Below are 56,210 nucleotides of genomic sequence, written 5' to 3' on the forward strand. Positions count from 1 at the left end.
GATGCCCCTGCAAATGGTTGTCCATGCGCTTGTGCGCACGGTCGATGCTGGCCCGCATGGTGCGCAGATCGGCACGGATGCCGCCGTACGCCGCGCCGGCGCCCAGCAGCACCGATACCAAGTACTTCAGCGCGTCCAGCGTCAGCGCGTCCATCATTCGCCCTTCGACTGTTCCGGCAGGAACACGGCGAGCGCCGACAGCACGGCGGCGATGGCGGCGGACACCGCATTGACCTTCGAAGGGTTGGCGCCGACGATCACCGCCAGCCCCGACAGGCCGGCCATCGTGGACGGCTCGCGCAGACGTTGCAGAAATTTCAAGATGCACTCCTGATTCGCGGATAGATAAAGGCCGCGCCGCCCGCGTTCTCGGACGTGACCCAAGGTGTAATGGGCCGGCTCGCAATGGTGCCGAGCCAGTCGCCAAACGAATAATCGGGCTGGCGGTCGTTGCCCACCAGCGAACCCACGAACGTGCCGGCGGGACAGGCAAAGGAAGCGTCCAGCGTGCGCCCTTCCGCAATCGCCCGCTCGCATTCCGTCATGTCGGTGCGCGGCACGCCCAGGGCGTCACCGATCCCCAGCACCACGCCGCTGGCCGCATCCCCCACCGCCCCCACCAGCGCGCTGGCTGCACCCGCAGCCACACCCCCCACCCCGCCGTTTTTTTTTACGATGTAGGCCAGCGCCGCGACGGCGCCGGCGGCGATCAGCAGCTTGGCGGTGCTGTCTTTCATGTCACCAGCTCATCCACTGGCCCAGGCTGGGCGACTCGACCTGCGAGCCATACGTGTAGGCACCATTGAGGTTGCCGAACTCCGCCGGCGTGAATCCGTTCGTGGCGTCGATGCCCAACTGCCCGAGATAGCCGTTCAGGTTGTTGTATTCGAGCGCCGCCGAGTTGCCGCCGCCGAAGATGCCTGACACCTGCCCGCCGTTGAGCACGGTATCCGGCGAGCCGGCACCGAACAGGCCCGAAATCGTGCCCAGCAGGCCAAGGCCGGCTTGCGTGTACGCGATGTTCCGCTGCGCGGTGTAGTCCGGGCGCAGTCCGGCGGCGGTCGTCATCGGCACGCCGGTCGCGCCTGCCGTGCGCGAGCGCAGCGCGAGGAACGCCATCGCGCCCACCGCTGCGATCAGCAGAATATCGGGGCCGCCGCCGCCCCCACGTTGCGATGCCTTAGCCATTCACCACACCTCCTGCCGCCTGATAGGCGGCCTGCAACTGGTTCAGCGCCACTTCGGGCTGTCCGTAGCCGGCGCCGGGCATGCTCGCCCAAATCTTGCGCACCTTGCGCACTGCCAGCGCGAAGCGGCCCGCGTCCACGTCGCCCAGGGCGCCCGCCTCGCTGATGAGTTCGAGCGCGGCCGCGTCCTGGCTGGCCGGCGAGAAGTCCGTTAGGCCCAAGCGAGCCGCGAGCGTTTCCCACGTGCGGCGCAGGAACTGGTAGGCGCCTGCCGCGCTGCTGCTGATGGGCTTGCCGTTGGACATGGCCGTCACGACCTGGCGCGGGTGGTCCGCGAACGAGTCGAACAGCCCGCCGCCGAACAGCGTGCGATAGCCATCGCGCCCGGCGGTGCCCTCGGCGGTGCGGATCATCAGCAGGAAGGCGGCGCGGTTGTTCGCAGCTTGGCCCATATCGGTTTCCTCTGTTCCGCCGAAGACATTGCCCTCGGTGGCGTCGTAAAAGTAGTTCTCAGCTTGGTCGATCAGGTCGGGCATCTGCGCGCCGATTTCCTCGCTGCGCTGCATGTCGCGCCACACCACGTAGCCCACGGTTGCCAGCATCAGCAGCGCGAAGGTGTTGCGGTCCATCAGGCCGCTTCCTCGAAAAATTCGAACGCCGCGCCCAGGTCTTCATTTGGCACGCTGCCGATTACCATCAAGCCGGCCCCTGGGCTGACCATGATCGGCTCTGCTGGCCGCATCAGTCGGTTGACCTTATCGAGCACGCCCATGAAGATTCCGCCCAGGAATGCTGCATTTGCTTGGTTGCGGATTTCTGCCGTTGATGCTTGTGCGTTGAGCCGCTTGCTTTGCGGGTTGCTGTAGAAATTCACCAGCGGCGTGCTACTCGGCTTCACACCGACACCGTTCGCGACGGTGCCGGTTGAGAAAAACGATAACTGCTCGACAAAGAGATTTTTTCCGCTGCCGGCAGGGTTCCACAACTGGATATGCGAGAACTGTCCCACCGTCGCCACGCCGTATCCGTACCCCATCATCGCAACTCCGCCCATCGTGCGAGCCTTGCCGCCGTCGATCACATCCACGGTTCCGGCAATGCGTTGGTCGAAGAAGTCTCCCGATCCGATCAGGAGATAGCCGGACAGCGGCAGGTTGCTGCGGTTGAACACTACCCAGCGTGTCACTTGCTCACTGAACTTGAAGCCCTGCCCCGGCTTGAGGCTGATGTTGCCCTGCGCGTAGTTCGGTCGAATCTCGATCTGCGCAAAGGGATCGGTCGCCGACAGGAACTGCACGCGGTCGCCGGCCACGTCGATGTTTTGCGCGCCGCCCGCCGGAATGTTCAGGTCGTACTGCTGTACGGATTCGATGATGCCCACGATCAGCCCTTCCCCATGCTCTTGACGGCGACGATGCCGGCGATGCACAGCGCGCCGGCCACCATGAATTTCTGCCCCGTGCTGATTTCCTGCACGTTGCTGTATGCCTGGGCCACGTTGGACGTGGCCGTCTCGTTCACCGACTTGGCCGTGTCCAGCAGCTTGCCCATGCTGTCCAAGAAGCCCTTCGCGTTGATGGCCGACTGGTCAAGGTTCATCTTCAAGCCGTCGCGCGCGAGGCCGATTGCATCCGCAGTGGACTTGTAGCTGGTTTCGGTGCTGGTCTTGGCGAAGTCGAAGGCGGCATTGACCGCGCCGTTGTCCGTGACCACGTTGCCGGTGCCGTTGATGCCGACGCTGCCGCCGTCATTGACCATCCGGTTGTCGGTGTTGCTTGTGGTCGTCGTGGTCGTGCTGACGTTGGACGAAGTGTCCTCACGCTTCACGCCGTCGCCGAAAAAGCTACCCATGCTGTTTCTCCATGCGCTTGCGCATTAGTACCGCGTCGCTTCGGTAGCCCAGGCGTTGCAGCTTGCGCACCATGCCGCGCCGGCGCGTCGTGACGCGGATGGAATCCGCCTCGCGGCACTGCCATTCAATCAGCGGCATCACCTCCGCCACCAAGTCGCAATCGGCGTGACCATAGGCAAGCGCCACCTCGATTTCTGTCGCGTCAAGGTAGGTGTGGGCGATTGCCACGTACCACATCACTGGCGCGCCGTCCCGATAGACCCGGCAGAACGCCCCGTTTCGCAGGTACTCGGTGGACGGCTGCATGCCGCCGCTGGTGTCGGTCTTGCGCAGCGTGCGGCCCGAGAACGCCGCGAGAATCTCCGCGTCATGGGCATCCGTCCACGGCTCCGGGATGATCTCGATCTTCATCCCCGGCTCCGAAAATAGGCGAGCGCGATCACAGCGCCTGCAATCAGCACCATCGGGTTTTGGAGCAGGCCCAGCGCCTGTCCGGCAGTCGCCTGCACAGCGCTGGTTACGGTCGGCAGCGCCCTGGCGTCGCTTCCGCCTGTCGCCACCACCCAGCCCGATCCGTCGAAGTGCTGGTCAAACATGCCCGAGCCGGACAGCGCGGTATTGCTCGGGGCCGGGCCGCCCAGCATCTGGCCGGCCACCGAGCTTGCCGCCATGATGCCGGCCGCATACGGATTTGACGACATCAGGCCCATGCCCGCGCTGATGCCAGCCTGCCCGTACGGATCCATCAGCCCTTCTCCGCGATCAGCCAGATCAGCGCGCCGGCCACCAGCAGCGGCATCATGCCGCCGCCGAACAGGGCGCGGCCCTGCACGTAGTAGGCCGGGGCCGTGCTGATGGTGGCGCCCGCCGATTGCAGCACGGCAGACGTGTTCGTTCCTTGCAGCGCGCGCACGGTCTGCACGTCGATCAGCCGCGACAGACCCATGCGCAGCAGGTCGGCGCCGGTCTGCGCCAGCGGGTTCAGGTCGCTGGCATCCGCCGCCGTGCTCACCATCGGGTCGGAGTAATACGACTGCGGCTGCACAGTGTCCCATTCGCCCATGACTGGCTCCCGGTCAGAGGTTGAACGGCAGGTCGATCACCTCGACATACACGTCGATGCCATCGGCAGCAGTCAAGAAGGCGTTGAACTCGAGCGCTGCAGCGTCGGCGGTCTTGAGCGCGCCCGATTGGTTGTTGTCGTAGATGAAGTCCACGCAGTAGTGCTTCGCCTGGGGCACCTTGCGCTGCTCTTGCTCGATGAAGCGCTGCACGCGGCTGGTGGCGTCCCACACGATCAGGCCGTTTTTCTTGACCTCGACGCGGTTGACGTTGCCGTCCGTGGTGGCGGTCCAGTCGGTGCCGCTGTAGAACATGTGCACGCGCTTGATGAGCGCGCCCCTCGCGGCGAAGTTGATGGGGAACTTGCCGGCCACGCTGGTGGAAGCCGGGAAGTACAGCAGCTTGTGGATCAGTTCGCCCGCGCCCTGGCCTTGCGGCGGCGTCAGGATCATGTAGCCGGCCAACTGCGGCGCGGTGGCGCCCGCCAGGGTGATTTCCAGATTGAGGTTGTCCGACCACGCCGTCATGTCGTAGCCGCCGACTTCCTTGCCGTCGATGCTCGGCGCGTCGCGTTCGTTGAAATCGATGGTCAGGAAGTTCGCATCGTCGTAGATGCCCTTGTACTTGTTGATGGCGTCCAGGCGCGTGCCGTTGGTGTTGAACACCGTGCGCGCGCCGATCTTCACCTTGATGTCCGTGATCATGGCCTTGGTGAAGGCCGTGCCGGCCAGCGCCAGCACCACGCGGTTGAGCGTGTTGGCGTAGCGCGGGATTTGCAGCGTGGCGACACCGGAGTTGACCACGTTCAGGAACGGCGGCAGTTGTTGGATGATGGACATGCGTTTTCCTTAGCCAGCCAGTGCGGTGGCGACGAGTTGGTCAGTCACCGGCAGCCGGCGAAGCACGTAGATGGTCAGGAGCACCAGCGCGGTGGTCTTGACAGCGGATTTGACTTCGCTCATGGCGTCAGCCCAACAGCTTCTTGATGGAGTCCGGCAGGTACTGCTTGCCGAAGTTGATGATGACCAGCGAGATAGCCGTCATGGCTACCGCCTTGCCGATTTCCTTCACGCCCATGATGGTTTCTCCCGAAAGGATGCGTGGTGCAAAAATTCGGGGATCGCCCCCGCTCAGTTCCCACTATGGGCAAGGCTGGCGGGGGCCGGCAAGCGGCGGCCGTTACGTTACGTGGTGGCCTCCGGCTCGGGCAACGTACGTACGTTACGTTCGGGCACCGGCCTGTGGCTTCCGCGCGAATCGAGCGCGCCGCAGCCGGTCTGCCCGGTCTGCATGTTGCGCTCGATGAACTGGAAAACGCCGGTGTCCGGGTCCGCCTTGAGGTTGCGCACGTCATCGACCGGCACGCCCAGCGTGGCCGCCATGACGGCGATGTCGTTCTTGTCATTCAGCCGGCAGCAGTGAATCAGCGTGCAGTTGCCGAGGAAGGTCTTGTCGATCACGGCGGGCCGCTGCGTGACGGCGAACATGGTCATCGCACGGTGCCGGCCCTTGCGCGACAGGCGCGACCAGTAGGGAGGTGCCCATCCCGCTGTGGTCACGTCCGCCACTTCTTCCACCACCACGCACAGCCGCTCGATCTGGTAGGCGATTTCGCAGAACAGGTCGAATTTCCATTTGTAGGTGCTCATGTCGTCGCCGGGCTGGTAGACGATGCGGAAGCCGTCCGCCGGTGTCAGGCCGGCCAGCGTCTCGACCAGTTCGCGCATGTCCGTCACGACCTGGCCGAACTCGCCGTATTCGTCCTGCGGGTCCCACACCAGCAGCCGGGCCGGCTTCATGCGGCGAAGACCATCCTTCAGCCATCGCGACTTGCCGCTGCCCGATGCCCCGATCACGCCCACGATGCGGGCCACGTTCTGACTTCCTTGCATCACTCCCCCACTGCGCGCAACCGCCCGCCGTTGTCCTGCATGTTCTCGCCCAGGTGCGACCGCGCCTGCGGCGGCACCACCACCGCCGGCGGCGCGTCATCCACCGTACGTTCGGCCTCCTGCTGCGCGCGCCATTGCTTGTGTGCCACGTAGGTGGACAGGCCCAGCGGCGCCGCGATCATCAGCAGGCCGATTTCCGGGCCGCCCATGATCCCGCCCACGTTCAAGCCGTACTTGTCGGCCACCGGCACGATGGCGCCCGACAGCGCCTTGATGGTGTCCGGCGTGTAGACGGTCGGCAGGTACGGCAGCGCGGGCGACAGCACCGCCACCACGAGAGAGATGGTCATCTCCCATTCGGCGGCCGGGTCTACCGGCGCCGGCTCGCCGGGCAGCGGCGGCAGGTCCTGTCCGGCCTGTGATTCATAGGCATGCGCCTTGCGCTTGAGCGTGTCCAGCGCGTCAAGCTCGATCAGACCTCCCATTGCATCAGCCCTCCCCCGCTCAGTGCCGTACGTTCGGGCGCGGGGTCCGTTACGTTACGTTCGGTACGTTCGGGCGCGCCGTCGCCCAGGATGAAGCGTTCGCGGATTCTCTCGTCGGCGTCGTCGGAGCGAGCGAATAGCTGGATGCCGCAGGCCGGGGCGGTGCACGTCACGCACACCCGCCCGTTGCGCATCAGCGACCAGCGCGCGCCCTGCTGGCAAACCGGGCAGGTGCACTTGCTCATGGCGTCAGGCTCCCCGCGCGGCCAGCAGGCCGGCGCGCAGCACGCCGGCCACGACCTCGGCGGCGGCGGTGTTGGCGGGCATGTTCGCCATCGCCGTGATGCCGGCGGCAACCATCGCTTCCGTTGCCTCGGTCGGCGGCGCCAGTTCGGCGGCTGCGGTGTCGGCCAGCATGTCCGCCTGATGCAGGATGGCGGCGTACTTCGTCTCGCCGGTGTCGCGCACGTGGATGCGCAGGCTGGTCAGGTCGTCCACCAGCGTGTGCAGATCGGTCTTGATGGTCATTGCTGGCCTTCCCGCAGCTTGTCGATGGCGCCGGCCATGTCGCGCAGCAGTTGGCGAATGTCTGCGGGCAGCATCAGCCCGTAGAGCTTCAGCGCCTTGTCGGCGCGGTCGTAGAAAGTCTGGTCGTGCACGTGGTTCCCCTCTAGGTTGGCGCCCGGTCGGGCGCGGTTGGGGCCATTTCTGGCCCATCCATCCAGGCGGGCCGGCGCTCGCCGGTGTCCGCCGCGCTGCGCGCGCCGCTGGGGCGCGTACAGTTATTGACACGAGTCCGAGTGCTCGCGGCTGCGCCGCTGCGCTCGACCTTCGTCCATTGGTAGCGCGTCGCCGGCGCGAACACCGGCAGCGTGCGCCAGTAGGCCGCAATGCCGTCCACGACATAGACCCGCCCCACCGCCCGCACGCCCATCGGCACGCGGCGCAGCGTGAGGCCGTAACGGCCCGGCTCCATACGTTCGGCATGCGTGACCTCGATGCGCTTTCCCTCGCCGGCCACGCCGCCCATTTCGCGCGCGTACGCGGCCCAGCTTGCCGGCTTGCCCTCGGTGCGCTGCGCTGCCGCCCAGGCACGGCGAATCTCCGGGCACTCGGCCTCCGCCGGCAGGTCCGCTTCCTTCACGCGGCGCAGCTCTCGCCAGACGCCCACCGGCGCGCCGCCGAACGCCTGGAACTGACGAATGCCCCACAGCGCCGCCCACGTTTCAACGCGCTGGCTCGGCGTGATCACGTCATCGCCCAGCATGTCGGCCTGCACCACGTAGCCCTCGCCGGTCTTGTGGTCGCCCACTGCGTGGCCGTCGATGTTCTTGGCGATGTACTTGGCGATGTAGCCCACGGCGGACCCGCGCGCGCGATCGATGCGCTCGAAGCGGCAGCGGCGCCGCTGCGCGCCGGCTTCGTCGCCGCTGTCGCGCAGCGCGTGCGCGCGGATGACGCGGCACACATCGTTCACGCGGTCGGAGAACAGCAGGCCATGCCAGTGCGGGCACGCATCGTGATGCGGCTCGGCCACGCGCATGCCGAAGTAGGCAATGCCCAGGCGCGCTAGCTCGGCGCGGACCCGCGCCCACACCTTGCGCAGGTAGGCTTGCGCGGCGCGCGGGTCGGCGCTCTCGTCGTACTTCGGGTTCGGCTGGAACTTGTTGCCGATCTGGCGCACGGCATGGAACCGGCTCGGGCACGTAATGGTGAACATGACGCCCGCGAAGCCGGCGGCGTCCGCCAGTTCCTCGGCGCCCTTGAGGCGCGTCATCAGTTCGCCTCGACGCAGCGCCTTGTTGCTGACCGACTTCGCCGCCAGTTCCTCCAACGTGAAGCGGTGGCCGTGCTCGTTTTCGAGCGTGATGGCGGCCAGCGTCGCGGCGTTGCGGCGGTTCTGCGCGACGCGGCGGCGCACGGCGTCGTTGCTGGCGTACGGGTCCGACCGATAGTGCACGTAGTGCAGCCGGATGTTCGAGTGCTCGAGCGCGCGGATATGCGCGGCGCGCAGCCGGCGGCGCCACCACAGTTCGCAGCGCACGCGCGCCACGCGGTCGGCGGCGCCGGCAAAATCAGGCTGCTCGACGCCCTGGCGCTCGCACTCGGCCGCGCAGACTATCAGCGCGTCATCGGGGTCCAGGCCTGTCGTGCGCAGCAGCACATCGGCGGCGATCTTGCGCGCCTGCATGCAGATTTCGTAGTCGGTGGCGTCCGGGCGCACCGGCAGGCTGGCCGGCGCGTGCTCCGCGAGGAAGGCGGCGACGGCGCCGGCGGCGGCGCCCAGATCGAACATGTGCGGCGCACCGCCCCGGATTGCGCTGTCCCGGCCTGCCTTGTCTGCGGCCTTCAACGCGCGGTTGTACCAGCGCATCGGCACCCGCGCGCGCGCCTCCGCAAGCTCGGGGAGGCCCGGCAAGGCGGTGGCGGCGTCGCGCAGGTATCCCCACATGGATCAGTACCAGCGCGGGGTCTTGATCGCGCTGCGGTGCGTCGCCAGCACGGCGCGCGCCTGTTCCAGCGCCTCGACGGCGCGCGCGTCGCCCTCCGCGCTGCGCTTGCCGATCGGCCCCACGCTGGCCGGGCGGTGCGAGGCATGCGCGCCCTCGCGCGTGCTGCCCGGCAGGTAGGCCACATCCTCCGTGTAGCCGGCCATGCTCAAGCCCCCAGCCAATGAAAAAAGCGCGCGGCCAGCACGGCGGCGCGCGAGGGTCGGCGGAAGTATGGGCCGTCGATGGTGAAGCCGCCCAGGGCGGTGCGGTGGACGCGGGCGGGCTTCATGCGCATCCCTTCATGAAGTCAGCTTCGACGGCGGCGCCCTTATGCTGCAGCATCGCTTCCATTGCCTTTTCCATTGCGGCGGCGAACATGCGCGCCTGGCGCATCGCATCTTCGCGCGTGATGCCCCGATAGCCCATATATCTGAACTGCGCTTCTACCCCTGCGCCTTCGACCACCACATGCCCGGTGTTCCCGATCAGTTCATGGTCCTTGCCGCTATAGACCCACTCGGAAATTTGTAACGACATGTCACACCCCTTTGCCCCCTACCCTGTTGCGGAATACCCCGTTGGGGAGGCGCGCCGCCTGCCGGCGGATCAGGCACGGCCCTGGCGGGTAGGGTTTCCAGGCGGCGGCGCGTCTGGAACGGAATATAGTCACGTGCTTTGGACTAGTCAAGCAATTGTGACTGTCCAAGTCATATGACCTTGACAGTCAGCCGCAACTGACTATGCTGCGAAGCGGGTAGAACTTATGGGGTAGTGATGAAAACGACTCTTGATTACGTGGACGCCGTGAAGATCAAACACGATCTGCCGTCCGACTACGCGCTTGCCAAGCTGCTGGGTGTCTCGAAACAGGCCGTGAGCAATTACCGCTTGGGCAAGGGCGGCTTTGACGATTTGACCGCTGTACGTGTCGCTGAACTGCTCGACCTGAATCCGATGGAAGTGATTGCCGTCGCGAACCGCGAGCGTGCCAAGAGCGAGGACGCCCGCCGCGTATGGACCGGCCTGTTCGACCGCTTCGCCGCAAATTTTGAAGGCCTGCTAGGCATGATGGGACAGCGCCCCGCCTTGCGCGCGGCGTAGCCTAGCAGGTAGTCCCACTGGTCGGGTGATGATTATGTTAAATATGCAATCTGGGACTGAAACCCAACCCCGGCGCGGCTCGACAGAAGTGCTCGGACGTAAAGTTCGGCACTCGCAGCGCTTATACAGGCCAATAAGTAATCTAGGCAACACACTGTCCATTTGTGCAGTTCATTCTGTGCTGAGCCACTGACCTGCCTTCTTGTGCATGCCTTTTGGTCACTCGTCTGGTGTGCCACGCTGGCAAAGAAGATGAACATGTGTGTTGTGCCAATGCGTGAGCGCACCCAGGTCCTTACGTTGTGTTTTTGCTGATACGACTCGCGCACTGACATCGCTTAGGACTGAACACCACAACCTGGGCAAGTGCGAATCGATGGCGCTGGTGTATTCATGTTGCGCCCAAGCTCGATAGTTCGACAAAAGCCTTGGGGCAGCAAAACGAGACATCGGGCGAGCCTGAGCGAAACCCGTGCCGCCGCGGGGCGGAAATTACCTAGCGGCCAGATATGCGGCACGTGTATTCCACATTCCTTGCGCCTTCGCCGTCGCAAAGAAATCGGTACCATCTACGCCGATCGAACCATCGTGAAAGATTCCGTCATCTTTTGCGTGCGAGTGCTGCACCCGGGCCCTGGCCGACCGAAGCCAGCAATAGGCGGACATCGCGCCAAAAACGACCACCGCGATTGACAGCTTGGCTGTCATAGTCTTTACGTTCATTCTTCTCGTCCTTGCCCATGGCTGCGCAAGCAGACTTCAGCGTAACGCGGCCCCAGTTTCTTCGGCAACGCTGCATTGTGCCGTAACCTCGCCGACCGAAGTCGTTAGGGAGCAAGCTTCCGCGTGTGCGCCCAAACGCCAGCGCTACTTGTTCTCAAGAACTTGAAGCATGCGGACTAGCAGGCAGAGACGCTGGCATGCTCGCGATCCGGTGTCGACAGCTACGGCAGCCTTACCGAAGACGGTGATCATTCGGGTGCCTGCTGGACCACCCCGGCTAGTCGCTTCAACTCCCGCGCCCCTTTGAATCGAGCTTCGAGGATCGCGTATTGCGAGGCGGAGAGTTCCTTCGGATCGAAGTGCTGCAAGGCGCCGCGTCCTGCGAGCTCATGCGCATAGTCCGCGATGCGACCCGTCGTGGTCACTGTCTTCGCTTCGGTAAACATCTCCATCAAGCGCCGAGCCAGATCAGCACGATCTTGCTCGGATGCCACAACCACTGATATCGCTTCACGCTCGTCAAATATTGCGGCAACAGTTCCGTCAACGTTTGGCAGCGCGACTACACGCGGCACCGTCGTCAAGAAGAACTCAACTCCTAGTCCCGATGCCTTCTCAATGATCTGACGCCACAAACGCAAGCGATACGCCTCATTGAGGCCGTCTTCAGGGAAAAGCTGAGACAGGATTTCCGTACCATGATCCGGCTGAGCGTCGAGCCACTTTTCCAGGCCGCTATCCGGCGCCTCCGCGGGACCAAATGTACCGAGGGCGAGAAGGCGTCGGCACGTTTCCGTTCTGTTGGCGATAGGCATGATGCGAGCAATCGCCTGCCAGGCTTTCGTCAGGGCCGCGATCTGTTCGTCATTGCTCCAATCGATCGGCCTGATCAGCTCGGCGGCCTGATCGGCAGACACTCCGGAAGCGTTCAAGACGAGGCTATCGACGGCCTTCGGCGGCTTGGCACTCCAGGTCGAACAGGCGGCAGCAAGGATTTTCGGTTGCTGATCGGCAGGAACAATGCCGCGCTTTAGCATGTCGGCCATTGAACCCAGCATCTCCCTCCACACATCGCCAGGATAGGACATGGCAAAACTGTGCGCGTCATCGAAGATCAACTGAGGCGAATAGCTAGGGTACTGTTCGCCCGGCATTGGCCAGTTGCCAACCATGTGCGCGTGCAGGAAGGGGTAATGCCCAGGAATCGCTTTCGCTTGGCCGAACAACGTCTGTAGAGCGGGCCCGAGTACCTGAGGCGTAGCGTATTTTAGAATGGGTGCGGTACCTTCAAATACCCGATACAAATAGCCGTTCGGGTTCGCATACCGGGCTGCGATATTCGGAAGCAGTCTGTCAAGGAAAGCCTTGAGGGGCGGTTGGCCCCATGCGTCAGGGTTCCTAAAGCCATGCACGAAACGTTCGTACCGCTCCCCCACTTCCTTGCTCAAGCTCTCATTGTCCGCAATGGGTGCAAGGGCCGTGACGATGGTTGCCTGGGACGAGCTGTCTTTACCGCGAGATACGTGATACACGCGTCCGGCAAATCGCCGAGCAACCTCTTGCTCCAGGCGGTTAAGGTATCGGTTGCGCTCGCAGCATCCGACTGCCGAACGAGGTCGACCAGGCGACAGGCCGCGTCGACGGTGTCGACGTCGTCGATCCAGTAGCTGGCCAAGCCTGATATCTTCTGCAGTGTGTCGAGTTCGAGATCCTCGGCGCGCGTCTCGACGATCGCGGTGACAGTCTGCAATACCTCACTGTCATCAACCGTGTCATACGAATCGTCGTCCTGCTTGAGCCGTTGCTCGAGCGCGAGAACAAACTGTGCAATGCCATGGGCATTGGCAGTGGCGACGTGCGAGCGCGCAAGCTGCAGCGCGAGATCAGCAAATTCGCCGGAGCGCAATGCGAGAAAGCGAGACAGAAGTGACCAGGCCTCCGTTCGAGACTCGACCCCATTCGGCATGACCGCGTTCACGATGCGCACGGCACGAGATGCGGCGACGGTCACATCGAAGTTCGTCGGCCTGTCGGATCCGAGTTCGTCCGCCAAGGCTTCCAGATATCTAGCCCCCAGATCTTCGGCCAGAGTGTGGTCCGTCGAGTCCAACCATGCCTCAAGCTCGCCGAACGACAGTTGTATGGACTTGCCTACAACGGAGAGGGTGCGGTCGAGCAACCACTCGCGCAGTGACACTTCCGCCGCGGGGTCGAGCCCCCACGCCCTCCGCACCTGAAGGATAGCTGGAACCAGCTCTCGAACCGTCGCCATGGCGTCGTCTAGACTAGGCGTCTCCAAGGTCTCGAGCCGGAGTGCGAAGTTCGTGCCGACACGCAGGCAATCTCTAACCAATTGGGAGGCCACGACTGTTTGCTCGCGACCACTTGCAGCATTCATCAGCAGGATCATCTTCTTCGGCCCAAGTTGGGACCGCAGATCCAGAGAATCCACAAGTTGCCGGCAGAGCGCGCTGAGCAACTGTTGCGCCGGGGGATTGGGAATTCGCTCAACAAGCTGCGCCACCGCCCTCGCGGCATTGATTTGGCGACTACCAGACTCCTGGTCCACCCGCTCATACATGTTCAACAACATACGGGCATCGTCGGCATGCAGGGGCGCCGCATCGTTATGCCGCCCCATGCCCTCCAACACGCCGCGCGCATCGCCGGATACAAATGCGTCGTAGACTGCCGCCCCCCGCGCTCCCAGCCGTCTGGAAATGGGGTCCTCTGACAGCAGGAGCAGGCTCTGCAGCGACTCGGGCCAACGCAAGCCATAAAGACTTGCGATGTACTGCCGCAGCGGCCGATGTGCAGGCCTTACGTCGTTCGGGCTCCCGCCTTCCTCATTGGCGAGGTACTGCTCGTCTAAGAGTTGCCTCGCACTTAAAGGTTGCCCCTCTAACGTCTGACCTCTCACCACGACATCCGTGAACGACTGCAGAAAGCCGGGATCAAGTTGCAGATCGTGATAGAAGTCCGGAAAGCTTACCTTGAGCGCGCAAAGCGCCCCAAGCGAAACCGGGTGTTCCGTCACGGCGCCTTCGTACAACCCACCGCTCCGGCCGACCGGCTCACGCTCGCGTTTCGTGGCCAGCCACCATGCCTGCCCGAACGCGTTGACGATCTGCAGCGCATTGCGCGGATCCTTAACGCCAACATGGATCATCCGATCGACTATCGGTTCCAACGCAATGCCGCGCCGGGACAGATCCTCGGCAATCCCAGGAAGCTGCTGCAAATGGCGCATCGCGAACGCCCGCATGTCCTGACGTGGCGGGGGCGGAATCTCGATGCGAAACTGAAAGATGCGGTCCAGATAGCGGCGCGCATCGCTATGGTTGAACACTGTCGCGGGCAGGTCGGCGTTACGGCGCCCTTTCGCCAGCGCGTCGGCAACCTTGGCCTCGTCGCACGAGATCACGAACACCAGCCCCAAGCCCGCGGGAAGTCTCGATTTCGGGATCTCCATGAATGTGCGGACCGCGTCAAGGCCCGCGACCATCTCCTCGGCAGAAAGGCGGTCCAGGTCATCGACGAACACCACGAGGCGTTCGCACGCTGAACCGCGGCGACCATCCGGTGTGACTGCACGGCCCGACTTATAGAGCTTCAATTGCTCTAACAGCATGTCCTCGAATTGCTCGGAACTCGTATTGGGCAAGCTGACCTTCGTCACTGGACGGGTATGTGTCACAGGAAAAGGCTTCAGGTTCTTCAGCGTATAGGTCCACAGAAAGGTCAGACATGCCAGAACGACCGACCCCAGAAACGGTTCCTTGACGTCCAGCAGCTTGAATGTCAGGTATGCGAGCCCGATGAGGCCCGTTAGGGTGATACCCAATGCCGGCAGAGGGAGCAGCGATGCCTTGATCAGCTCCCACGTTACCGCCCGCCAGGGCTTGGCGATGGAAAGCGTGGTACTGACCTGACGAAACAGTTTGTCCCGAAGGTTCTCCTCCTCCCCACCTAGTTCGAGAAAAACGTGTCGTAACAGCGCCCGCTTGATATCCTGATCTTTCCCACCGAATCGCCAGGCATTAAACGTGATGCAGTGGAAGCGCTCATGGCGCGTAAGCCCGCCATCCTTCGATAGATCGTCGGCAAGCGCGGTCGTGTAAAGCTGTTTGACGCTGCTCTTGCCGGTCCCCCACCCGCCAAGCAAGCCAATGCTGAAAGGCGTTTCGTGAGCTCGCGATTCGATCAGGCTCTTCAGGGCATGGGCATAGTGCCGGTGCCCAAACGCATCTTGCTGATCCGTTGAGATTTCGCGATCCAAAGAGGACGGCATCTGGTCGTCGTAGGCCATGGCTTTTGGAGTTCGTTGTTGTGGCGCGGCATGCGAATGGAGGGACCGGAGACGCGCTGGAGTGTTCCGGCAGCTCCACGCTTCGAATGTAGCAGGCGGATGTCGTCTGCATAACCCGTCCTAGGACGGGCCGGCATAGAGAATATCGTCTAGTACCCCACGGACCCAAGGTTGCGCTTACCCATTCCCATTGATCTTCATTTTCCCGCACCGGCGATTCCGCGTGATCAGGAAGGACCCATCGGCATGCGCGCGGACGGACAGCAGCTTGCACCCGCAGGCTGGTGGCCTCGCCCAACCTGCGTCGAGAGCTATGAGGCGCTTCGCGGCCGGCCGCGCGGAACGATAGCCGAACCCGGCGCTGCCGGGGCGCCGCATTCACAGCGGCTTGTTCCAGCCGCGCCAAGCTACCCGCCATAGTCCAATGCACCGCTCGCGCAAGGACGACCCCGTGCATAGGCGCACACCATCTGCCTCAAACGGAACGAGGCCGGGTCGTACAGAGAGAGTGTCGGCGCCGGTGTGATCGTTGTTGGCAACCGGCCACTGCGGCCGCGGACCGAAGAGCGCTAGCGAGCCGTTGGCGACATTGATGAACCGCGGCAACATATGAAGCTCGGTTCTATACAAGAACCTGCCCAAAGGGGTGAGGCGCCCGGTCGTATCCACGGGAAGCGCAAAGGCATACAGCCGAACCGCCTTGCCGCCCTGACCATATGCCGACCGTCCGACCAGCACCCTTCCATCCGACTGTCGCCGGACCAACAGCCACAGGATAAGGAGCAGTGGGGAGAGGCTGGTCAGCACGGCGATGGCGAAGGTCGCGTCAAACGTCCGCGTGAGCCGCTCCTCTGAGGATATTGGGGTGGCATCCTGGCGCATTTTTTCTGCCGCGCGGCAAAGCATCAGCGCAAAAAACAACGGGGATAGCTTGCCTGGGATCTGTTCCAGTTCGGCCAGCCATTCCTCCTCCATGCGTTCATGCATTTCCGGGGACAACCGCCGCGCTGCGTGTAACACCACCTTCCGGGCCAGCCAGGGCAGCCAATCCTTCAGTTCGGCAAAAGCGAGCCCAACAAGAAACACCAGGATGCTGGTCAGGGTCAGGGCATCGCTCATACCAGCACACCTCCTCGAAGTTGGCTCAAGGCTTCTGTGGCAACGCGCGTACCGTGCGCGGTTATCCGATAGAGGCGCCGCCGGGGACGGCCCGCTTCAGTGGGGTCGGACGCCTCCCAATTGCTCGTGAGAAGTCCTGCGGCTTCAAATCGCGCCAGCAACGGATAGAGCGTGCCAGAGGATATGCCGGCTGCCTGCATCAAGGTGTAGCCATAGATCGGTGCACTGGCATGCTCCAAAAAGGCCTTCAGCACTAACAACCCGGACTGAGACATCTTCATACGCTTACCTCCTATGTTGTAAGTCTACATAGGGTCAGGGGAAAGTCAACGGGCAATTCATGGGCTCACAACCCGGCGCGAAACCCCCTAGGGGGGCATCCGTCCCGCCGAAGCATCTGCCCCCCTTTCGGCGTCGTCCAGCATTAGCTGTTTTCCCTGCACTGCTCTCTGACCGGATGACAGGTCGAAGTCCACCGTAGCGGCCCCAGGGCTCGCCCGCATGACTTCCGCACAGCGGCGGATCGGGCCGCGCACGGGTTCGCGCGGGCCGCCCGCCGGATGCGAAACAGGATGCGTAGTCCGGCCGCGCTGGTCAATACATGCCGGCCTGATCCGGTTCCCGCGCCCGCCGTGCGTCTTCCGCATGGACATAGACCGAAGTGGTGGCCAGCGGCGCGTGGCCGAGCTGGTGCTGGACCACGTCGAGCGCCACGCCGCGCGCAATCGCATGCGAGCCGAAGGTATGCCGCAGCCAGTGGGCGCTGGCCTGCGCGAGGCGGGCCGCGCCGGCAGGATCTTCGGCGGCCAGTACGTCGGCCGCCTGGGCAAAGAACCCCTTCCAGATCGCATCGAGCTGCGCCACTGACAGCTTGCCCACCCGGCCATCGGTCTTAACCCGGCCGATCAGCGGCGTCTCCGGATGCAGGCGCTCGAACGCGCGGCCCAGGCCGCGCTCAGCCAGATAGTCTCGCAGCGCCTCGATAATTGGCGCAGGCACGTGCACCTCGCGGGCCCGGGTGCCCTTCCCCACGAACGACAACGTCCACATGCCGCGCTGGTCGGCCGCCAGATCCTGCTGCCGCAGATCGCCGACGGTGACCTGGGCCTGCTCCGAGATCCGCAAGCCGGTGGCATAGGCAAAGCGCAACAGAAACTGCATCCTGGCCGTGCGGGCATCGCCGGGTGGCAGGCCCGCGACGAAGCTGCGCAGGAATTGCCATTGCGCCTCGGTAAAACTGCGCGCCACCCTGATGCGGCCCTGCCCGGCCGCCTTCGGCTTAGGCAGCAGTGCGAATGGGTTGTAGCGCAGGTATTGGGCGCTGACCAGCCAGGCGCATAGACTCTTCACGATGGTGAAGGCTTGGCGGACGCTCCCCGGTGACAGCGGCCCCTCGAACGGCCGCCAGTCGAAGCGATAGCGCGGGGTGCCGCGCGGCCCCACCCACTGCGCGGCGGGCTGCGGATCGGCCAGGAAGGCTAGGTATGCACTGCAGTCCTCGACCGTCAGATCGGACAGGGCCTTGCCGCGGGCGAAGACTGCCCACAGCAGGAAGCGTTCGGCCTGGGTGCGGTACGCGCGCCAGGTGTGGCCGCCGCTGGGCAGATGCACGCCGAGCCAGGCGTGGATGGCCATCGGGTCGGTCTGGGCGGCAATGCGCTGCTCGCTGCCGGCGGCCGCGCGGTTGTGGCCCTGCCGGCCGTCGAGCGCCGGGGGCAACAGCAACGCCTCCAGCGGCGCCACCATCGCGGCGGGCGGTTGCAGGCTCGCCAGCTCCGCCGCAGTGGCGCTGCGCCGCGGCACCAGCGCCGCCGGCGGGATGGACCCAGTTCGGTCGCGAACTCGGCGAGCCACGCTTCGATGCGTCGGACCGTGTGGGCGCCGATGCGCGCGACCTGCCGGTACCAGTGCGCCCCGCCCTGCGCGATACCGGCTTGCAGCGCGCCGAGCGTGGTCCAGCGGCGCTGGGCGATCGCGGGCGTGAACCAGCCACCGATGGCATCATCGGCCGCGGGTCGCGCGGCGAGCAGCGGCTGGAGTTGATCGAGCGCGCGCTGCTGGCGCTGGCGCCGGGCCTGGCGGGCGGTCGAGTTTTCGCCGGCCGGTGGGTGAAACAGCGCGTGCCAGACGGCCTCGCTCCAGCGGCGCGGCGGCGGGGTTGTCGCACGCTCCACGCTCCCAACACGGCTCGCGATGTCGACCGCACCGCCTTGCCCTGGCTCTCGAGTGTGTGCGGTGGCGCGGGCCGGCCGGGTTGCGGACCGGGTCGCCAGGCGGCGCACGCCGCGGGCGAGCTCCTCGGTAATCCAGTCCACGGTCGCGCGCGCCACGCGCAGGTCTTTCCCTGTATCAAGATAGCCGTCGGCCAGGCGAGCGAGATCGACGCCCTCGAGCACGCCGCGGCAAAACGCGAAGTGGTGCGGGCCCAGCAGGCGGGTCGGCGCGACCGCAGCGCGCTGGCGTCGGCGCACCGGTGCGGGACGGTCTGTGCTGCCGCCAGGAGTAGTCGTTGGCGCGTGGGAATCGGGTCGGCGGACGGCGGTGTTGGGCACGGCAAATTCAGCAATTCGGAAGGCTTCGATGGTACCCCAGTGGCGCAGTTTCCGAGCTTAAAGTTATTATCGAGATAATCATAGTTATCAAGATATAAGGATTTCTATGGCACATCAAAAAGTGCCTCGTAAGTGATGTCAAACGTCGATGCTGCGGGGCTTCTCGCGCGGCTCAAAGTCCAGCACGTATGCCGCTAACGACCCATAGGAGCCCCTCGACCGTCCGAAAAGCGGCCATTTGAAATGCAACCATTGCACGTCGCTACACTAGATTTCGGAGTTGCGCCTCGCAGGCAAGTGCAACACCAACCGATCTTGCGTCCTGCAGTCACCAAGCTGCAGGTGCTTCGAGTCGAGGCCATACAGTGCCCGGGCAAGATCGCCGCTTATCGCTGGCAACATCGACATCCGAAACTAGCTCTTCTCTTTGTCAGAATCCTTCGACGGAGAGGGCACATCTTCGTCGAATGGCGTAGCGGGACTGCCACCAAGTTGGCGACTGAAGCGCATTGCAGGCGTGTCCTCTAAATGGTGCATCGACCGCATGATTCCCGATTCGCTTACCCGACGGGACAAGCGCATAACTTCCGACTCACGGAGCGCACTTCCAAGTTGCAATGCACCCGTGGCGCGGAACTGATCTGTAAAGCGAGTGGCCTCCGCCAACGCGCCGCCTACGCTCAGTTGACCTGTGCGCTCCGATAGCACCAGATGCGCTGCCCGGTTTGTGTGGGACATAGCGTTTGTGTGATCTGCGTCCTTAGCGTCTGCCGCGTTTTTCAGCCGCTTTACCTCAGCTGCTAATTTTGCGAGCATCTCATCTTGCTCAGCAGAACGCTGCGCACTGCGTGTGGCCTCATCGATGGCCTCTTCCATCTTGGCGATAGCGTCATCCCGCTCCTTTGCATAGACGTTCTGCTGCGCAGCGCTTTCTGCGGAATAAGCCGAGAGTAGCTTCACAAAGCTCCCCATCTCGTCTGCCGCACCTGCCATTCGGTTGAATATGGTGAGAAAGTGCTCCAACACGGGATCGTCGGAGAAATTCGGATAGCGGATAGAGTGGTCGATCTCGCTCCACCCTTCCTCGAAGATCGTCCGTACTTGAACTTCGACGAACACATCGCGCTTGCCGGGTCTAGTCGACGCGACATAGTGCACCGATCTATAGCCGGCCTTGTGCTCTTGCACTGTGAGGCCGTGCTCCCTCAACGCTTCACGAAATTCATCCGAATCGCCCTCGCGCACATATGCAACAGGCTCCTCGCACAGCTTCCACTCGCGGCGAATCCCGGTGTCGATTCCGAAGCAATCTGCCTTAAAAAGATGTAGCGCACGGATTCCCACAAGATCTGTTATTACGGTGCTATAGGTATCAACAGAAATGGATTTGTACTTTTCCTGTACATCGTCCGCAGAGCACTTCCGCACAATCTTCTCAAGCAAATGTTCGACATCCTTTACTCGAAATCGGACGGAATGTACGTCGTCAATTCGTTGAATCATTCGCGCAAACATTTCTGCGGTAGTGACCAATGTCTCGTGGTTTTCCAGATGATCTTCAGCGATGGCCACAAGCACCTCCCAAACGCAACCGCTCCTATTCCAATCAGCATCGCTGATGCGATTGCGCTCTAGGAACTCCTCCATCGTGAGTTTGAACATTTCCCCTCTTCATACTTAGTATTTTGCAATGTCGCGGTCAGGCACTCCGCCCGTGCCTAAGTTATTCGCTGGCGCTTCGACGGACGTTTTACGCGATTGTACGCTCCACATCCTGTGTTATTCCTGATATGAGGTCCTCGGTGACATTCGGAAGAAATCAATCCCATTCATTGCAGCAGAGGCTAACGCGTCTTCAAGCTACATGACCTACCGCAACAAGCCATCGCATGATGCATTTACTCCACTTTAAAGCTTGCCTCGGCTAGATTCCAGGACCGTGGAGAAGACCACCAGCCTGCCAGACCATGTTCAATAGAGGGCGCCAAAAGACGTCGTAGTCCGGCGTCGTGGAATCCAGGTATGCCTCAGGCAAAAGCAGGTCTGGCATGGTTTCTGGTATCACAAAAGTTTCGAAACCATCGATGCGCAACGTCTGCCCCCCAACACCCAAAAGAGAGACACACACATACGCGGGGGGAACGATCCCGATCGCCTCTAACGCAGTCAACATTTTGGTAATCTCGCCCCTTTTGAGAGGGTCTTCATACCGGCTGATGGGAAGGTTTTTTCTATCGGCAACCGTCTTGAGCGACTGGGCAATCTCGAGGATGCCGTTTCGAAATAGTTGGGTATGAGCGATGGCGTTTCCGATGGTGTCTGTTTCAAATGAAATGGCGCCATCAAAGTTGATGGCGCCAGGATTGCAGCCGCGTGCCATGGCAAGTGGCCTCAAATGGGAGGCGGCGCACGCCTGAATCTCGGGCATTGAGAGCATTGTGGCCGGAATCATGGCCGACAACGGCACGACATGCGCCACAAACCAAGGGCCTGCGATCGGCGTCGGAGTGAGTTGCCGTTGCTTGAGCTTCTGAATTCGCTCGTCTCTGAAATCCCTCACGCGCGCGGGGAACTCATTCGCGAGCCCAAAGGCATTACGCAATGCGTGAACGTCCATGGGTTCCTTTCCGACACTCGTTCGTGCATAGAAATGGCCGTTGCGGCGGCGATGGGGAGCTGCAAAGCTCTGTGGAACTCGCAGCGCAATAAGAATTCCCCCGCTATAGGGGATGAGCTTGCTGAATTGCAACCCCGAAACACTCGGCTCCAACGTGTCTCTCAATGCGTTTGAAAGTTGTTGCAGCGCATGGTCAAGATTCTCCACACAAAGTGGAACTAGCTCGACTGCTTGTCCTCCACTTTCCTTCACGCCAAAGCAGATATCGCCGCCGATCGTGTTCGCAAACGCGCAAACGTCGGCTGCGATCTCCTCGCGCCCTCTTTGGTCGGTTGGAAGGGCAATCTTAAAGTCAATAGTCCGCGATTCTCCAACGGCGTTATCCACGAGATCGATGAAATGCTGCCCGGTGAGGTCTGAGAGATTTTTGACTGGAAGCATGGTGCTCCTCGTATGTGCCGTAGTGGGCTGATGCATCAATAGTAACTACGAGACGCTCTCGACGCGACGGCGCCGCTATTATGATCATCATCAGCCATGCTGATGGAGCTGGATGAAGCTTATATCTGGTCTTGGTCAGAGATGTTACTCGAGACAGTGGGCCCGACGACAGTCAGCGCCGGTGTCGATGCCGAACGGTAATCTGAAGGGGGCCATCTTTGCCCTGCAGTCGTTCGGGCAGAGCCAGCGCAACTATGCCGTGTGACAAATTGCCGGAGCGCACTTGCGTGGCCCACTGCCCCAAGTCGCATTGGCCAGAAGCCAGCGATATTGCGAAGAATCTCGCTCTTATTAGTTTCGGCCTCTTCAGCCGCACGGTCAATTTCTCGATTAAGGTCATCCGATAAGATGACATTGAAGCGGACGCTCACAATCTTCCTCCCCCAAACGCGCAGTTCATATGCGTTTTATACACTCTTTTCACGCATCCCGCGAAACCAATCGGCTGGAAGAAGCTATTGGCGTTGCAGTTATCTTTGGCGATCGTCTCATCGTCAAGAGGGTTAGGTGGCGAGCCCGGCGATGGCTTGCTTTGCACACTGTGACTACCTTTGTGTCGATTGCCCTCCTCCGCAACAATAGTGCGCACCATTGTTCCTACGCTCTCCAGTCTGATAGCCAAGGGTCGCGCATCGAGACACCAAAAGGTCAGCTCATTTGCCTGCACAGCAGTTCAGTGCTTGCCTACTTAAGGGAGCCGGTTAGCGGGGTATGCATAGTTTTGCGCTCGAGCACTACAGACGAAAAATCCTCTTGAGCATAACGCACCGCGTGCTGTAGCCAGGCCACACAGCGCGAGATCACACCCCATTCGCACCGCTCTCGCTGCGCCTACCCGGTCCAGCGCCATTTGATCGCGGCTGCATGTCGACATGCGGCTGCGTCGCATTTCAATGCGCGAACAAATGCTAAGTGCGTTCGCGAAATTCCAAGACAATCGAATGCCTATTCAACGACGCTGCGATCCACGCTGCATGTCATGCTCCCATCCTTGCTTAGGACTCTCAAGTTCGACCGCCGGTATCTTCATCTCGTGCTGGCAGCCTTGCCACTCGCTGTCACTGCGCCGAGCAATGCACAGTCGCCCGTGGAAGGTGGCACACTGACATACGCCCTCTCGCAAGAGCCTACGGCACTCGTCTCCTTTCTTGACACAAAGACCGACAATCGCAACGTCAGCGGCAAGATCACGGAAGGCTTGCTTCGCTACGATGCGAAGTTCAACCCCCAGCCGCTACTGGCTACGGCCTGGCAAGTCAGTGCCGATGGCCTGAAGTACACCTTCAAGCTTCGGCCGGGCGTCAAATTTCACGACGGCACCAACTTCACCGCCGAGGACGTCCGGTACTCGGTGCTTGCGCAAAAAAAGCAGGGGCCGCGCGGACGCATCACGCTGGCCAATGTGGAGCGCGTCGACACGCCTGACCCGCTTACCGCGGTCATTGTCCTGTCCAGACCGGCGCCCTTTCTCCTCAAGGCGCTGTCGTCTGCCGAGCTGCCCGTCGTGCCCGCGCATCGCTATGGTGACGGTGCGCCGCTGAGCAGCCCGAACAGCAATGCGCCTGTTGGCACCGGGCCTTTCCTATTCGAGCAGTGGGTCCGCGGCAGCCACGTGGTGCTTCGCAAGAATCCGAACTACTGGCGCAAGGGCTATCCGCACCTCGACCGGGTGATCCTGAAGTTCATGCGAGATCCGGCCGCTATTTCGACCGCGGTGGAAACCGGCGAGGTCGATGCGGCACAGGGGGTCGGACTGGCTGACCTGGAGCGGTTGGCCGCGAACCCGAAGCTGAGGACGGACGACACGTACGATGGCTTCCTCAACAACGCGTCATTCCTGGAATTCAATGTAGAGAATCCAATCCTGGCGAACGTCAAGGTACGCCACGCCATTGCACAGGCCATCGACCGCAACTTCATCCGGAACGCCATCTACTACAAGCGCACAGAGCTGGTGAACTCCCCTGTTCCGCGCGTCTTGTCTGACTACTATGACGACAGTACCTTCCAGTACCCGTTCGATGTCGCGGCGGCGAACCGGTTGCTTGACGAGGCGGGCTATCCGAAGCCGGCCACCGGCCAGCGCTTTGCCCTCCGACTGAGCTACATCCCCGGGGCGGAATTCAAGCGGACCACGGACTATCTGCGCTCGGCGCTCGGCCGCGTCGGCATCAAGGTGGAAGTCGTGGATGGCGACCTTCCCACCTTTTTGAAACGCGTTTACACCACGCGCGACTTCGACATCAATATCAACGGCCTCGGGCGCCTGTTCGACCCGACAGTGGGCGTGCAGCGGATCTACTGGGGCGACGGTGTGCGCAACCCGCTGGTCTGGATCAACGGCTCGCACTATGTCAATGCGCAGGTCGACGAGCTATTTCGCCAGGCGGCCGTGGAGGTCGACCCTGGCAGGCGCGCAAGTCATTTCAAGCAGATCCAGCAGATCGTCGGGCGCGACCTGCCGGTGCTGCCGCTTGTCACCGTTCCATTTGTCCAGGTGTACAGCGTGCGCGTACACAACCTCAATAACAGCATCGACCTGATGGCGGGCGATCTCTCGGACGCCTGGATCGAGCCGCGCAAATGAATGCCGACACCCGGGGATCCAGCATGACGACGCAGGACATCCAGCAGTCTCGCTTGCAGGCGCTGACCTTTGCGAGCGCGAGCGCACAGGCCCAGGCGCTCGCTGACGGCCACGTAACGGCTGTCGAGTTGCTCGAACACGTACTGGCGCGCATCGACCGCCTCGACGGAGCGATCAACGCCGTCGTCGTGCGAAACGACGAAGCAGCCCGCGCCGACGCGCGCGCGGCCGACGCTGCCCTGGCTCGCGGCGAACGCCAGCCGCTGCTAGGCGTGCCGATCACGGTAAAGGCATCGTTCGACGTGGCCGGACTTGTCACCAGCAACGGCAACCCCGCCTATGCCGACAACGTCGCCGCAACCGACGCGCTGGCCGTCGCGGCACTGCGTGAGGCCGGTGCCGTGATCGTCGGCAAGAGCAATGTTCCTCTCGCGCTGGCCGACCTGCAGAGCTATAACGCCATCCACGGTACGAGCAACAATCCATGGGATCTTGCACGTACCCCGGGCGGCTCGTCGGGCGGTTCGGCGGCCGCGCTGGCGGCTGGCTATGTCTCCCTGGAATTGGGGACCGACATCGGCGGCTCGATCCGCATTCCCGCGCACTTCAACGGCGTCTACGGCCACAAGCCGACCGCGGGCCTGGTCGCGCTGGGCGGCACCGGCGTGCCCTCGGGCCGCCTGGCGGACCGCGACCTGGTGGTGGCGGGTCCGTTGGCACGCACCGCCGCCGACCTGGAGCTGGCGCTCGACCTGCTGCTCAACCGCGAGCCGATCGCCGCCAAGGCCTGGAAGGTCGCGCTGCCGCCTGCGCGCCACGCACGGCTGCGGGACTTCCGGGTGCTGGTCATCGACCAGTGGCCGGGCACCGAACGCAGCCTGCACGAGCAGCAGGTGGTGGAGCGCCTCGTGGAACGCCTGCGCACTCAGGGCACGCAAGTGAGCCACATCGCCGACGTGCCGGCCGGCCTCCTGCCCGACCTGGTGCTGCAGCACCGCGTGTACCGCAGCCTGCTGGGCTCCTCGCTGGCGTCGCCGCCCGCGCAGAGCGAGGCCGCGCGCCAACGCCTTGCGGCACTCTCGCCTGATGACGACAGCGCCGATGCCGCCTGGCTGCGTGCGCCGGCCTTGCGTCATGCCGACTGGCTGCGCGACAACGAAGCGCGCTTCGCACTGCGCCACCAATGGGAGCGCCTGTTCGGACGCTTCGACGTGGTGGTGACGCCGGTGGCGCCGCTGCCGGCCTTCGCGCACGACCAGCGCGAACCGAAGGACGCGCGCACGTTCCCGGTCGAGTTCGCCGACGGCACCCGCCAGGTCCGCTTCCTCGACCTGTTCTACTGGGCGGGCCTGCCGGTGTTGCCGGGACTGCCGGCCACCAGCTTTCCGCTCGGACTCGACGCGCAAGGCTTGCCCATCAGCGCGCAAGCCGTTGGCCCTTACCTCGAAGATCGCACCACCCTGCACTTCGCGCACCTGCTGGAACAGGCCTACGGCGGCTTCGTCGCGCCGCCCGGCTACGACGAGCAGCCGGCGGGATAGGACGGCCGCCTCGCGCCGCCCGATGGCAGGCGCGCGCCGCCGCTCCGGCCACCGGGTGCCGCGGGCCGTCCAGTGCAGCGCAGCGCAGCGCAGCGCATAACGATAGTCGAACGCGTTCGTTGCCCAGGCCGCCGCACGCGCGCAACATGACCGGTTTCCTCCGCGTGGCTTATGGCCCTGCCCCACGACGCGTGCCGTGGCGAGAGCGTGCGCCGCCAGCGCGGTTGCATCTGCTTCGCCGGCCGGCGCCAAGCGGATTCGAGCGCCGACCCTTTCAAAGAGCATTTCCCCTCATGTCTTCGCAACTCCCCTCCCCCTCCGCCGCGCATGACCCGCGCCTGCGTGTCGCCGTCGACGTCGGCGGCACCTTTACCGACGTGGTGTTGCTGCGCGGCACCGAGAAGCACACGCTGAAGGTACTCACCACGCCGACGGCGCCGGAGCAAGCCGTCCTCGGCGGCGTCGAAGAAGTGCTGCGACTGGCCGGTGCCGGCTGGGCCGACGTCGACCTGCTGATCCTCGGCACCACGCTGGCCACCAACGCGCTGATCGAGCGCAAAGGCGCGCCTACCGCGCTGCTCACCACGCACGGATTCCGCGACCTGGTGGAAATCGGCCTCGAAGACCGTTTCGCGCAGTACGACGTGTTCCTCGACAAGCCCGCGCCGCTGGTTCCGCGCCACTGGCGTCATGGCGTGGTCGAGCGCACCGATGCGGCCGGCCGCGTGATCACGCCGCTCGACGAGGCGCAGGTGGTCGAGCTGGCGCGGCAGCTGCTGGCCGACGGCATCGAGAGCGTGGCCGTCTGCTTCCTGCACGGCTACGCCAATCCCGCGCACGAGCGCCGCGTGCGCGACCTGCTGCGCGAGCACGCACCCGGCCTGTGGGTGTCGCTGGCCTCGGACGTATGCCCCGAGATCCGCGAGTACGAGCGACTGTCCACCGTCAGCGCCAACGCCTACGTGCAGCCGCAGGTGGCAGGCTACCTGCGCCGCCTGCAGGAAGGGGCGGCCGCGCGCGGCCTGCGCGCCGAGCCGTTCCTGATGACCTCGGGCGGCGCCATCACCACGCTGCAGGCCGGCATCGACGAACCGGTGCGCCTGGTCGAATCCGGCCCCGCCGGCGGCGCGGTGCTCGCACGCCAGGTCGCCGAGCAGATCGGCGCCGCGCGCGCGCTGTCGTTCGACATGGGCGGCACCACGGCCAAGATCTGCTTCATCGACGACTACCAGCCGCAGGTGAGTCGCAGCTTCGAGTTCGGTCGCGTGCACCGGCACCTCAAGGGCTCCGGCCTGCCGATCCGCATCCCGGTTATCGAGATGGTGGAGATCGGCGCCGGCGGTGGCTCCATCGCGCGCGTCAACCACCTTGGCGTGGTCCAGGTCGGCCCCGACAGCGCGGGTTCCTCGCCCGGCCCGGCGGCTTATGGGCTGGGCGGCGAACTACCTACCGTGACCGATGCGCACGCCGCGCTCGGCACCATCGACCCGGCGCGCTTCGCGGTCGGCAAGGTGCGGCTGGACCCGCAACGCGCACGCGACGCGCTGCTGCGGGGCCTGGCCGCGCAAACGGGCCTCGACATCGAGCCGGCCGCGCAGGCCGTGATCGAGATCGTCACGGAAAACATGGCCAACGCGGCGCGCGTGCATGCCTCCGAGCTCGGCAAGGTGGCGGAAGACAGCACCGTCATTGCCTTCGGTGGTGCCGCGCCGCTGCATGCCGCGCTGCTGGCGCGCAAGCTGGGCGTGGCGCGGCTGGTGATCCCCAATTCCGCCGGCGTGGGTTCGGCGCTGGGCTTCCTGTGGGCACCGGTGGCTTACCAGACGGTACGCAGCCTCGCGCAGCGGCTCGATCGCATCGACCACGCGGCGGTGGACAAGCTGCTTGCCGAACTCACCGCCACCGCTGACGACGTGGTGCTGCGCGCCGCGCCGGGCGCTTCGCTGGTACGCCATCGCCAGGCCTTCATGCGGTACGCGGGCCAGGGCCACGAGATTCCCGTGGAACTGCCGGACGGCCCGTTCGACGTGGCCAGCGGCAAGGCCCTGCACGAGCGCTTCGAGGCGCGCTATGCCGCGCTCTACGGCCGCAGCCTGCCGCACATCGCGGCGGAGGCGGTGAGCTGGTCGGTCGCCGTGGAAGCCGGCGGGCGCGCGGCGCCAGAGCCGGACGAAATCGTGGCCGACGCGCACCGCGCCCAGCCCTCCGGCACCCGGCGGCTGTACGACGCGGAGACCGGGCAGTGGAGCGAGGTGCCAGTCTTCGAGCGTGCCGCGCTCGGCGCGGGCAAGTGGATCGAAGGCCCGGCACTGGTGGTGGAAGACGAGACGACCACGCACGTCATTTCGGGCTTCGAGGCGCGCGTGAGCAAGCTGGGCGCGCTGGTGCTCGACGACACCACCGCCGCGCGCCGGCAGCGCGCGCCCGCAGCCGAAGCGGAGGCCGTATGACAAACGCTGCTGGCCGTCAGGCGCTGGGCCGGCAACTGGTCTGGAGCCGCCTGCTCGCGGTGGTGGAAGAACAGGCCCAGACCCTGATCCGCACCGCCTTCGGCACTCCCACGCGCGAGGCCGGCGACCTGTCGGCCGGCGTGTTCCTGCCCGATGGCCGGATGATCGCGCAGGCCGTGACCGGCACGCCGGGCCACGTCAATTCGATGGCCGATTCCGTGCTGCATTTCCTGCGCGCGTTTCCGGTGGAAACCATGCGCGACGGCGATGTCTACGTCACCAACGATCCGTGGAAGGGAACCGGGCACCTGTTCGACGTGGTCATGCTCACGCCGGTCTTCCACGGGGATGGCGACGGCGATGGAGAAAACGGCGCGAAGCGCCTCGTCGCGCTGTTCGCCTCCACCGTGCACGTGGTCGACATCGGTGGCGTCAATGCCGGCCCCGATGCGCTGGATATCTACCAGGAGGGACTGTTCCTGCCGCCGCTGCGCTTCGTCAGCGAGGGCGTGATCGAGGAAGCGGTGCTGGACATCGTGCGCGCCAACGTGCGCGAGCCCGGCCAGGTGGAGGGCGACTTCCACGCGCTGGTGGCCTGCAACGCCGTGGGCGCCACGCGACTGCGGCGCATGCTGCGCGAGTTCGGGCTCGGCGACCTGCAGGCGCAGGGAGACTACATCATCGAACGTTCGCGGCTGGCCATGCGCGAGGCGCTGCGCGCATGGCCCAAGGGTACCTGGCACAACCACATGACGGTGGACGGCTATGACTCGCCGCTGGATCTCCATGCGGCCATCACGGTGTCGGACGACGGCATCGTGGTCGACTTCGCGGGCACCTCGGCCAGCATCGCCCGCGGCATCAACGTGCCCAAGGCCTACACCGACGCCTACACCTCGTTCGGCATCCGCTGCCTGATCGGCGCCGACGTGCCCAACAACTCGGGCTCGCTCGCGCCCATCCGGGTCGTGGCGCCGGAAGGCTCCATCGTGAACGCGCTGCCGCCCGCCGCCGTCGCCGCGCGCGCGGCGATCGGCCAGATGTTGCCCGACCTGGTATTCGGCGCGCTGCGCCAGGCGCGGCCCGACCGCGTGCCCGCCGAAGGCGCCTCGTCGCTCTGGAACGTTCGCCTGTTCGGCGGCCAGCCGATCGAGGGCGGGCCGAACGACGCTTTGCGCCGCGCGCGACGCTTCAATATCGTGAGCTTCTCCACCGGAGGCACCGGCGCGCGCCCGGGCAAGGACGGCCTCTCGGCCACGGCCTATCCGAGCGGCGTGCGCAACGTGTCGCTCGAAATCCTCGAGACGCAGGCGCCGCTGCTGTTCCGGCGCAAGGAGTACCGCCCGGACTCGGGCGGCGTCGGCGCGTCGCGCGGCGGCCTCGGGCAGGTCATCGAAATCGAGAACGCCGACGGCGATCCGATGGTGCTGTCCGCCACCTGGGACCGCGTGCGCTTTCCCGCGCGCGGCGCGCTCGGCGGCGGCGACGGCGCGCCCGGCACGGCTCGGCTCCGACACGCCGGTACCGTGCTGCGCGGCAAGGGCCGGCAGGTCATTCCGGCCGGCGAGGTGCTGGTGGTCGAGACGCCAGGCGGCGCCGGCCTTGGCGATCCCGCCGAGCGTGACCCCGCCCTGCTCGCGCGAGACATCGAGGCGGGCCTGGTCACGAAGCACGCCGCCACCCCTACCAAAGATCCCGCAGGAACCGCCGCATGAGCAAGACATCCGCTGCCAGGACACTGGCTGACGTCCCGACCAGTCCGTCCGGTCAGGCCGCCCGACCCGGCCGGCTCATCCGCCACCAACTCGCCTGGAACCGTCTGCTCTCCGTGGTCGAGGAACAGGCGCAGGTGCTGATCCACACGGCCTTCGGCACCCCCACGCGCGAGGCCGGCGACCTGTCGGCCGGCGTGTTCCTGCCCGATGGCCGGATGATCGCGCAGGCCGTGACCGGCACGCCGGGCCACGTCAACTCGATGGCCGAATCGGTCAAGCACTTCCTGCGGCGCTTTCCGCCGGACACGATGGAAGACGGCGACGTGTTCCTCACCAACGATCCGTGGAAAGGCACCGGCCACCTGTTCGACATGACGATGGTCACGCCCATCTTCCACCACGGCGAGCGCGATGACGGCGAGTCGGGGACGGCGCGCCCGGTGGCGCTGTTCGCCTCCACGCTGCACGTGGTGGACATCGGCGGCATCGGCTCCAGCCCGGACGGCCTGGAGATCTACCATGAAGGCCTGTTCCTCCCCATCCTGCGCTTCGTGCGCCGCGGCACGGTGGACCCGGCCGTGCGCGCAATCATCCGCGCCAACGTGCGCGACCCGGAGCAGGTGGAGGGCGACCTCTTCGCGCTGATCGCGTGCAACGAGGTCGGCGGCCGGCGGCTGCGCACGCTGTTGCGCGAGTTCAAGTTATCCGATCTCGAGGAACTGGGCGAATTTGTCATCGCGCGCTCGGCCCGGGCGATGCGCGACGCGCTGCGCGGCTGGCCGCGCGGGACCTGGCACAACACCCTGGTAGCGGATGGCTACGACGCGCCCATCACGCTGCAGGTCTCGGTGACCATCGCCGACGACGGCATCACGGTGGACTACGCCGGCACCTCGGGCAGCGTGGCGCGCGGCATCAACGTGCCCAAGGCCTACACCGACGCCTACACCTCGTTCGGCATCCGCTGCCTGGTCGGGCCCGACGTGCCGAACAATGCCGGATCGCTGGCGCCGATCCGCGTCGAGGCGCCCGCCGGCTGCATCCTCAACGCGCTGCATCCCGCCGCCGTGACGGCGCGCCACGTGCTCGGGCAACTGCTGCCCGACGCCGTGTTCGGCGCGCTCCGCCAGGCGCGGGCGGATCGCGTGCCGGCCGAGGGCGCTTCGTCGCTGTGGAACCTGCAGCTCGTTGGCGGCGAGGTGCTGGCAGAGGCAAGCCAGGCCGATGCCGAGGCCATGCGCCGCGGCGAGCGTTTCAACGTGATCAGTTTCTCCACCGGCGGTACCGGCGCGCGGCCCGGCAAGGACGGCCTCTCGGTCACGGCCTATCCGAGCGGCGTGCGCAACGTCTCGGTCGAAATCCTGGAAACCCAGGCGCCGATCATCTTCGACCGCAAGGAGTTCCGCATCGGCTCGGGCGGCACCGGCGCCACGCGCGGCGGCCTTGGCCAGGTGATCGAGGTACGCCATGCGCGCGAGGACGCGGCCATGCTGATCGCGGCGGCGTTCGACCGCGTGGCCAACCCCGCGCGCGGCGCGCTCGGCGGCGGCGATGGCGCGCCTGGCCGGCTGCGGCTGGCCTCGGGCGCCACGCTGCGGGCCAAGGGCCGCCAGGTCGTGCCGGCCGGCGACCGCCTGATCGTCGAGACGCCGGGCGGCGGCGGCCTTGGCGACCCCGCCGGGCGCGACCCCGCGCTGGCGGCGCGCGACCTGCGCGAGGGGCTGGTTTCGCCCGAAACCCTGGTGGCAAAGACGGACGACGACATGCCGGCCGAAGCCACCTCCTGACTCATTTCCACCTTGATCCTGCGTCCTACTCCATGCACCTCCTGAAGCCCTCGTTGCCCCTGCGTCGCACCTTCCTCGCCACGCTGCTCGCCATCGGCCTCGCGGCCAATGCCGGCGGCATCGCCTTCGCCGCGCCACCCAACCACAACGGCACGCTCACGCTGCTGTCCACCAGCGAGCCGACCGCGCTCGTCACCATCGGCAACGTCGCCACGCCCATCCTGAGCGTGAGCGCCAAGGTGACCGAAGGCCTGCTGAAGTACGACTACGACGTCAACCCGCAGCCGCAACTGGCCACCAGATGGGCGATCAGCCCCGACGGCCTGACCTACACGTTCACGCTGCGTCACGGCGTGAAATGGCATGACGGGAAGGATTTCACGTCGGCCGACGTCGCCTACTCCATCGAACTGCTGAAGAAGATCCACCCGCGCGGGCGCAACACGTTCGCCAACCTCGTCGGCATCGACACGCCCGACAAGTACACCGCCATCCTGCGGCTGTCCAGGCCCGCGCCGTACCTCATCCGCGCGCTGGTCGCGACCGAGACGCCCATCGTGCCCCGCCATCTCTACGAGGGGACCGATCCCGCCAGCAATCCGAACAACAACGCGCCCATCGGCACCGGCCCGTTCCGGTTCAAGGAATGGGTGCGCGGCAGCCACATCGTGTACGAACGCAACCCCGACTACTGGGACAAGCCCAAGCCCTTCGTCGACCAGCTGATCGTACGCTTCGTGACCGACCCCGCCGCCGCCGCCGTGGCGTTCGAGACCGGCGCGGTGGACCTCGGCTACCGCACGCCGGTGCCACTGGCCGACCTCGACCGTCTCAAGAAGGTGCCCTCGCTGCGCTTCGAGACCAAGGGCAACAGCTACTCGTCGAATGTCACGCGGCTGGAGTTCAACCTCGACAACGAGTACTTCCGCAATGAGAAGGTGCGCCAGGCCGTGGCCCATGCGGTGGACCGAAACGTCATCGTCAAGGTCGTGAACTACGGCTATGGTCAGGTAAGCTACTCGCCGATCGCGCCGGGCCTCAAGGCCTTCCACGATCCGGCGCCCTCGCCTTACGCGCTCGACCTGAAGAAGGCCAATGCGCTGCTGGACGAGGCAGGCTATCCGAAGAAGGCCGGCGGCGTCCGCTTCAGCGTACCGCTCGACTACAACCCCATCGCCGGCGACGGTGCGCGCCTGGCGGACTACCTCCGCGCGGCGCTGGCACGCGTGGGTATCGCGGTGACGGTACGCTCGCAGGATCCGAGCGCGTTCATCAAGCGCATCTACACGGACCGCGATTTCGCGTTCACCACCAACGGCGCGAGCAACCTGTTCGACCCGACCGTGGGCGTGCAGCGGCTGTACTGGTCGAAGAACTTCATCAAGGGCGTGCCCTTTTCCAACGGCACGCATTACCAGAACCCGGTGGTGGACAAGCTCCTGGAGGACGCGGCGGTGGAAAACAACCCCGCCGCGCGCCTGAAGCTGTTCAAGACGTTCCAGGACACCGTGGCGCGCGACGTGCCGGACCTGAACCTCTACCAGCCGATGTTCATCACGATCGCCAACCAGCGCGTGCATGACCATTCGCTGACGGCGGACGGCGTGGAGTCGAACCTGGCGGACGTGTGGGTGGACGCGCCGAAGAAGTAGGCGCCGGCCTGCCGGCCGTCAGGCCGGCAGGCGCTTGCGGATCTCAGGCGTCGGGGGCCCGTGGCAGGGCGATCACGCCGCCTTGCGCTGCTGCGCGCCCGGCACGGCCGCGATCAGGCTGCGCGTGTACGGATGCTGCGGCCGGTCCCAGATCTCGCGGTGGCTGCCGGTCTCGACGATCTTTCCCTGATGCATCACCATCACGCGGTCGGCGATATAGCGCACCACCGAAAGGTCGTGCGAGATGAACAGGTACGAGAGCCCGAAGTCTTCCTTGAGCTCCACCAGCAGGTTCAGGATCTGCGCCTGCACCGACACGTCCAGCGCCGACACGGGCTCGTCGAGCACCACGAGGGAGGGCCGCAGCACCAGCGCGCGCGCGATGCCGATGCGCTGGCGCTGTCCGCCCGAGAACTCATTGGGAAAACGGCGCGCCGCATCGGCCGGCAAGCCCACGCGTTCCAGGATCGCCGCGATGCGGTTGCGCCGCTCGGCATGGTCGCTCACCCCATGTACCTTGAGCACGGCATCGATGATGTCGAACACGCTGCGCCTCGGGTTCAGCGAGGCATACGGGTCCTGAAACACCATCTGCACGCGGCGGCGCCACGGCTTGAGCGCCTTTTCGGCGAGCGGCGCGATGTCGGTGCCGTCGAACACGACGCGGCCCGCCGCCGGATCGACGAGACGCAGCAGCGTGCGCGACAGCGTGGACTTCCCGCAGCCCGACTCCCCCACGAGTCCCACGGTCTCTCCCGCGTGGATGTCGAACGACACGCCGTCCACCGCGTGCAGCACGCCGCCCCCCCGCTTGGGATAATCGGTGCGCAGCGCCTGTACCGACAGCAGCGGCGCGCCCGCCGGCACACGCCTGAGCGGCTTCGCCGCGGGCACATGCAAGGCGAACTCGCGCGCGCCGGTGACGGGATCGAGGCGAGGCTGTATCTCGGGCAGCCGCGCCTCGGCATAATGCAGCGCGCTGCCCGCGTGCAGCGACGCGCCGAGCAGGCCTTTGGTGTATGCGTGCGCGGGCGCCTCGAACAAACTCGCGGCCGGCCCCTCCTCGACCTTCTCGCCGCCGTACATGACCGCCACGCGATCGGCCCATTGCGCGACCAGGCCCAGGTCGTGCGTGATGAGCAGCAGCGCCATGTCGAGATCGCGGCGCAGGCCGTCGAGCAGCGCGAGGATCTGCGCCTGGATGGTGACGTCCAGCGCGGTCGTGGGTTCGTCCGCGACCAGCAGGCGCGGATTGCAGGCCACCGCCATCGCGATCATCACGCGCTGCCGCTGGCCGCCGGACAGGTTGTGCGGGTGGTCGTCGATACGCCGGTGCGCCTCGGGAATGCGCACCAGGTCGAGCAGTTCGATGGCGCGCCTGCGGGCCGCCGGGGCCGAAAGCCTTTCGTGCCTGCGCAGCGTCTCCCCGATCTGCGCGCCGATCGTGTGCACGGGGTTCAGCGAGGTCATCGGCTCCTGGAAGATCATGGCGATCTCGCGGCCACGCACTTCGCGCAGCTGGGCGGGAGACAAGGCGAGGATGTCGCGGCCATCGAAACGGATGCTGCCGCGCAGCGCGGCGCCGGGCGCCAGCAGGCGCAGCAGCGCGAGCGCCGTGGTGGACTTCCCGCAGCCGGATTCGCCCACGAGCGCGAGCGTCTCGCCGCGCCGCAAGGTCAGGTCCAGCCCGCGGACAGCCTGGATCGGACCATTCGATCCGTGGAAGAAGACATCGAGGCCGCGCACGTCGAGCAGCGGCGCGTCTTGGTTGATGTGGTTTGCCGCCATGTCAGTGGCGCCCCCTCAGGCGCGGGTTGAATGCATCGTTGAGCCCGTCGCCCACGAGGTTGAGCGCCAGCACCGTCAGCACGATGGCCGCGCCCGGCAGCGCCGTGAGGTACCACGCCGTACGCAGCAGCTCCCTGCCCTGGCCGATCATGCTGCCCCAGGACACCGCGTTCGGATCGCCCATGCCGAGGAAGGACAGCGCCGACTCGATGAGGATGGCGCTGGCCACCAGCACCGACGTCGTCACGATCACCGGCGGTAACGCATTGGGCAGCATCTCCTGGAAGATGATGCGCGCGTGGCTGAAGCCCTGGCTGCGCGCGGCGAGCACGAACTCCGTCTCGCGCAGCGCGCGGAACTCGGCGCGCACCAGCCGCGCGATCACCGGCCACGAGGCCAGACCGATCGCGAGCACGATCACCGGCACGGAAGGCTGGCCGATGGCCACCACCACGATCACGAACAGGAACGACGGCATCGTCTGGAACAGCTCCGTGATGCGTACCAGGGCGTCGTCGATGCGGCCGCCGAAGTAGCCGGCGCTTGCCCCGACCAGCACCCCGATCAGCAGGCTCAGCACCGCGGCGACCACGCCCACGGCGAGCGACACGCGCGCGCCGTGGGCGATGCCGGCGATGACGTCGCGGCCCAGCGAGTCGCTGCCGAGCGGAAAGGCCGCGTCATGACCCGGCCACAACAGCGGCGGCGCGACCATGTCGAGCGGGTCGCCCGGATAGAGCAGCGGCGCGGCGAGCGCCAGCACGAGCATGAACGCCAGCAGCAGCACGCCCGCCACGGCGGCCGGATTGCGCAGGAAGGCGCGCAGCGCGGCATGGCGGCTGGAGACCGGCCTGGCGCCGGCGCCGACCTTCGCGGCCGCGGTTGCCGTCAAGGCAGGTTCGGAGCGAGGCACCGGCGGGGACGCAAGCGCGGAATCGGATGAGAGCGGTGTGGACATCGAACGCGTTGAAGCCTGGTTGTTCGGAAACAGGAAGAAAAAGGAAGACGGACGGGAAGCACGCGGCGGGACGCTCATCGCACCTGGATGCGCGGATCGAGCCAGGCATGCAGCAGGTCGACCAGCATGTTGGCGACGATGACCAGCATCGACGACATCAGCAAGACGCCAAGCAGCACCGTGTAGTCCCGTCCGGCCACCGAGTCGAACGCCAGGCGTCCCAGTCCGGGCCAGCTGAACACGGTCTCGACCACCACCGCGCCCCCCAGCAGCGTGCCGAAATGCATGCCGGCCACGGTGGTGACCGGGATCAGCGCATTGCGCAGGATGTGGCGCAGGTTCACTGTCCACGGATGCAGCCCCTTGGCTTCGGCCGTGCGCACGAAGTCCTGCCGGGCCACCTCGAGCATCGCGGCGCGCGTGAGCCGCGAGAAGATCGCGATATAGAAGCCGGCCATCGCCAGCGCGGGGAGCACCAGATGCAGTGCCACGTCCACCACGTGCGTCCAGCCGGCATAGCCAGCGCCGATGGTTTCGCTGCCGCCGGTGGGCAGCCAGCCCAGGTGCACCGAGAACAGTACGATGGCCATCAGCCCCAGCCAGAAACCCGGCGTGGAATACAGCAGCAGTGCCAGCACGGAAAGCGTGCGGTCCTGCCAGCGGCCCACGCGCGTGGACATGACCGTGCCCGCGGCGATGCCGATGGCCAGCGCGAGCGTCAGCGCCGTCACCATCAGCAGCAGCGTATTGCCGAGCCGCGCGCCGATCAGCGCCACCACCGGCATGTTGTAGCGCGGCGAAACGCCCAGGCTGAAATGCGCGAGGTTGTTCAGGTAGGCACCCAGTTGCTGGAGCACGGGCAGGTCGAGGCCGAAATGCGTGCGCAGCTGCGCCATGCTCTCCGCCGTGGCGGAGCCCGACTCGGCCGCCACCACGTCGGCGGCGTCGCCGGGAATCAGCTGCATCAGGATGAAATTGAGAAGGATCACGCCAATGACCGTCGGCACGGCCTGCCACGCCGTGCGGATCAGCGTGCGGCTCGCCTGACGCAGCTTCATGGCTGCACCGCCTCGTCCGGGCTGACCACGCCTGCATCGGAAGGCCGGCGCATGACGGCCGTGGTCGGTGAGACGCCGCGATGGACGGCGCCGGCATCACGCGAGCGGGTGCCAAGGAACTTGCTGCAGGAGAGGGTCATGAGGGACTGTCTGGCGGAAAGCTGGATCGACAGTCAGGCTAAGGCGGTCTCCGTGCGCACCCAACGAACTTTATCGTCTACGCATATTCGATTTACTTCCGTCAGATGGCTGCGGCACCGGGGGCCGCAATCCGCGCCGCGCCGGCCCGCCAGACAGGCCTGCAGCCGCCCCCAACCGCCGCCGGGGTTGCTGCCCCCGGCCACGCGCCGTCATCCCCCCAGTTTCCGCCAGAACCGCCAGTCCGACGCCAGCCGCTTGCCCTGCTTCAGACGCCGCGCGGCGGAGCGCAGGTTCAGTGCGTGCGCGGTCTCCAGGATGCGCGCGCGGGCGAGCAGCGTTTCGAGGGACGGCAGCGTCCACGCGCCTTTCCAGGCGAACAGCGTGTAGTTGCAGCTGTCTTCCGACAGCGAAACGGCGAACGACTCGCCGAACACGGAGCGGACCTCTTCCAGGTAGAACGGAATGTCCTGGTCGCTCTCGAGGAAATTGGCGACCAGCACGCCGTCGTCGGCCAGCCGCGCGTGGCAGGCGCCGTAGAAATCCGCCGTTCCCAGCTGGGCCGGCATGCCGTGCGCGAGGAAGCCGTCGACCATGATCACGTCGGGCCGCGCGTCCTGGCCCTTGACGTACTCGGCGCCGTCCGCGCAGATGACTTCGAGGCGATCGTCGTCGGGCGGGATATGGAAAGTGTCGCGCAAGGCGATCACGGCCGGATCGATCTCGATGGCCACGACCTTGGCGTTGGGCAGATGGCGGTAGCAGTATTTGGCCAGCGAGCCGCCGCCGAGGCCGATCATCGAGATGCGGGCCGGCGCCGGGCGCAGCAGCAGGAAGCCCATCATGGTCCGGGTATAACCGAGCACCAGCTTGTCGGGGTCGCGCCGCGACATGAGGCTTTGCGTGGCATGCACGTCGAAATGCAGCGACAGCGCGTGATCGGTTTCCAGGATCACCGGCTTGCCGTCATCGGGCGTTTCGGCAAGAAACTTCAAATACGCTTCGAACGAGGCGCGGGATGGATCCATCTTGATGACGTGGGCTTGCAGGGCCAGGCAGCTTGTGCAGGCCTCCCGGAATCGGTCCCGGGGCGGCACGGCCAGCCTGAGCCAGCGGGCCTGTACTCCGGCTGTCAGGTTGTATACTATGATAATAGCATTATCATACGATGCGACTCTGATACGCATGGAAAACGCATGGAAACCAAGACCGCACGGCTTACCGTGTTGATTGACCCGGTGAAGAAGAAAGCTTTCGAGACGCTGTGCGCGGCACAGGACCAGACGCCATCGCAGGTCGTGCGCCAGTTGATCCGCGATTATCTGGAACAGCACGGCGTCGACTATGCGACGCGGCCCAAGGTCGGCTCGGTCAGGGAAAGCAGCCGATAGCCGCATGCCGCTGTCCGGCGGGCGCATGCGCCGCTGCCGGAATATCGCCTGGGATCGCACTGTTGCCGTCCCAGAGCCGCCCGCTCCACCGTCCAAACAAGCCCTCCGGCAGTGGAGGGCATCGCCGCCCTCCCCGCGCCTGCCGGGCCGGACCGGGCGCCCCGCCCCCCGCCCCCCGCCCCCCGCCCGCCGCGCGTGGCCGGTTCAGTCGCCAACGGCCACGAAGTCCTCGGCAAACTCATCGGAATGAATCCTGGCCAGCGCGCTGCGCAGGGCCTTCGCGTCGTCCTCGCCGTAGACGTGCTCGAACCGCGCCTGCGCCAGGCGCCACAGCCGCTTCGATTCGACGAGCTTGCTCCGGCCGGCGTCGGTCAGCGCGACGAGGCGGCTGCGGCCGTCCTCCGGGTCCCGCAACTGTTCGATCAGGCCGTCGCGCTCGAGCGGCTTGATGTTGTGGGCCAGCGCGGAGCGGTCGAGCACCAGCGCCTTCGCCAGTTGCCCCATCGACGGCGGCGCCCCGGCGCGGTCGACGTGGGCAAGGATCGCGTGCTGCGACAGCTTCAGGCCGCACGGCGCCAGCACGGCGTCGTAGAGCTGGGACACGCGGCGGGCTGCCTTGCGCAGCGCGCCGCCATTGCACAGGGTTGCGTCGCTCCGGAGGGATGTCATTGTGGCTTGGCGGTCCTGGCCGCGGCAGTGGACGTGATGCGGCGAGCTTACCTCACTTGACATTGATTGCATATGCACATACCTTTGCGTTTCCGGCTACTTGCATATGCCTGCATGTGGCATCGGCCGAGGCGGTGTGCCAGTCACCGTGCGAATCCCTCCGAGGTGACAGAATGACGACTCCCGCGGCATCCAATGCGCCGCATGCCGCCAGCGCGGCGGCCAACCCGCGGCTGCAGGCGATGCTCAAGGGGCCGGTGCTGCCGACGGTCGCGCGGCTGGCCTGGCCCAACCTCGCCATGATGCTGGCGCAGTCGAGCACGGGCCTGATCGAGACCTGGTTCGTCTCGCGCCTGGGCACGGCGCCGCTGGCCGGCATGGCGCTGGTCCTGCCGGTGCTGATGCTGCTGCAGAACATGGCCGGCGGCGCCATGGGCGGCGGCATTTCCGCGGCGGTGTCGCGCGCGCTCGGCGGCGGCAGGCATGCCGAAGCCAGCAGCCTCGCCCTGCACGCGGTGGTCATCAACGCGGGACTGGGCATCGTCTCGTCCGCCGCCCTGCTGCTTGCCGGCCCGTATCTCTACCGCGCGCTCGGCGGCAGCGGCGCCGCGCTGGACGCGGCGCTGACCTACTCGGACATCGTCTTCGCCGGCTCGGTCATGATGTGGGTCATGAACGCGCTGGCCAGCGTGATCCGCGGCACCGGCAACATGGTCACGCCGGGCGCGGTGATCTGCGGCGGCGCGCTGCTGCTGATCCCGCTGTCGCCCAGCCTGATCTTCGGATGGGGCCCGATGCCGGAGCTCGGCATCGCGGGCGCGGGCGTCGCCATGCTCATCTACTACGCGCTCGGCGCCGCCGTGCTGGCTTGGTACTGCCTGAGCGGGCGCAACGCCGCGAAGCTGCAGCGCGGCCCGCTGCGCTGGCCGCTGGCGATGGAAATACTCTCGGTCGGCGGCGTGGCCGCGATCAACCCGTTCATCACCAACACCATGATCGGCGCCACCACCGCGATGGTCGGCGCGAGCTTCGGGGTGTCGGCGCTGGCCGGCTACGGTACCGGGGTGCGGCTCGAATATCTCGTCATTCCGGTGGCCTTCGGCATCGGCGCGCCGCTGGTGGCGATGGTCGGCTCGAACCTGGGCGCGCGCCAGCCGGCGCGGGTGCGCCAGATCGCGCTCATCGGCGGCGCGATGTCGTTCGCGGTGACGGAGGCCATCGGCCTGTGCGCCGCCATCTGGCCGCTGAGCTGGCTCCGGCTGTTCGGCACCGACCCAGGCATGCTCGCGACGGGCACGACCTATCTGCGCGTGGTCGGCCCCTTCTATGGCTTCTTCGGGCTGGGATTCGCGCTGTACTTCGCCTCGCAGGGCGCGCGCCGCCTGAAATGGCCGCTGCTGGCCGGCCTGCTGCGGCTGCTGGTCGCGGTCGGCGGCGGATGGCTGGCCATCCACCTCACCGGCTCGCTGGTCGCGTTCTTCGCCGCCTCGGCGCTCGGCATGGTGCTGTACGGCGCGGTCATCGCATCGGTCTTCCTCTTCGGCTTCCGGGAGACCAGCTAGGCGCCGGCGGCGGGGCCGGCTTCAGCGCCGCGCCGCCTCCAGCGCCCGCGGGTTGACGAGGTTCTTCGGCACGCCGGCAAAGAAGCTGTTGATGTTGTCGAAGGCGGTGCCGAAGTACGTCTCGTAGTTGTCGCGCTCGACGAAGCCGATGTGCGGCGTGCACAGCGCGTTGTCCAGCTGGAGCAGCGGATGCGCGGCGCCCAGCACCGGCTCCTGCTCATAGGCATCGACCGCCGCGAAGCCCGGGCGGCCCGCGCGCAGCGCCGCCACCAGCGCGCCGGGCGCCACCAGCTCGGCGCGGCTGGTGTTGACCAGCAGCGCGGCCGGGCCCATGCGCGCCAGGTCGGCGGCGCCGATCAGGCCCTCGGTCTCGGCGTTGAGCCGGACATGCAGGCTGACGATGTCGCTCTCGGCGAAAAAAGCCTCGCGCGACGGCGCGACCTCGAAGCCGTCGGCGCGCGCATCCGCCACCGAACCTTCGCGGCCCCACACCCACACCTTCATGCCGAAGGCGCGCCCGTAGGCGGCCACCTGTCTGCCGATGCGGCCATAGCTCCAGACCCCCAGCCGCTGCCCGCGCAGCTCCTGCCCCAGCGTGCCCTGCCACTGGCCGCCGCGCAGCCGGTTGACCTCGGCGACGAGATGGCGCCGGCTCGCCAGGATCAGCGCCCAGGTCAGTTCCGCCGTGGCGGCGCCCGAGCCCGAGCCTTCGGCCACGGCGACTCCGTGCGCGGTGCAGGCATCCACGTCCACATGCCCGGCCACCTTGCCGGTCTGGCTGATCAGCCGCAGCCGCGGCAGGCGGTCCAGCAGCGCGGCCGTGATCTGCGTGCGCTCGCGCGTGAGCACCAGCGCATCGGCGTCGCGGAAGCGCTCGGCCAGCGCATCGAGGGACTTGACGTTGTCCTCGTAGACGGTGACGTCGTGGCCGGCCAGCGTGGAGAAGCAATGCAGGCCCCGGACGCAGCCCTGATAGTCGTCGGGAATGACAATTCGCATGGTTGGAAACTCCGAGGAAGGCTCAGGACAGGGAAATGTGCAGGCGCTCGACGACGCCCCGCCAGCTTGCCAGGTCCGCGCGGATCAGCGCGCCGAACTCGGCCGGCGGCATGCCGCCCGGCTCGATGCCCTGCGCTTTCAGGTACGCCCGCCCTGCCTCGCTCTGGATGGCGCGGCGCGTTTCCTGGTAGAGCCGCTGCTGGATCTCGGGCGGCGTGCCGGTGCGCGTCAGCAGGCCGTACCACGCGTGGATGTCGAAGCCGGGATAACCGGAGGCGGCGATGGTCGGCACGTCGGGCAGCACCGAGGCGCCGCTGCTCGGCGCCAGCGCCAGTGCGCGCAGCTTGCCGGATTTCAGGTAAGGCAAGGCGGTCGGCACGTCGAGGAACATGAACTGGATCTGCCCGCCCAGCAGGTCGGTCAGCGCCGGCGAGGCGCCGCGGTACGGCGCGTGCACGGCGCGGATGCCGGCGCGCTCGGCGAACATCGCGCCGGCCAGATGGGCCGAGGTGCCGTTGCCGGACGAGCCGTAGTTCATCGAGCCCGGCGCCTTGCGCGCCATCGCGACGAGATCCTGCAGCGTGCGCGCCGGATAGTCGCCGCGCACCACCAGCGCGTGCGGGATGAACCCGACCACCGTCACCGGGGCGAAATCCCGCTCGGCCACGAACGGCAGCGACGGCATCAGCGCCGGATTCGTCACCAGCTGGATCGACGACAGCACCATGCTGTAGCCGTCGGCCGGCGCGCTGGCGATGGCGCTCAGGCCGATGACGCCGCCGGCGCCGGGCCGGTTGTCCACCACCACCGGCTGCGCCAGCCCGCCGCCCATCTGGCGCGACAGCATGCGCGCGATGCCGTCCACGGGCCCGCCCGCGGCGAACGGCACCACCAGCCGCACCGGCTTGTCCGGGTACGCCGCGGCGTGGGCGCGCGGCAGCCAGCCCGCGCAGAGCGCCGCCGGCGCGGCCAGCAGCAGCGCCCGGCGGCGGCCAGAAATATGGGCCATGCCAATGTCTCCTTTTTTCTCGTGTGCCGTCGCTGCGGCATGCCTTGATGCCAGCCGAGTTTAAGAGATGTGCCGGCAAAAACGACCCGGTATTTCCGTGCCGTGGAAATGCGCGCGCCCCGCTCCTGTTCCAGCGGCGGCCGGTCGCATGCATCACGGTGTACAGCGCACGGTGTACAGCGGCAAGGTCGACCTCGGCACCGGCGCGCGCATCGCGCTGGCGCAGATGGTGGCCGAGGAGCCCGACGTCGGGCTGGCGCGGCCGCGCATGCGCTGGTCGGCAAGGGCGTGCCGCGCGTGGACCTGCCGGCCAAGCTGGCCGGACGCTTCACCTACGTGCGCGACTTCTGCCTGGGCGGCGGGTTCAGATCACCGGGCCGCGCCCGCCGTTGACCGACAGGATCGCGCCGACGATGTAGCTGGCGCGCTCGCTGGCGAGGAACAGCGCCGCATCGGCGATCTCCTCGGGCCGGCCGTAGCGGCCCAGCGGCACGTCGGCCGCGGTGCGGGCGAAGGCCTCGTCGCGGCTGATGTCGAGCCGCTTGGCCTCGAGCGCGAGGGACTGCTCGACGCGCCCCGTCAGCGTGTGGCCCGGATTGATGCCGTTGATGCGGATGCCCAGCGCGGCATAGTGCGCCGCGTGGCCCACCGTGGACAGCATCAGCGCCGCGTTCGCCGCCCCGCCGGAGAGATGGGTGGAGGTCGGCATCTTGCCGCCGGTGCCGATGATGTTGACGATGGCGCCCCTGCCGCGCGGCCGCATGCGCGCCAGCACCGCCTCCTGCGCATTGGCGACGGGAAAATACTTGTCCTCCATGCCCGCGCGCAGCGCATTGCCGTCGAGCGCCTCCGGCTCGTAGCGCTTGGCCGCGCCGGCGCTGTTGATCAGCACGTCGACCGCGCCCTGCTCGTCCTCGATGGCCGCCACCACCCTGGCCGCGTCCTCGTACGCCGACAGGTTGGCCGCGTAGCCGGCGGCCCGGATGCCCTCCTGCGCCAGTCCGGCCAGCGCGCGCTCGACGTTACCGGGGTCCCTGGAGATGATGGCGACGCGCGCGCCCTCGCGCGCGAATGCCCGCGCGCATGCCAGCCCGATGCCCTTGCTGCCGCCCGTGACGATGACGAGCTTGTCCCGCAGATTGAGTTCCACCGCTGCACTCCCTTGATTGTGATCGCCGTTGTTGTCGCCGACATCGTAACCGCGCTTGCCGCCGTGCGTGAGGCGGCACACATGCCCGATGCCGCCGCCCCGCCCTCGGGGAGCACGCTCAAGGCCGCCAGGCGCAAGTCGCGTTGCTGTCACCGCATGCGGCCCGGACCTACCCCGACAGGAGGAAATTGCCCGCACGAACGCTCCGGCAAGACAGGCGGGAACCGCGCCGCTCCCGCCTCTTGCCTTCCGGCTCGAACTTCCGCCCGCAAATTCCTCTTGTCTTTATCTGACATGTCAGCTACTGTTCGATCAACCAAGGACGGGAGCCAGCCGTGAACCACTACACCAGGGAAACCTACCCGCTGACCCACAGCGTCGGGTACTTCCTCAATCGCGCCCGCAACGGCCTGATGGAAGAACTGGACGCCGCGCTGAAGGACCTCGGCATCAACAGCCAGCAGATGGCCATCCTGCTGTCGATGCGCCACGGCAACGCCACGCCGTTCGGGCTGTGCAGGCGGCTCGGCGTGGACACCGGCCTGATGACGCGCATGCTCGACAAGCTCGAGACCCGCGGACTGCTGTGCCGCAGCCGGAGCCTGGACGACCGCCGCGTGGTCAACCTGGCGCTGACCGGGGCGGGCCGGCAAGTCACCGAACGCGCCGCGGAGATCGCGCCGGACGTGCTCAATGCCCGCCTCGCCGCGTTCTCGCGCGAAGAGTTCGCCGAGTTCCGCCGGCTGCTGGTCAAGTTCGCAGGCGCCTGAGCCCGCTTTTTTTTCGCCCAATTAACTGATAGGTCAGAAAATGAGAAATCAGCATACCAATCCGGCCAGCCACCTGCGCCGCCTTGCCCGCCCGGCCGGCCTCGCCCTCTCCGCGCTGATGGTCGCCGTGCTGGCCGGCTGCGCCAACTACGCCGGCATCCACAGCGACAAGCAGATCGCCGGCGCCGGCGACTACGCCGCCACGCGGAGCATCCCCACCGCGCAAGGCCGCTGGCCGTCGCCCGACTGGGCCGGCCAGTTCGGCGACGCGCAGCTCAAGGCCCTGCTTGCCGAAGCGCTGCAGGGCAGCCCCTCGCTGGACAAGGCCCGCGCGCGCGTGGCCGCCGCCGCCGCGGTCAGCGAAAGCGCCAACGCCAGCACGCTGCCGCAGGTCGGCTTCGGCTACTCGTGGAACCGCCAGCGCTTTTCCGCGAACGCCATGACGCCGCCGCCGTATGGCGGCTCGTGGCAGACCGAGAACAAGGCGGTGCTGGGCGCCAGCTATGAACTGGACCTGTGGGGCAAGAACCGCGAAGCGCTGCGCGCGTCGGTGTCCGCCCTGCGCGCCAGCGAGGCCGAGTCGGAGCAGGTCCGGCTCACGCTCGGCACCGCGGTCGCGCGCGCCTACAACGAACTGGCGCGCCTGTACGCGCTGCTCGACATCGCCCGCGACGAGGTGGCCCAGCGCGCCGCCGTGCTGCGCCTGACCGACGGCCGCGTGCGGATGGGCCTGGAAACCGAGGTCGAGAAGCGCACCGCCGAGGCCAACCTCGCCACCAGCGAGGTCGCCGTCTCGGCGCTGGAAGGTAGCATCCTGCGCACCCGCTACCAGCTCGGCGCGCTGCTCGGCCAGGGCCCGGACCGCGGCCTGGCCATCGCCCGCCCGAGCCTGGGCGCCGGCGACGAAGTGCGCCTGCCCGACAACCTGCCCGCCGATCTGGTCTCGCGCCGCCCCGACATCGTGGCCGCGCGCTGGCGCGTGGACGCCACCCTGCACGACATCAAGGTGGCCAAGGCCGAGTTCTACCCGGACATCAACCTGTCGGCCGCCATCGGCCTCGACGCGTTCGGCTTCGGCCGCTTCCTGCGCGCGGCCAGCGGCACCGTGGCGGCCGGCCCGGCCATCCACCTGCCGATCTTCGACGGCGGCGCGCTGCGCGCCCAGCTCAAGGGCCGCTACGCCGAGTTCGACTTCGCCGTGGCCAGCTACAACGAAACGCTGGTCAACGCGCTGGCCGACGTCGCCACGCAGCTCGCCGACATCCGCGCCACCGACGCCCAGATCGCCAACGCCGTGCGCGGCGACGAAGCCGCGCGGCGCGCGCTCGCGCTGGCCCTGGCGCAGTACAAGGCCGGCCTGACCACGCAACTCACCGTGCTCAACGCGCAGACCAACGCGCTGGCCAGCGCCCAGGCCGTGGCTAACCTGCGCATGGCCCGCCGCGACCGCCAGATCGCGCTGGCCGCCGCGCTCGGCGGCGGCTACGCCGACGCGCCGGACGGCGCCGCGCAGTTGGCGCTGGCCCGCTGAACCGGCCTGCCGCCGCCGCTCACCCAACCGCAAATCTTCAACCCCATTTCACCGCGACTTCCGCACACAGGTGCCGCCATGACTACCCAGAACCAGACCGAACCCAGCCCCCGGCAAGACAACCCGCACGCCGCCGCCCGGCCCGCGGCCAACGCGCGCAGGCGCTCCCTGGCCGTGCTCGGCCTCGCCGCCGCGCTGGCCGCCGCCGGCTGGGGCGCCTACTACTACACCGTGGCCCGCTTCCACGAAGACACCGACGACGCCTACGTCAACGGCAACCTGGTCCAGATCACGCCGCAAGTCACCGGCACCGTGATCGCGGTCAACGCCGACGACACGCAGATCGTCAAGGCCGGCGAGCCGCTGGTCAGCCTCGACGCGGCCGATGCCCGCGTGGCGCTGGCCAACGCCGAGGCCGTGCTCGGCCAGACCGTGCGCCAGGTCAGCGCGCTCTACGTCAACAACGGCGTGCTCGCCGCCACCATCGCCCAGCGCGAGGCCGACCTGGCGCGTGCCCGCGACGACCTGCGCCGCCGCACCGAGGTCAGCGAGAGCGGCGCCGTGGCCGCCGAAGACGTGGCGCACGCGCGCGATGCCGTCAAGACCGCCGCCGCCGCGCTCGAGACCGCGCGCCAGCAGCTCGCCGCCAACCGCGCGCTGACCGACCAGGCCAGCGTGTCGAGCCACCCCAGCGTGCAGGCCGCCGCGGCCAGGGTGCGCGACGCCTACCTCGCCAACGCGCGCAACAGCCTGCCCGCGCCCGTGGCCGGCTACGTGGCGCGCCGCTCGGTGCAGGTGGGCCAGCGCGTCGCGCCCGGCAACCCGCTGATGGCCATCGTGCCGCTCGACGGCGTGTGGATCGACGCCAATTTCAAGGAAGTGCAGCTCAAGAACATCCGCATCGGCCAGCCGGTGGCGCTGCACGCCGACCTGTACGGCAGCGGCGTGACCTACCACGGCAAGGTGGTCGGCTTCTCCGCCGGCACCGGCAGCGCGTTCTCGGCGCTGCCCGCGCAGAACGCCACCGGCAACTGGATCAAGGTGGTGCAGCGCCTGCCCGTGCGCATCGCGCTCGATGCGGCGGAACTGCGCGCGCACCCGCTGCAGATCGGCCTGTCGATGCAGGTGGACGTCGACACCCGCAACGCTGGCGGCTCGCATCTCGCGCCCGCCGCGGACGGCGCCGGCACCGGCTACCGCACCGTCTACAAGACCGACGTGTTCGAACGCTACGGCGCGGAAGCCGACGGCGAGATCGCGCGCATCGTGGCGCGGAACAGCGGCAGCAACGGCAACAGCGGCGGTAGCGGCCCCGGCGCGCAGGTCACGCAGGCGGCTCGCCCGGCGAAACCCGGCGCAGGCGTCTGATCTTTTTTTTGAGCAATTATCTGACTTATCAGCAGATGCCGGCCAGCCGCCGGCATCCACCGAGACCGCGCCGGAGCGCCCCATGCAAGCCCAATCCCAACCTCTCGCCCCACCGCCGCCGCTGACCGGCGGCAAGCTCGTGCTGGCCACTTTCGCGGTGGCGCTGGCCACCTTCATGAACGTGCTCGATTCGTCGATCGCCAACGTGGCCATTCCCACCATCTCCGGCAATCTCGGCGTCTCCATCGACGAAGGCACGTGGGTCATCACGCTGTTCGCCGCAGCCAACGCGGTGTCGATCCCGCTGACCGGCTGGCTGACCCAGCGCGTCGGCCAGATCCGCCTGTTCGTGGGCGCCATCCTGCTGTTCGTGCTGTCGTCGTGGCTGTGCGGCATGGCGCCCAACCTCACCGTGCTGCTGGCGGCGCGCATCCTGCAAGGCGCCGTGGCCGGCCCGCTGGTGCCGCTCTCGCAGGCCATCCTGCTCGGCTCGTATCCCAAGGAAAAAAGCGCCACCGCGCTCGCGCTGTGGGCCATGACCGCCACCGTGGGCCCCATCGCCGGCCCCGCGCTGGGCGGCTGGATGACCGACAGCTACTCGTGGTCGTGGATCTTCTACATCAACATCCCGGTCGGCCTGTTCGCCGCCGCCGTGACCTGGGCCATCTACCGCGACCGCGAGACCCCGCCGCGCAAGCTGCCGATCGACGTGGTCGGCCTGGGCGCGCTGGTGCTGTGGGTCGCCGCGCTGCAGATCATGCTCGACAAGGGCAAGGACCTCGACTGGTTCAGCTCGCCGGTGATCGTCACGCTCGCCGTGGTGGCCCTGCTCGGCTTCGCCTTCTTCGTGATCTGGGAACTGACCGAAAAGAACCCCGTGATCGACCTGCGCCTGTTCAAGCGCCGCAACTTCCTCGGTGGCACCGTCGCCATCTCGGTCGCCTACGCGGTGTTCTTCGCCAACCTCGTGCTGCTGCCGCAATGGATGCAGCAGTACCTGAACTACCCGGCCGTCAACGCCGGGCTGGCCACCGCGCCGCTGGGCATCTTCGCCGTGCTGCTCACGCCGGTGCTCGGCAAGTGCCTGCCCCGGCTCGACCTGCGCGTGTGGGCCACCGCCGCCTTCCTCGGCTTCGCCGCCGTCTTCTTCATGCGCTCGCACTACACCACCGGCGTGGATACCTGGACGCTGGTACTGCCGACGCTGCTGCAGGGCATCCCCACCGGGCTGTTCTTCGTGCCGCTGACCTCCATCATCCTGTCCGGCCTGCCCCCGGAAAAGATCCCCGCCGCCGCCGGCCTGTCCAACTTCGCGCGCGTGTTCGCCGGCGCCGCCGGCACGTCGATCGCCGGCACGGCGTGGAACGACCGCAGCGTCCTGCACCACAGCCAGCTCGCCGAGCAGGCCAGCCCGACCAGCCCGCTTTACCACGCCGCGCTCGCATCGATCCAGTCCACGCTCAACTTCAGCCCCGAGCAGGCCGTGGCCTACTTCGAGCGCGGCCTCAACGCGCAGGCGATCATGCTCGGCCTGAACGACATCTTCTGGATCTCGGGCGTGATCTTCGTGATGATCGTGCCGCTGGTCTGGCTCACGCGGCCGGTGAAAGGGCCGGTGAAGGGGCCGATGTCGGACGCGGCGGCCGCGGCGCATTGAGGCGTGCGCGGGCCTCTCTCCGCCGCCTCAGAACAAATCCCGCTGCCCCGTCACCAGCCTTGAGAAATCCTCGTCCAGAAACGGCAGGATCGCATCCGCCACCGGCTGCAGCTGGCGCTCCAGGTAGTGGTCGTAGTCGAGCGCGCCGCGCCGCGTCTCCAGCGGCTCGGGGCCGGCGGTGGTCATCACGTAGCTGATCCAGCCGCCGTTCTGGTATTGCAGCGGCCGCCCCTCGCGCTGGTTGAACTCGTCGGCCGCGCGCGCGGCGCGCACGTGGGGCGGCACGTTGCGCTGGTAGGCTTCCAGCGGCCGGCGCAGGCGCTTGCGGTAGACCAGCAGGTCGTCGAACTCGCCGCCCAGCGTGCGCGCCACGTAGTCCTGCACGTATTCGCGGTAGGGCTGCTTCTTGAACACGCGCTGGTAGAGCTCCTGCTGGAAGCGCTGGGCCAGCGGGGTCCAGTCGGTGCGCACGGTCTCCAGCCCCTTGAACACCATCTCCTCCTTGCCGTGCTCGTCCGTCACCAGTCCGGCGTAGCGCTTCTTGCTGCCCTGCTCGGCGCCGCGCACGGTGGGCATCAGGAAGCGGTGGTAGTGGGTGTCGAATTCGAGTTCCAGCGCGCTTTCGAGTCCATAGGCCGCGCGCAGGTGGTCGCGCCACCACTGGTTGACGTGCTCGACCAGCGCGCGGCCGAGCTGCTGCGCGTCGCGCTCCGAGTGCGGGTGCTTGAGCCAGACGAAGGTGGAGTCGGTGTCGCCGTAGATGACCTCGTAGCCGCGCGCCTCGATCAGCTCGCGCGTGCGGTGCATGATCTCGTGGCCGCGCATGGTGATCGACGAGGCCAGGCGCGGGTCGAAGAAGCGGCAGCCGCTCGAGCCCAGCACGCCGTAGAAGGCGTTCATGATGATCTTGAGCGCCTGCGACAGCGGCTGGTTGCGCTGGCGCTTGGCGGCCTCGCGCTCCTGCCAGATCTGGCTGACGATGGCCGGCAGGCTGTGCTTGCCGCGCGAGAAGCGCGCGCCGCGGAAGCCCGGCACCGAATCGGCGTCGGACGGATGCTGCATGCCTTCCACCAGCCCGACCGGATCGATCAGGAAGGTGCGGATGATGGACGGGTACAGGCTCTTGTAGTCGAGCACCAGCACCGAGTCGTACAGGCCCGGCCGCGAGTCCATGACGAAGCCGCCGGGGCTGCCCTGCTCGGGCACGTCGCCGAGGTTGGGCGCCACGTAGCCCTGGCGGTGCATCAGCGGCATGTACAGGTGGCTGAACGCGGCCACCGAGCCGCCGCTGCGGTCGGCGGCGAGGCCGGTGACGGCGGCGCGCTCGAGCAGGAAGTGCAGCAGCTCGGTCCTGGCGAAGATGCGCGTGACCAGCTCGCAGTCCTTGAGGTTGTAGCGCGCCAGCGCGGGCTTGTCCTCGGCGAAGCGGCGGTCGATCTCCGCCATGCGCTGGTACGGGTTGTCGATGGACTTGCCTTCGCCGAGCAGCGTCTGCGCCACGCTTTCCAGGCTGAACGAGGGGAAATTCCAGGTGGCCGAGCGCAACGCCTCGATGCCGTCGACGATCAGGCGCCCGGCGGCGGAGGCGAAATAATGCTCCTGCTTGAAACCGTGCTCGCGCCACTCCAGCAGGCCGCCGCCGCGCCCGAAGCGCAGCGGCACGCGGTAGCGGTCGGCGTGCTTCTGCAGCACGCGCAAATCGAACTGCACCACGTTCCAGCCGATGAGGACGTCGGGGTCGTGGCGCGCCATCCACTGGTTCAGCCGCTCCAGCATGTCGGCATGGCTGGCGCAATATTCGAGGTCGAAATCGATACCGTCGGCGTTGCCGTTGGGCGGGCCGAGCATGTACACCTGGCGCTGGCCGCAGCCTTCCAGCGCGATCGAGTACAGCTCGCCGTGGGCGGTGGTCTCGATGTCGAGCGAGACCAGCTTCAGGCGCGGCCGGTAGTCCGGCGCGGGTTTCATCTGGGTGTTGCGCAGCGGGCCCGCGGTGCCGGGCGCGGGCGGCTCGCCGCCGAACCACACCGGCGCGTTGATGAAGCGCTCCATCAGGTAGCGGTCGGTGGGCCGGATGTCGGCTTCGTAGACGTCCACGCCGTATTCGCGCAGCAGCTTTTCCAGCTTGCCGAGCTGGCGGTATTGCGGGCAGTACAGGCCCAGCACCGGGCGCTGGTGGAAGTCGGTCAGCGGCAGCGGCTTGAGCTCGAAGCCGCGCTCGCCGCGCAGCACCTGCGTGGCGCGCTCGCCGTGCTCGGCCGGAATGAAGGCCACCGATTGCTGCGGGGCCAGGCGGACGTGGCGCGGGCCGTCGTCGGTCGCCAGCCAGAACTCGACCTCGGCGCCGGCCGCGGTGTCGCGCCAGTGCCGGGTCAGAAGAAAACCCTGTTGTCGTAGTCGGTCCACCCTGTCGTTGCCTTCGCTGCCCTGGAAAATCCGGCCTTCGCGGCCACCGGACATTCTACCGGCGCCGGCGCCTCAGAGCATGGCCGAGTGCAGGTGGTGCGGGTCGTCCAGGGTGTCGGCGATGATCTGCAGGGATTCCTCCACCTCGTCGCGGTCGCTCGGGCCGCCCAGGCAGATGCGCACCGCGTCGGGCGGGTTGCCGTCGGTGGAGAACGCCGCGCTGGACACCGCGCCGATGCTGCGCGAGCGCAGGTGCAGCGCCAGCTCGGACGGGCTCCACACGCTTTCGCCGGGGATCGGCAGCCACAGGTGGAAGCCGCCGGGATCGGCGTCGTAGGGCCGGCTCGCCAGGATGCGCTGCGCGATCGCCTGGCGCGCCACGCTCTCGGCGCGGATCGCCTTGAGCATGTCGTCCACGGTGCCGTCCTGGATCCACGCGGTGGCCAGCAGCGTGTTGAACGGGCTGGCCATCACCGTGGTGGCACGCAGCGTGCCGGCCAGGCGCTGGGTCTGGCGCGCGTTGGGGCCGTGGATGAAGGCGATGCGCAGGCCCGCGCCGAAGCACTTGGACAGCCCGGTCACGTAGTACGTGAGCTCCGGCGCCAGCGTGGCGAACGCATCGGGCACGCTGTGCGGCAGCATGCCGTAGGCGTCGTCCTCGATGATCGGCACGCTGTAGCGCAGCGCGATGTCGGCGAGGATCTCGCGGCGGCGCTGCGGGATCGTGCGCGTGCTCGGGTTCTGCAGCGTGGGGTTGCAGTAGAACGCGGCCGGCTTCTGGGTCTTGCACAGCGCCTCGAAGGCCGGCGCGAGCGGGCCGTCCTCGTCGCCGGGCAGCGCCTGCAGCTGCACGCCGAGCTGCGCGGCGATGGCCTTGATGCCGGGATAGGCCAGCGTGTCCAGGCAGATCGCCTGGCCCGGCCGGGACAACTGCGACAGCAGCGCCACCAGCGCGCTGTGGATGCCGGGCGCGATCAGCACGGTCTCCGCGCTGCAGGCCGGCACCAGCCGCCGCAGCCAGCCGGTGGCCACCGCGCGGTCGGCCGGCGTGCCGCCGAAGTCCTGGTAGCGCAGCAGCGTGTACGGATCGGTGGCGCCCATCAGGCGCGTCATCGACTCGCGCAGCCGCGCGGCCAGCGCCGGCGGCTCGGGCGGCATGTTCATGGTCATCTCGGCGCCGGTGCCGGCGCGCAGCGGCAGCGCCGGCGCGCGCCCGCGCACGTAGGTGCCGCTGCCGGCCTTGGTGTCGATCAGGCCGCGCTTGCGCGCCTCGTTGTAGCCGCGCGCCACCGTCGTGTAGTTGAGCTTGAGCGCGTCGGCGAGGTCGCGCAGCGCGGGCAGCCGGTCGCGCGCCTGGAGGCGGCCGCTGGCGAGCGCCTCCTCGATCAGGTCGGGAATCATCAGATAGGCCGGTTTCGGACTCTCTGCGATGCGCTTTTCCCAATGGTTCGTCAGGCCAGACAAGGCGGGCTCCGGTAGCTGGATTCGAGCCTCAAGGCTAGCACCAAGCGATTGCTTTTCCCAAGCAATATTGATTGCATCAATTCGCGCAGCATGATGGTGCGTGAACGAGCCTGATTGCACCGATTGAGCGCATGCGATCGCCCCGCCGGCCGCGCCGCGGTGCATTCCGGGCAGCCGGCGCGTGGCCGCGAGGTGGCAATCGCGGTACTCGCCGCGCGCGAATCGCTGCCGATCACTGATGCGATCAATGCGGCTGCGCCTGCCAGATCGCAGATTGATCGCATGGCCATGCCGCGCGGATGGCATACCGGTTGCACAAGGTTCCACGTCGGCCCCCCGGCCGATCGATCGATCGACGGATCGCTTGATCGACTGAACCCCAACGAATTGGAGCAAAAACATGCCCGCAGTGAACAAACCGGCCCACAAGAAGGGCGATTTCCTGGTCGACTACGAAGAGAAGGTCTTCGAGGACGTGAAGGCCGAGCCGGGCGAGAAGGCGCTGGTGACCTTCCACACCGTGGCCTTCGAAGGCTCGATCGGCTTCGTCAACATGCTGCAGGCCACCCGCCTGCAGCGCAAGGGCTTCGAGACCTCGATCCTGCTGTATGGCCCGGGCGTCACGCTGGGCCTGCAGCGCGGCTTCCCCACGCTGGGCGACGAAGCCTTCCCGGGCCACCTGAACTTCAACAAGCAGCTCACCAAGTTCATGGACGAAGGCGGCAAGGTCTACGCCTGCCGCTTCGCGCTGCAGGCGCTGTACGGCCACGGCGAAGCCTCGCTGATCGAAGGCGTGCGCCCGATCAACCCGCTCGACGTGCTCGACCTCAAGCTCCTGCACCGCAAGGAGAACGCGCTGATCATCGACACCTGGACGGTTTAAGCACAGAGAGGCGGGTATCACCATGTCACAGAAACGCATCGTGCGCGCAGCCGCGGTCCAGATCTCCCCGGACCTCGAACACGGCGAGGGTACGCTCGGCAAGGTCTGCGAGGCGATCGACAAGGCCGCCCTGGAGGGCGTGCAACTGATCGTCTTCCCCGAGACCTTCGTGCCGTACTACCCGTATTTTTCCTTCGTGCGGCCGCCGGTGCAGGCCGGCGCCGACCACATGCGCCTGTACGAGCAAGCCGTGGTGGTACCCGGCCCGGTCACGCACGCCGTCGCCGAGCGCGCGCGCCGGCACGGCATGGTGGTGGTGCTCGGCGTCAACGAGCGCGACCACGGCACCATCTACAACACCCAGCTGATCTTCGACGCCGACGGCCGCCTCGTGCTCAAGCGCCGCAAGATCACCCCCACCTACCACGAACGCATGATCTGGGGCCAGGGCGACGCCGCCGGCCTCAAGGTCGCCGACACCGCCGTCGGCCGCGTGGGCGCGCTGGCCTGCTGGGAGCACTACAACCCGCTGGCGCGCTACGCGCTGATGACCCAGCACGAGGAAATCCACTGCAGCCAGTTCCCGGGCTCGCTGGTGGGCCCGGTCTTCGCCGACCAGATCGAAGTCACCATCCGCCACCACGCGCTGGAATCGGGCTGCTTCGTGGTCAACGCCACCGGCTGGCTGACCGAGCAGCAGATCGCCTCCGTGACCACCGACCCGGAGCTGCAGAAGGCCCTGCGCGGCGGCTGCAACACCGCGATCATCTCGCCCGAGGGCAAGCACCTCGCCACGCCGCTGCGCGAGGGCGAAGGCCTGGTGATCGCCGACCTGGACATGTCGCTCATCACCAAGCGCAAACGCATGATGGACTCGGTGGGGCACTACGCGCGCCCCGAACTGCTGAGCCTCGCCATCAACGACCGGCCGGCCACCACGGTCTCGGCCATGAGCACCGCATTCGCCAACTTCAACGGGAGCCCCCAACATGCACTCCAGCGAGACGACGCCGGCCTCGAGCCGGCAGTTGATGACTGAGCTTCAATCCGTCGGCATGCGCCTGGAAGACCCGCGCGCGGGGGCGGCCAGCCGCCGCGGCGGCGCGGGCCCGTCGGACCACAAGGCGGTGACCATCGACGGCGTGACCATCATGGTGCCGGTGCATACCAGCACGGCCTGGGATTCGCCGTTCGTCGCCTCCGCGCCCGACGCGAGCGGCGCGGTCAGGCTCACGCGCGGCACCATCCCGATCGCCAGCATCAGCTTTCCCAGGACACCGCGTTTCTACGCCATGCAGACGATGGAAGGCGTGCCCTACTCGCACATCGCCACGCTGCACGGCGCCGACGTGCTGGCCACCACGGTGCTGCAGACCTGCATCCGCTACGAAAGCCGGCGCAAGACCTGCAAGTTCTGCTCGATCGGGCAGTCGCTGGCGGCCGGCCGCACCATCGCCCGCAAGACGCCCGAGCAACTGGCCGAGGTGGCGCGCGCCGCGGTGCTGCTCGACGGCGTCAAGCACATGGTGCTGACCACCGGCACGCCGCCCACGCCGGACCGCGGCGCCAGCATCCTGTGCGACAGCGCGTTCGCCATCCGCGCCGCGGTCGACCTGCCGATCCAGGCGCAGTGCGAGCCGCCCGACGACGACCGCTGGTTCAGCCGCATGCGCGCGGCCGGCATCGACACGCTCGGCATGCACCTGGAAGTGGTCACGCCGTCGGTGCGCGAGCGCATCATGCCGGGCAAGGCCTCGGTGCCGCTGTCCCGCTACATGGAGTCGT

54 protein-coding genes and 1 pseudogene (2 of these 55 only partly in view) are annotated in these 56,210 nt (G+C 66.8%); 17 read left to right on the top strand and 38 right to left on the bottom strand.

Going from position 1 to position 56,210, the window contains the following annotated elements; all coding sequences use genetic code 11:
* The 19 genes from KF708C_RS35575 to KF708C_RS10345 all read right to left on the bottom strand — a co-directional run.
* Positions 1-157, bottom strand: partial view of a hypothetical protein gene (locus tag KF708C_RS35575; protein WP_156173778.1) — the 5' portion only. It extends 5 nt beyond the left edge of the window; only the first 157 of its 162 coding nucleotides appear in the window; its start codon is at positions 155-157; the stop codon falls past the left edge of the window.
* Entirely contained in the window at positions 154-321 is a 168-nt protein-coding gene (locus tag KF708C_RS36385; protein WP_197090338.1) for a hypothetical protein, read from the bottom strand. Before KF708C_RS36385 ends, KF708C_RS35575 begins: the two co-directional genes overlap by 4 nt.
* Complete coding sequence (locus tag KF708C_RS10270) at positions 318-737, bottom strand: hypothetical protein (protein WP_059411687.1); 420 nt, start codon at positions 735-737, stop codon at positions 318-320. Before KF708C_RS10270 ends, KF708C_RS36385 begins: the two co-directional genes overlap by 4 nt.
* A 1-nt stretch (position 738) precedes the next feature.
* The gene (locus KF708C_RS10275) at positions 739-1,188 is read right to left on the bottom strand and encodes a hypothetical protein (protein WP_156173779.1); all 450 of its coding nucleotides are present in this window, start codon (positions 1,186-1,188) and stop codon (positions 739-741) included.
* Complete coding sequence (locus tag KF708C_RS10280; RefSeq protein WP_231586426.1) at positions 1,181-1,816, bottom strand: glycoside hydrolase family 24 protein; 636 nt, start codon at positions 1,814-1,816, stop codon at positions 1,181-1,183. The genes KF708C_RS10275 and KF708C_RS10280 overlap by 8 nt, the downstream gene beginning before the upstream one ends.
* Entirely contained in the window at positions 1,816-2,568 is a 753-nt protein-coding gene (locus KF708C_RS10285; protein ID WP_059411689.1) for a hypothetical protein, read from the bottom strand. Before KF708C_RS10285 ends, KF708C_RS10280 begins: the two co-directional genes overlap by 1 nt.
* 2 nt (positions 2,569-2,570) lie before the next feature.
* Complete coding sequence (locus KF708C_RS10290) at positions 2,571-3,038, bottom strand: hypothetical protein (RefSeq protein WP_059411690.1); 468 nt, start codon at positions 3,036-3,038, stop codon at positions 2,571-2,573.
* Positions 3,031-3,450 (bottom strand): hypothetical protein, encoded by a 420-nt coding sequence (locus tag KF708C_RS10295; RefSeq protein WP_059411691.1) that lies wholly within the window; start codon positions 3,448-3,450, stop codon positions 3,031-3,033. Before KF708C_RS10295 ends, KF708C_RS10290 begins: the two co-directional genes overlap by 8 nt.
* Entirely contained in the window at positions 3,447-3,785 is a 339-nt protein-coding gene (locus KF708C_RS10300; protein ID WP_059411692.1) for a hypothetical protein, read from the bottom strand. Before KF708C_RS10300 ends, KF708C_RS10295 begins: the two co-directional genes overlap by 4 nt.
* Positions 3,785-4,102 carry a hypothetical protein gene (locus KF708C_RS10305; RefSeq protein ID WP_059411693.1) on the bottom strand — a complete coding sequence of 106 codons (318 nt, stop codon included), beginning with the start codon at positions 4,100-4,102 and terminating at the stop codon, positions 3,785-3,787. Before KF708C_RS10305 ends, KF708C_RS10300 begins: the two co-directional genes overlap by 1 nt.
* A 13-nt stretch (positions 4,103-4,115) precedes the next feature.
* Positions 4,116-4,940, bottom strand: a complete 825-nt coding sequence (locus tag KF708C_RS10310) for a major capsid protein P2 (RefSeq protein ID WP_059411694.1) — start codon at positions 4,938-4,940, stop codon at positions 4,116-4,118.
* A 345-nt stretch (positions 4,941-5,285) separates the two neighbouring features.
* Entirely contained in the window at positions 5,286-5,993 is a 708-nt protein-coding gene (locus KF708C_RS10315) for a hypothetical protein (RefSeq protein ID WP_059411695.1), read from the bottom strand.
* The gene (locus tag KF708C_RS10320) at positions 5,993-6,478 is read right to left on the bottom strand and encodes a hypothetical protein (RefSeq protein WP_059411696.1); all 486 of its coding nucleotides are present in this window, start codon (positions 6,476-6,478) and stop codon (positions 5,993-5,995) included. The genes KF708C_RS10315 and KF708C_RS10320 overlap by 1 nt, the downstream gene beginning before the upstream one ends.
* Positions 6,466-6,723, bottom strand: a complete 258-nt coding sequence (locus tag KF708C_RS10325) for a hypothetical protein (RefSeq protein WP_059411697.1) — start codon at positions 6,721-6,723, stop codon at positions 6,466-6,468. Before KF708C_RS10325 ends, KF708C_RS10320 begins: the two co-directional genes overlap by 13 nt.
* 4 nt (positions 6,724-6,727) lie before the next feature.
* A complete protein-coding gene (locus KF708C_RS10330; protein WP_059411698.1) occupies positions 6,728-7,006 on the bottom strand; it encodes a hypothetical protein in 279 nt (92 codons plus the stop codon).
* Complete coding sequence (locus tag KF708C_RS36885; protein WP_269432147.1) at positions 7,003-7,137, bottom strand: hypothetical protein; 135 nt, start codon at positions 7,135-7,137, stop codon at positions 7,003-7,005. Before KF708C_RS36885 ends, KF708C_RS10330 begins: the two co-directional genes overlap by 4 nt.
* Positions 7,138-7,148: 11 nt before the next feature.
* Positions 7,149-8,774 (bottom strand): replication endonuclease, encoded by a 1,626-nt coding sequence (locus KF708C_RS10335; protein ID WP_231586427.1) that lies wholly within the window; start codon positions 8,772-8,774, stop codon positions 7,149-7,151.
* 159 nt (positions 8,775-8,933) lie between these two features.
* The gene (locus tag KF708C_RS10340; RefSeq protein ID WP_059411700.1) at positions 8,934-9,134 is read right to left on the bottom strand and encodes a hypothetical protein; all 201 of its coding nucleotides are present in this window, start codon (positions 9,132-9,134) and stop codon (positions 8,934-8,936) included.
* Positions 9,135-9,255: 121 nt separating this feature from the next.
* On the bottom strand, positions 9,256-9,507 hold the full coding sequence (locus tag KF708C_RS10345; RefSeq protein WP_059411701.1) for a hypothetical protein: 252 nt from the start codon (positions 9,505-9,507) through the stop codon (positions 9,256-9,258).
* A 237-nt stretch (positions 9,508-9,744) separates the two neighbouring features.
* On the opposite strand from KF708C_RS10345, the gene KF708C_RS10350 reads away from it, so the two are divergent.
* Positions 9,745-10,071 (top strand): helix-turn-helix domain-containing protein, encoded by a 327-nt coding sequence (locus KF708C_RS10350; protein WP_059411702.1) that lies wholly within the window; start codon positions 9,745-9,747, stop codon positions 10,069-10,071.
* A gap of 492 nt (positions 10,072-10,563) precedes the next feature.
* Here the strand turns inward: KF708C_RS10350 and KF708C_RS35580 are convergent, their stop codons facing one another.
* The 7 genes and pseudogenes from KF708C_RS35580 to KF708C_RS37020 all read right to left on the bottom strand — a co-directional run.
* A complete protein-coding gene (locus tag KF708C_RS35580) occupies positions 10,564-10,779 on the bottom strand; it encodes a hypothetical protein (RefSeq protein ID WP_156173780.1) in 216 nt (71 codons plus the stop codon).
* A 263-nt stretch (positions 10,780-11,042) separates the two neighbouring features.
* Entirely contained in the window at positions 11,043-12,242 is a 1,200-nt protein-coding gene (locus KF708C_RS10355; protein WP_156173781.1) for a hypothetical protein, read from the bottom strand.
* Positions 12,239-15,103 (bottom strand): P-loop NTPase fold protein, encoded by a 2,865-nt coding sequence (locus KF708C_RS10360; RefSeq protein ID WP_059411704.1) that lies wholly within the window; start codon positions 15,101-15,103, stop codon positions 12,239-12,241. Before KF708C_RS10360 ends, KF708C_RS10355 begins: the two co-directional genes overlap by 4 nt.
* Positions 15,104-15,481: 378 nt before the next feature.
* On the bottom strand, positions 15,482-16,222 hold the full coding sequence (locus tag KF708C_RS10365; RefSeq protein ID WP_059411705.1) for a sugar transferase: 741 nt from the start codon (positions 16,220-16,222) through the stop codon (positions 15,482-15,484).
* Positions 16,219-16,503 carry a PadR family transcriptional regulator gene (locus KF708C_RS34480; protein ID WP_082079499.1) on the bottom strand — a complete coding sequence of 95 codons (285 nt, stop codon included), beginning with the start codon at positions 16,501-16,503 and terminating at the stop codon, positions 16,219-16,221. The genes KF708C_RS10365 and KF708C_RS34480 overlap by 4 nt, the downstream gene beginning before the upstream one ends.
* A 313-nt stretch (positions 16,504-16,816) precedes the next feature.
* Positions 16,817-18,025, bottom strand: coding sequence for a tyrosine-type recombinase/integrase (locus KF708C_RS10370; RefSeq protein WP_059411706.1), 1,209 nt, complete (start codon positions 18,023-18,025; stop codon positions 16,817-16,819).
* 65 nt (positions 18,026-18,090) lie between these two features.
* A pseudogene (locus KF708C_RS37020) lies at positions 18,091-18,219 on the bottom strand (hypothetical protein); the annotation flags it as partial.
* On the opposite strand from KF708C_RS37020, the gene KF708C_RS36390 reads away from it, so the two are divergent.
* Positions 18,157-18,852, top strand: a complete 696-nt coding sequence (locus tag KF708C_RS36390; protein WP_197090346.1) for a hypothetical protein — start codon at positions 18,157-18,159, stop codon at positions 18,850-18,852. The pseudogene KF708C_RS37020 and the gene KF708C_RS36390 overlap by 63 nt on opposite strands.
* A gap of 336 nt (positions 18,853-19,188) precedes the next feature.
* Here KF708C_RS36390 and KF708C_RS10375 read toward each other — a convergent pair whose 3' ends face one another.
* Both KF708C_RS10375 and KF708C_RS34490 read right to left on the bottom strand, forming a co-directional pair.
* A complete protein-coding gene (locus KF708C_RS10375) occupies positions 19,189-20,436 on the bottom strand; it encodes a RelA/SpoT domain-containing protein (RefSeq protein ID WP_059411707.1) in 1,248 nt (415 codons plus the stop codon).
* A gap of 262 nt (positions 20,437-20,698) precedes the next feature.
* A complete protein-coding gene (locus KF708C_RS34490) occupies positions 20,699-21,832 on the bottom strand; it encodes an AlbA family DNA-binding domain-containing protein (protein WP_197090339.1) in 1,134 nt (377 codons plus the stop codon).
* A gap of 1,039 nt (positions 21,833-22,871) precedes the next feature.
* Between KF708C_RS34490 and KF708C_RS10385 the strand changes: the two genes are divergently transcribed.
* The 6 genes from KF708C_RS10385 to KF708C_RS10410 all read left to right on the top strand — a co-directional run bounded on the left by KF708C_RS10385 (position 22,872) and on the right by KF708C_RS10410 (position 33,624).
* Positions 22,872-24,479: an ABC transporter substrate-binding protein gene (locus KF708C_RS10385; RefSeq protein WP_059411709.1), complete on the top strand. Its 1,608-nt coding sequence runs from the start codon at positions 22,872-22,874 to the stop codon at positions 24,477-24,479.
* Positions 24,476-26,020, top strand: coding sequence for an amidase (locus KF708C_RS10390; protein WP_231401593.1), 1,545 nt, complete (start codon positions 24,476-24,478; stop codon positions 26,018-26,020). Before KF708C_RS10385 ends, KF708C_RS10390 begins: the two co-directional genes overlap by 4 nt.
* Positions 26,021-26,313: 293 nt before the next feature.
* On the top strand, positions 26,314-28,470 hold the full coding sequence (locus tag KF708C_RS10395) for a hydantoinase/oxoprolinase family protein (protein WP_059411710.1): 2,157 nt from the start codon (positions 26,314-26,316) through the stop codon (positions 28,468-28,470).
* Positions 28,467-30,185, top strand: coding sequence for a hydantoinase B/oxoprolinase family protein (locus KF708C_RS10400; protein WP_059411711.1), 1,719 nt, complete (start codon positions 28,467-28,469; stop codon positions 30,183-30,185). The genes KF708C_RS10395 and KF708C_RS10400 overlap by 4 nt, the downstream gene beginning before the upstream one ends.
* Complete coding sequence (locus tag KF708C_RS10405; protein ID WP_231586428.1) at positions 30,182-31,972, top strand: hydantoinase B/oxoprolinase family protein; 1,791 nt, start codon at positions 30,182-30,184, stop codon at positions 31,970-31,972. Before KF708C_RS10400 ends, KF708C_RS10405 begins: the two co-directional genes overlap by 4 nt.
* Positions 31,973-32,004: 32 nt before the next feature.
* The gene (locus tag KF708C_RS10410) at positions 32,005-33,624 is read left to right on the top strand and encodes an ABC transporter substrate-binding protein (protein WP_082079503.1); all 1,620 of its coding nucleotides are present in this window, start codon (positions 32,005-32,007) and stop codon (positions 33,622-33,624) included.
* 72 nt (positions 33,625-33,696) lie between these two features.
* Here KF708C_RS10410 and KF708C_RS10415 read toward each other — a convergent pair whose 3' ends face one another.
* The 4 genes from KF708C_RS10415 to KF708C_RS10430 all read right to left on the bottom strand — a co-directional run bounded on the left by KF708C_RS10415 (position 33,697) and on the right by KF708C_RS10430 (position 38,594).
* Positions 33,697-35,412 (bottom strand): ABC transporter ATP-binding protein, encoded by a 1,716-nt coding sequence (locus KF708C_RS10415; protein ID WP_059411712.1) that lies wholly within the window; start codon positions 35,410-35,412, stop codon positions 33,697-33,699.
* A gap of 1 nt (position 35,413) precedes the next feature.
* On the bottom strand, positions 35,414-36,304 hold the full coding sequence (locus KF708C_RS10420; RefSeq protein WP_020202516.1) for an ABC transporter permease: 891 nt from the start codon (positions 36,302-36,304) through the stop codon (positions 35,414-35,416).
* Positions 36,305-36,444: 140 nt separating this feature from the next.
* Positions 36,445-37,428, bottom strand: a complete 984-nt coding sequence (locus tag KF708C_RS10425) for an ABC transporter permease (protein ID WP_059411713.1) — start codon at positions 37,426-37,428, stop codon at positions 36,445-36,447.
* 350 nt (positions 37,429-37,778) lie between these two features.
* Positions 37,779-38,594 (bottom strand): fused MFS/spermidine synthase, encoded by an 816-nt coding sequence (locus KF708C_RS10430; protein WP_020202514.1) that lies wholly within the window; start codon positions 38,592-38,594, stop codon positions 37,779-37,781.
* A 168-nt stretch (positions 38,595-38,762) separates the two neighbouring features.
* Here KF708C_RS10430 and KF708C_RS10435 point away from each other — a divergent pair, with 168 nt between their 5' ends.
* The gene (locus KF708C_RS10435) at positions 38,763-38,957 is read left to right on the top strand and encodes a hypothetical protein (RefSeq protein WP_020202513.1); all 195 of its coding nucleotides are present in this window, start codon (positions 38,763-38,765) and stop codon (positions 38,955-38,957) included.
* Between the two features lie 204 nt (positions 38,958-39,161).
* Here the strand turns inward: KF708C_RS10435 and KF708C_RS10440 are convergent, their stop codons facing one another.
* Positions 39,162-39,626, bottom strand: coding sequence for a MarR family winged helix-turn-helix transcriptional regulator (locus tag KF708C_RS10440; RefSeq protein ID WP_020423748.1), 465 nt, complete (start codon positions 39,624-39,626; stop codon positions 39,162-39,164).
* A 173-nt stretch (positions 39,627-39,799) separates the two neighbouring features.
* On the opposite strand from KF708C_RS10440, the gene KF708C_RS10445 reads away from it, so the two are divergent.
* The gene (locus KF708C_RS10445) at positions 39,800-41,188 is read left to right on the top strand and encodes an MATE family efflux transporter (protein ID WP_059411714.1); all 1,389 of its coding nucleotides are present in this window, start codon (positions 39,800-39,802) and stop codon (positions 41,186-41,188) included.
* A gap of 21 nt (positions 41,189-41,209) precedes the next feature.
* Here KF708C_RS10445 and KF708C_RS10450 read toward each other — a convergent pair whose 3' ends face one another.
* The 3 genes from KF708C_RS10450 to KF708C_RS10460 form a co-directional block, all read right to left on the bottom strand.
* Positions 41,210-42,187, bottom strand: a complete 978-nt coding sequence (locus KF708C_RS10450; protein WP_059411715.1) for a D-2-hydroxyacid dehydrogenase family protein — start codon at positions 42,185-42,187, stop codon at positions 41,210-41,212.
* Positions 42,188-42,209: 22 nt separating this feature from the next.
* Positions 42,210-43,196 (bottom strand): tripartite tricarboxylate transporter substrate binding protein, encoded by a 987-nt coding sequence (locus tag KF708C_RS10455; protein ID WP_059411716.1) that lies wholly within the window; start codon positions 43,194-43,196, stop codon positions 42,210-42,212.
* 364 nt (positions 43,197-43,560) lie between these two features.
* Positions 43,561-44,346 carry an SDR family NAD(P)-dependent oxidoreductase gene (locus KF708C_RS10460; RefSeq protein ID WP_059411878.1) on the bottom strand — a complete coding sequence of 262 codons (786 nt, stop codon included), beginning with the start codon at positions 44,344-44,346 and terminating at the stop codon, positions 43,561-43,563.
* A 335-nt stretch (positions 44,347-44,681) separates the two neighbouring features.
* On the opposite strand from KF708C_RS10460, the gene KF708C_RS10465 reads away from it, so the two are divergent.
* From KF708C_RS10465 to KF708C_RS10480, 4 genes are all read left to right on the top strand, one after another.
* On the top strand, positions 44,682-45,116 hold the full coding sequence (locus KF708C_RS10465) for a MarR family winged helix-turn-helix transcriptional regulator (RefSeq protein ID WP_020202507.1): 435 nt from the start codon (positions 44,682-44,684) through the stop codon (positions 45,114-45,116).
* Between the two features lie 40 nt (positions 45,117-45,156).
* Positions 45,157-46,647 carry an efflux transporter outer membrane subunit gene (locus tag KF708C_RS10470; RefSeq protein ID WP_059411717.1) on the top strand — a complete coding sequence of 497 codons (1,491 nt, stop codon included), beginning with the start codon at positions 45,157-45,159 and terminating at the stop codon, positions 46,645-46,647.
* A gap of 78 nt (positions 46,648-46,725) precedes the next feature.
* Positions 46,726-48,015, top strand: coding sequence for an HlyD family secretion protein (locus tag KF708C_RS10475; protein WP_059411718.1), 1,290 nt, complete (start codon positions 46,726-46,728; stop codon positions 48,013-48,015).
* Between the two features lie 82 nt (positions 48,016-48,097).
* Positions 48,098-49,672 carry a DHA2 family efflux MFS transporter permease subunit gene (locus tag KF708C_RS10480; RefSeq protein ID WP_020202504.1) on the top strand — a complete coding sequence of 525 codons (1,575 nt, stop codon included), beginning with the start codon at positions 48,098-48,100 and terminating at the stop codon, positions 49,670-49,672.
* Between the two features lie 27 nt (positions 49,673-49,699).
* Here the strand turns inward: KF708C_RS10480 and KF708C_RS10485 are convergent, their stop codons facing one another.
* Complete coding sequence (locus KF708C_RS10485; protein WP_231586430.1) at positions 49,700-52,132, bottom strand: DNA polymerase II; 2,433 nt, start codon at positions 52,130-52,132, stop codon at positions 49,700-49,702.
* Positions 52,133-52,150: 18 nt separating this feature from the next.
* Positions 52,151-53,542, bottom strand: coding sequence for an aminotransferase-like domain-containing protein (locus KF708C_RS10490; protein ID WP_020202502.1), 1,392 nt, complete (start codon positions 53,540-53,542; stop codon positions 52,151-52,153).
* Between the two features lie 400 nt (positions 53,543-53,942).
* On the opposite strand from KF708C_RS10490, the gene KF708C_RS10495 reads away from it, so the two are divergent.
* The 3 genes in view from KF708C_RS10495 to KF708C_RS10505 are tightly spaced (at most 22 nt apart) and all read left to right on the top strand, a layout consistent with a single transcriptional unit that may run on beyond the window.
* Positions 53,943-54,425, top strand: coding sequence for an MSMEG_0572/Sll0783 family nitrogen starvation response protein (locus tag KF708C_RS10495; RefSeq protein WP_020202501.1), 483 nt, complete (start codon positions 53,943-53,945; stop codon positions 54,423-54,425).
* 22 nt (positions 54,426-54,447) lie between these two features.
* Positions 54,448-55,464 carry a Nit6803 family nitrilase gene (locus KF708C_RS10500; RefSeq protein ID WP_020202500.1) on the top strand — a complete coding sequence of 339 codons (1,017 nt, stop codon included), beginning with the start codon at positions 54,448-54,450 and terminating at the stop codon, positions 55,462-55,464.
* On the top strand, positions 55,457-56,210 hold the 5' portion of the coding sequence (locus tag KF708C_RS10505; RefSeq protein WP_059411719.1) for an MSMEG_0568 family radical SAM protein. The gene runs 326 nt beyond the window's last position; the window shows 754 of its 1,080 coding nt (coding positions 1-754); its start codon is at positions 55,457-55,459; the stop codon falls past the right edge of the window. The genes KF708C_RS10500 and KF708C_RS10505 overlap by 8 nt, the downstream gene beginning before the upstream one ends.

The sequence above is a fragment of the Cupriavidus basilensis genome (assembly GCF_000876015.1).
GTDB lineage: Bacteria > Pseudomonadota > Gammaproteobacteria > Burkholderiales > Burkholderiaceae > Cupriavidus > Cupriavidus basilensis_B.

What these genes read in the sequence shown, in the direction of transcription:
- KF708C_RS10335 (WP_231586427.1), bottom strand. Translation starts at nt 8,774, where the DNA reads ATGTTCGATCTGGGCGCCGCCGCCGGCGCCGTCGCCGCCTTCCTCGCG.
- KF708C_RS10470 (WP_059411717.1), top strand. Translation starts at nt 45,157, where the DNA reads ATGAGAAATCAGCATACCAATCCGGCCAGCCACCTGCGCCGCCTTGCC.
- KF708C_RS10385 (WP_059411709.1), top strand. Translation starts at nt 22,872, where the DNA reads ATGCTCCCATCCTTGCTTAGGACTCTCAAGTTCGACCGCCGGTATCTT.
- KF708C_RS34480 (WP_082079499.1), bottom strand. Translation starts at nt 16,503, where the DNA reads ATGAAGATGTCTCAGTCCGGGTTGTTAGTGCTGAAGGCCTTTTTGGAG.
- KF708C_RS10375 (WP_059411707.1), bottom strand. Translation starts at nt 20,436, where the DNA reads ATGTTCAAACTCACGATGGAGGAGTTCCTAGAGCGCAATCGCATCAGC.
- KF708C_RS10310 (WP_059411694.1), bottom strand. Translation starts at nt 4,940, where the DNA reads ATGTCCATCATCCAACAACTGCCGCCGTTCCTGAACGTGGTCAACTCC.
- KF708C_RS35580 (WP_156173780.1), bottom strand. Translation starts at nt 10,779, where the DNA reads ATGACAGCCAAGCTGTCAATCGCGGTGGTCGTTTTTGGCGCGATGTCC.
- KF708C_RS10455 (WP_059411716.1), bottom strand. Translation starts at nt 43,196, where the DNA reads ATGGCCCATATTTCTGGCCGCCGCCGGGCGCTGCTGCTGGCCGCGCCG.
- KF708C_RS10305 (WP_059411693.1), bottom strand. Translation starts at nt 4,102, where the DNA reads ATGGGCGAATGGGACACTGTGCAGCCGCAGTCGTATTACTCCGACCCG.
- KF708C_RS10345 (WP_059411701.1), bottom strand. Translation starts at nt 9,507, where the DNA reads ATGTCGTTACAAATTTCCGAGTGGGTCTATAGCGGCAAGGACCATGAA.
- KF708C_RS10295 (WP_059411691.1), bottom strand. Translation starts at nt 3,450, where the DNA reads ATGAAGATCGAGATCATCCCGGAGCCGTGGACGGATGCCCATGACGCG.
- KF708C_RS10415 (WP_059411712.1), bottom strand. Translation starts at nt 35,412, where the DNA reads ATGGCGGCAAACCACATCAACCAAGACGCGCCGCTGCTCGACGTGCGC.
- KF708C_RS10445 (WP_059411714.1), top strand. Translation starts at nt 39,800, where the DNA reads ATGACGACTCCCGCGGCATCCAATGCGCCGCATGCCGCCAGCGCGGCG.
- KF708C_RS34490 (WP_197090339.1), bottom strand. Translation starts at nt 21,832, where the DNA reads ATGCTTCCAGTCAAAAATCTCTCAGACCTCACCGGGCAGCATTTCATC.
- KF708C_RS10435 (WP_020202513.1), top strand. Translation starts at nt 38,763, where the DNA reads ATGGAAACCAAGACCGCACGGCTTACCGTGTTGATTGACCCGGTGAAG.
- KF708C_RS10275 (WP_156173779.1), bottom strand. Translation starts at nt 1,188, where the DNA reads ATGGCTAAGGCATCGCAACGTGGGGGCGGCGGCGGCCCCGATATTCTG.
- KF708C_RS10430 (WP_020202514.1), bottom strand. Translation starts at nt 38,594, where the DNA reads ATGGATCCATCCCGCGCCTCGTTCGAAGCGTATTTGAAGTTTCTTGCC.
- KF708C_RS10500 (WP_020202500.1), top strand. Translation starts at nt 54,448, where the DNA reads ATGTCACAGAAACGCATCGTGCGCGCAGCCGCGGTCCAGATCTCCCCG.
- KF708C_RS10395 (WP_059411710.1), top strand. Translation starts at nt 26,314, where the DNA reads ATGTCTTCGCAACTCCCCTCCCCCTCCGCCGCGCATGACCCGCGCCTG.
- KF708C_RS10320 (WP_059411696.1), bottom strand. Translation starts at nt 6,478, where the DNA reads ATGGGAGGTCTGATCGAGCTTGACGCGCTGGACACGCTCAAGCGCAAG.
- KF708C_RS10450 (WP_059411715.1), bottom strand. Translation starts at nt 42,187, where the DNA reads ATGCGAATTGTCATTCCCGACGACTATCAGGGCTGCGTCCGGGGCCTG.
- KF708C_RS10410 (WP_082079503.1), top strand. Translation starts at nt 32,005, where the DNA reads ATGCACCTCCTGAAGCCCTCGTTGCCCCTGCGTCGCACCTTCCTCGCC.
- KF708C_RS10330 (WP_059411698.1), bottom strand. Translation starts at nt 7,006, where the DNA reads ATGACCATCAAGACCGATCTGCACACGCTGGTGGACGACCTGACCAGC.
- KF708C_RS10425 (WP_059411713.1), bottom strand. Translation starts at nt 37,428, where the DNA reads ATGAAGCTGCGTCAGGCGAGCCGCACGCTGATCCGCACGGCGTGGCAG.
- KF708C_RS10405 (WP_231586428.1), top strand. Translation starts at nt 30,182, where the DNA reads ATGAGCAAGACATCCGCTGCCAGGACACTGGCTGACGTCCCGACCAGT.
- KF708C_RS10390 (WP_231401593.1), top strand. Translation starts at nt 24,476, where the DNA reads ATGAATGCCGACACCCGGGGATCCAGCATGACGACGCAGGACATCCAG.
- KF708C_RS10300 (WP_059411692.1), bottom strand. Translation starts at nt 3,785, where the DNA reads ATGGATCCGTACGGGCAGGCTGGCATCAGCGCGGGCATGGGCCTGATG.
- KF708C_RS10480 (WP_020202504.1), top strand. Translation starts at nt 48,098, where the DNA reads ATGCAAGCCCAATCCCAACCTCTCGCCCCACCGCCGCCGCTGACCGGC.
- KF708C_RS10475 (WP_059411718.1), top strand. Translation starts at nt 46,726, where the DNA reads ATGACTACCCAGAACCAGACCGAACCCAGCCCCCGGCAAGACAACCCG.
- KF708C_RS10290 (WP_059411690.1), bottom strand. Translation starts at nt 3,038, where the DNA reads ATGGGTAGCTTTTTCGGCGACGGCGTGAAGCGTGAGGACACTTCGTCC.
- KF708C_RS10340 (WP_059411700.1), bottom strand. Translation starts at nt 9,134, where the DNA reads ATGGCCGGCTACACGGAGGATGTGGCCTACCTGCCGGGCAGCACGCGC.
- KF708C_RS10400 (WP_059411711.1), top strand. Translation starts at nt 28,467, where the DNA reads ATGACAAACGCTGCTGGCCGTCAGGCGCTGGGCCGGCAACTGGTCTGG.
- KF708C_RS10495 (WP_020202501.1), top strand. Translation starts at nt 53,943, where the DNA reads ATGCCCGCAGTGAACAAACCGGCCCACAAGAAGGGCGATTTCCTGGTC.
- KF708C_RS10280 (WP_231586426.1), bottom strand. Translation starts at nt 1,816, where the DNA reads ATGGACCGCAACACCTTCGCGCTGCTGATGCTGGCAACCGTGGGCTAC.
- KF708C_RS10270 (WP_059411687.1), bottom strand. Translation starts at nt 737, where the DNA reads ATGAAAGACAGCACCGCCAAGCTGCTGATCGCCGCCGGCGCCGTCGCG.
- KF708C_RS10440 (WP_020423748.1), bottom strand. Translation starts at nt 39,626, where the DNA reads ATGACATCCCTCCGGAGCGACGCAACCCTGTGCAATGGCGGCGCGCTG.
- KF708C_RS10350 (WP_059411702.1), top strand. Translation starts at nt 9,745, where the DNA reads ATGAAAACGACTCTTGATTACGTGGACGCCGTGAAGATCAAACACGAT.
- KF708C_RS10315 (WP_059411695.1), bottom strand. Translation starts at nt 5,993, where the DNA reads ATGCAAGGAAGTCAGAACGTGGCCCGCATCGTGGGCGTGATCGGGGCA.
- KF708C_RS10360 (WP_059411704.1), bottom strand. Translation starts at nt 15,103, where the DNA reads ATGGCCTACGACGACCAGATGCCGTCCTCTTTGGATCGCGAAATCTCA.
- KF708C_RS10325 (WP_059411697.1), bottom strand. Translation starts at nt 6,723, where the DNA reads ATGAGCAAGTGCACCTGCCCGGTTTGCCAGCAGGGCGCGCGCTGGTCG.
- KF708C_RS10485 (WP_231586430.1), bottom strand. Translation starts at nt 52,132, where the DNA reads ATGTCCGGTGGCCGCGAAGGCCGGATTTTCCAGGGCAGCGAAGGCAAC.
- KF708C_RS10365 (WP_059411705.1), bottom strand. Translation starts at nt 16,222, where the DNA reads ATGAGCGATGCCCTGACCCTGACCAGCATCCTGGTGTTTCTTGTTGGG.